Annotated in this window: 40 protein-coding genes and 1 pseudogene (2 of these 41 cut by a window edge); 21 read left to right on the top strand and 20 right to left on the bottom strand. The window is 68.7% G+C overall.

Going from position 1 to position 57,671, the window contains the following annotated elements; genetic code table 11:
* Both ACZ6DL_RS32390 and ACZ6DL_RS32395 read left to right on the top strand, forming a co-directional pair.
* A protein-coding gene (locus ACZ6DL_RS32390) for an SDR family NAD(P)-dependent oxidoreductase (RefSeq protein ID WP_466056810.1) crosses the window boundary here: on the top strand, nt 1-6,346 show its 3' portion. Its footprint begins 4,469 nt before the window's first position; the window shows 6,346 of its 10,815 coding nt (coding positions 4,470-10,815); the start codon falls outside the window, past its left edge; its stop codon occupies nt 6,344-6,346.
* Nucleotides 6,347-6,356: 10 nt separating this feature from the next.
* Entirely contained in the window at nt 6,357-6,890 is a 534-nt protein-coding gene (locus ACZ6DL_RS32395) for a PaaI family thioesterase (protein ID WP_466056812.1), read from the top strand.
* A gap of 201 nt (nt 6,891-7,091) precedes the next feature.
* Here ACZ6DL_RS32395 and ACZ6DL_RS32400 read toward each other — a convergent pair whose 3' ends face one another.
* Nucleotides 7,092-9,122, bottom strand: coding sequence for an FAD-dependent oxidoreductase (locus ACZ6DL_RS32400; RefSeq protein ID WP_466056814.1), 2,031 nt, complete (start codon nt 9,120-9,122; stop codon nt 7,092-7,094).
* Between the two features lie 496 nt (nt 9,123-9,618).
* Between ACZ6DL_RS32400 and ACZ6DL_RS32405 the strand changes: the two genes are divergently transcribed.
* From ACZ6DL_RS32405 to ACZ6DL_RS32435, 7 genes are all read left to right on the top strand, one after another.
* A complete protein-coding gene (locus ACZ6DL_RS32405; protein WP_466056816.1) occupies nt 9,619-9,825 on the top strand; it encodes a hypothetical protein in 207 nt (68 codons plus the stop codon).
* A gap of 843 nt (nt 9,826-10,668) precedes the next feature.
* Complete coding sequence (locus ACZ6DL_RS32410) at nt 10,669-17,313, top strand: acyltransferase domain-containing protein (RefSeq protein WP_466056818.1); 6,645 nt, start codon at nt 10,669-10,671, stop codon at nt 17,311-17,313.
* Complete coding sequence (locus ACZ6DL_RS32415; RefSeq protein WP_466056820.1) at nt 17,306-22,594, top strand: type I polyketide synthase; 5,289 nt, start codon at nt 17,306-17,308, stop codon at nt 22,592-22,594. The genes ACZ6DL_RS32410 and ACZ6DL_RS32415 overlap by 8 nt, the downstream gene beginning before the upstream one ends.
* On the top strand, nt 22,591-25,581 hold the full coding sequence (locus ACZ6DL_RS32420) for a type I polyketide synthase (RefSeq protein ID WP_466056822.1): 2,991 nt from the start codon (nt 22,591-22,593) through the stop codon (nt 25,579-25,581). The genes ACZ6DL_RS32415 and ACZ6DL_RS32420 overlap by 4 nt, the downstream gene beginning before the upstream one ends.
* Nucleotides 25,578-26,243: a glutathione S-transferase family protein gene (locus ACZ6DL_RS32425; protein ID WP_357036439.1), complete on the top strand. Its 666-nt coding sequence runs from the start codon at nt 25,578-25,580 to the stop codon at nt 26,241-26,243. The genes ACZ6DL_RS32420 and ACZ6DL_RS32425 overlap by 4 nt, the downstream gene beginning before the upstream one ends.
* On the top strand, nt 26,240-27,448 hold the full coding sequence (locus ACZ6DL_RS32430) for a cytochrome P450 family protein (protein WP_466056824.1): 1,209 nt from the start codon (nt 26,240-26,242) through the stop codon (nt 27,446-27,448). The genes ACZ6DL_RS32425 and ACZ6DL_RS32430 overlap by 4 nt, the downstream gene beginning before the upstream one ends.
* Complete coding sequence (locus ACZ6DL_RS32435) at nt 27,445-28,077, top strand: GNAT family N-acetyltransferase (RefSeq protein ID WP_466056826.1); 633 nt, start codon at nt 27,445-27,447, stop codon at nt 28,075-28,077. The genes ACZ6DL_RS32430 and ACZ6DL_RS32435 overlap by 4 nt, the downstream gene beginning before the upstream one ends.
* A 93-nt stretch (nt 28,078-28,170) precedes the next feature.
* Here ACZ6DL_RS32435 and ACZ6DL_RS32440 read toward each other — a convergent pair whose 3' ends face one another.
* The 7 genes from ACZ6DL_RS32440 to ACZ6DL_RS32470 form a co-directional block, all read right to left on the bottom strand.
* Nucleotides 28,171-29,943, bottom strand: a complete 1,773-nt coding sequence (locus tag ACZ6DL_RS32440) for a GAF domain-containing sensor histidine kinase (RefSeq protein WP_466056828.1) — start codon at nt 29,941-29,943, stop codon at nt 28,171-28,173.
* Nucleotides 29,944-29,981: 38 nt separating this feature from the next.
* On the bottom strand, nt 29,982-30,638 hold the full coding sequence (locus ACZ6DL_RS32445; RefSeq protein WP_393240992.1) for a response regulator: 657 nt from the start codon (nt 30,636-30,638) through the stop codon (nt 29,982-29,984).
* Between the two features lie 226 nt (nt 30,639-30,864).
* Nucleotides 30,865-31,521 carry a DUF2267 domain-containing protein gene (locus ACZ6DL_RS32450; protein WP_466056830.1) on the bottom strand — a complete coding sequence of 219 codons (657 nt, stop codon included), beginning with the start codon at nt 31,519-31,521 and terminating at the stop codon, nt 30,865-30,867.
* Between the two features lie 45 nt (nt 31,522-31,566).
* Complete coding sequence (locus ACZ6DL_RS32455; protein ID WP_466056832.1) at nt 31,567-32,589, bottom strand: Acg family FMN-binding oxidoreductase; 1,023 nt, start codon at nt 32,587-32,589, stop codon at nt 31,567-31,569.
* A gap of 138 nt (nt 32,590-32,727) precedes the next feature.
* The gene (locus tag ACZ6DL_RS32460) at nt 32,728-32,994 is read right to left on the bottom strand and encodes a hypothetical protein (protein ID WP_466056834.1); all 267 of its coding nucleotides are present in this window, start codon (nt 32,992-32,994) and stop codon (nt 32,728-32,730) included.
* A gap of 97 nt (nt 32,995-33,091) precedes the next feature.
* Nucleotides 33,092-33,421 carry a hypothetical protein gene (locus ACZ6DL_RS32465; RefSeq protein WP_466056836.1) on the bottom strand — a complete coding sequence of 110 codons (330 nt, stop codon included), beginning with the start codon at nt 33,419-33,421 and terminating at the stop codon, nt 33,092-33,094.
* 48 nt (nt 33,422-33,469) lie between these two features.
* Nucleotides 33,470-34,093, bottom strand: a complete 624-nt coding sequence (locus tag ACZ6DL_RS32470) for a TetR/AcrR family transcriptional regulator (RefSeq protein ID WP_466056838.1) — start codon at nt 34,091-34,093, stop codon at nt 33,470-33,472.
* 127 nt (nt 34,094-34,220) lie between these two features.
* Between ACZ6DL_RS32470 and ACZ6DL_RS32475 the strand changes: the two genes are divergently transcribed.
* Together ACZ6DL_RS32475 and ACZ6DL_RS32480 are read left to right on the top strand one after the other, a co-directional pair.
* Complete coding sequence (locus ACZ6DL_RS32475) at nt 34,221-34,949, top strand: nuclear transport factor 2 family protein (protein ID WP_466056840.1); 729 nt, start codon at nt 34,221-34,223, stop codon at nt 34,947-34,949.
* Between the two features lie 13 nt (nt 34,950-34,962).
* A complete protein-coding gene (locus ACZ6DL_RS32480) occupies nt 34,963-35,118 on the top strand; it encodes a hypothetical protein (protein WP_466056842.1) in 156 nt (51 codons plus the stop codon).
* A 36-nt stretch (nt 35,119-35,154) separates the two neighbouring features.
* Here ACZ6DL_RS32480 and ACZ6DL_RS32485 read toward each other — a convergent pair whose 3' ends face one another.
* Nucleotides 35,155-36,114, bottom strand: coding sequence for an MBL fold metallo-hydrolase (locus ACZ6DL_RS32485; protein ID WP_466056844.1), 960 nt, complete (start codon nt 36,112-36,114; stop codon nt 35,155-35,157).
* A gap of 263 nt (nt 36,115-36,377) precedes the next feature.
* Between ACZ6DL_RS32485 and ACZ6DL_RS32490 the strand changes: the two genes are divergently transcribed.
* Both ACZ6DL_RS32490 and ACZ6DL_RS32495 read left to right on the top strand, forming a co-directional pair.
* Complete coding sequence (locus tag ACZ6DL_RS32490) at nt 36,378-36,797, top strand: DoxX family protein (protein ID WP_466056846.1); 420 nt, start codon at nt 36,378-36,380, stop codon at nt 36,795-36,797.
* Nucleotides 36,798-37,004: 207 nt separating this feature from the next.
* Entirely contained in the window at nt 37,005-37,670 is a 666-nt protein-coding gene (locus ACZ6DL_RS32495) for a phosphate signaling complex PhoU family protein (protein ID WP_466056847.1), read from the top strand.
* A gap of 78 nt (nt 37,671-37,748) precedes the next feature.
* Here ACZ6DL_RS32495 and katG read toward each other — a convergent pair whose 3' ends face one another.
* The 5 genes from katG to ACZ6DL_RS32520 all read right to left on the bottom strand — a co-directional run bounded on the left by katG (nt 37,749) and on the right by ACZ6DL_RS32520 (nt 43,514).
* The gene (katG, locus tag ACZ6DL_RS32500) at nt 37,749-39,980 is read right to left on the bottom strand and encodes a catalase/peroxidase HPI (RefSeq protein WP_466056849.1); all 2,232 of its coding nucleotides are present in this window, start codon (nt 39,978-39,980) and stop codon (nt 37,749-37,751) included.
* 35 nt (nt 39,981-40,015) lie between these two features.
* The gene (locus ACZ6DL_RS32505) at nt 40,016-40,459 is read right to left on the bottom strand and encodes a Fur family transcriptional regulator (RefSeq protein ID WP_040871953.1); all 444 of its coding nucleotides are present in this window, start codon (nt 40,457-40,459) and stop codon (nt 40,016-40,018) included.
* 284 nt (nt 40,460-40,743) lie between these two features.
* Nucleotides 40,744-41,913 carry a zinc-dependent alcohol dehydrogenase gene (locus ACZ6DL_RS32510; protein ID WP_466056851.1) on the bottom strand — a complete coding sequence of 390 codons (1,170 nt, stop codon included), beginning with the start codon at nt 41,911-41,913 and terminating at the stop codon, nt 40,744-40,746.
* A gap of 12 nt (nt 41,914-41,925) precedes the next feature.
* The gene (locus ACZ6DL_RS32515; protein WP_466056853.1) at nt 41,926-42,456 is read right to left on the bottom strand and encodes a hypothetical protein; all 531 of its coding nucleotides are present in this window, start codon (nt 42,454-42,456) and stop codon (nt 41,926-41,928) included.
* Between the two features lie 296 nt (nt 42,457-42,752).
* Nucleotides 42,753-43,514 (bottom strand): enoyl-CoA hydratase, encoded by a 762-nt coding sequence (locus tag ACZ6DL_RS32520; RefSeq protein WP_466056855.1) that lies wholly within the window; start codon nt 43,512-43,514, stop codon nt 42,753-42,755.
* A gap of 155 nt (nt 43,515-43,669) precedes the next feature.
* On the opposite strand from ACZ6DL_RS32520, the gene ACZ6DL_RS32525 reads away from it, so the two are divergent.
* Nucleotides 43,670-44,692: an ABC transporter substrate-binding protein gene (locus ACZ6DL_RS32525; protein ID WP_466056856.1), complete on the top strand. Its 1,023-nt coding sequence runs from the start codon at nt 43,670-43,672 to the stop codon at nt 44,690-44,692.
* A gap of 506 nt (nt 44,693-45,198) precedes the next feature.
* A pseudogene (locus ACZ6DL_RS32530) lies at nt 45,199-46,350 on the top strand (transcription termination factor Rho, short form); the annotation flags it as partial.
* An 82-nt stretch (nt 46,351-46,432) separates the two neighbouring features.
* Here ACZ6DL_RS32530 and ACZ6DL_RS32535 read toward each other — a convergent pair.
* The 5 genes from ACZ6DL_RS32535 to ACZ6DL_RS32555 form a co-directional block, all read right to left on the bottom strand.
* Nucleotides 46,433-47,644, bottom strand: coding sequence for a Dyp-type peroxidase (locus ACZ6DL_RS32535; RefSeq protein ID WP_466056858.1), 1,212 nt, complete (start codon nt 47,642-47,644; stop codon nt 46,433-46,435).
* Nucleotides 47,637-48,209: a copper chaperone PCu(A)C gene (locus ACZ6DL_RS32540; RefSeq protein WP_466056860.1), complete on the bottom strand. Its 573-nt coding sequence runs from the start codon at nt 48,207-48,209 to the stop codon at nt 47,637-47,639. The genes ACZ6DL_RS32535 and ACZ6DL_RS32540 overlap by 8 nt, the downstream gene beginning before the upstream one ends.
* Nucleotides 48,210-48,565: 356 nt before the next feature.
* A complete protein-coding gene (locus ACZ6DL_RS32545) occupies nt 48,566-49,093 on the bottom strand; it encodes a hypothetical protein (RefSeq protein WP_466056862.1) in 528 nt (175 codons plus the stop codon).
* Between the two features lie 145 nt (nt 49,094-49,238).
* Nucleotides 49,239-49,943 (bottom strand): endonuclease/exonuclease/phosphatase family protein, encoded by a 705-nt coding sequence (locus ACZ6DL_RS32550; RefSeq protein ID WP_466056864.1) that lies wholly within the window; start codon nt 49,941-49,943, stop codon nt 49,239-49,241.
* A 74-nt stretch (nt 49,944-50,017) separates the two neighbouring features.
* Nucleotides 50,018-50,638 (bottom strand): TetR/AcrR family transcriptional regulator, encoded by a 621-nt coding sequence (locus ACZ6DL_RS32555; protein ID WP_466056865.1) that lies wholly within the window; start codon nt 50,636-50,638, stop codon nt 50,018-50,020.
* Between the two features lie 120 nt (nt 50,639-50,758).
* Between ACZ6DL_RS32555 and ACZ6DL_RS32560 the strand changes: the two genes are divergently transcribed.
* On the top strand, nt 50,759-51,889 hold the full coding sequence (locus tag ACZ6DL_RS32560) for a lipase family protein (RefSeq protein ID WP_466056866.1): 1,131 nt from the start codon (nt 50,759-50,761) through the stop codon (nt 51,887-51,889).
* Between the two features lie 10 nt (nt 51,890-51,899).
* Here ACZ6DL_RS32560 and ACZ6DL_RS32565 read toward each other — a convergent pair whose 3' ends face one another.
* Nucleotides 51,900-53,390: an MFS transporter gene (locus tag ACZ6DL_RS32565; RefSeq protein WP_466056868.1), complete on the bottom strand. Its 1,491-nt coding sequence runs from the start codon at nt 53,388-53,390 to the stop codon at nt 51,900-51,902.
* Nucleotides 53,391-53,493: 103 nt separating this feature from the next.
* On the opposite strand from ACZ6DL_RS32565, the gene ACZ6DL_RS32570 reads away from it, so the two are divergent.
* The 5 genes from ACZ6DL_RS32570 to ACZ6DL_RS32590 all read left to right on the top strand — a co-directional run.
* Nucleotides 53,494-53,943: a MarR family winged helix-turn-helix transcriptional regulator gene (locus ACZ6DL_RS32570; protein ID WP_466056870.1), complete on the top strand. Its 450-nt coding sequence runs from the start codon at nt 53,494-53,496 to the stop codon at nt 53,941-53,943.
* 86 nt (nt 53,944-54,029) lie between these two features.
* On the top strand, nt 54,030-54,725 hold the full coding sequence (locus ACZ6DL_RS32575) for a response regulator (RefSeq protein ID WP_466056872.1): 696 nt from the start codon (nt 54,030-54,032) through the stop codon (nt 54,723-54,725).
* Nucleotides 54,726-54,763: 38 nt separating this feature from the next.
* On the top strand, nt 54,764-55,807 hold the full coding sequence (locus ACZ6DL_RS32580) for a HAMP domain-containing sensor histidine kinase (protein ID WP_466056892.1): 1,044 nt from the start codon (nt 54,764-54,766) through the stop codon (nt 55,805-55,807).
* Nucleotides 55,808-56,016: 209 nt separating this feature from the next.
* Entirely contained in the window at nt 56,017-57,534 is a 1,518-nt protein-coding gene (locus ACZ6DL_RS32585; RefSeq protein ID WP_466056874.1) for a DUF4153 domain-containing protein, read from the top strand.
* 34 nt (nt 57,535-57,568) lie between these two features.
* Nucleotides 57,569-57,671 carry the start of a hypothetical protein gene (locus ACZ6DL_RS32590; RefSeq protein WP_040871963.1) on the top strand. Its footprint extends 176 nt past the window's final position, so only the first 103 of its 279 coding nucleotides appear in the window; its start codon is at nt 57,569-57,571; its stop codon lies off the right edge, out of view.

A 57,671-nucleotide genomic window follows, 5' to 3' on the forward strand; every position in this document is an offset into this window, starting at 1 on the left:
CGCCGACCGTGCCGCGGTGCGTGCACTGCTCGGCCGGTTGGCCGATGGTCCGGAGCTGACCGCCGTGGTCCACGCCGCTGGCGTCTTGGACGACGCGACGCTGCACGCCCTCACCCCCGACCGGATCGAGCGGGTCTTCGCGCCGAAGGTCGACGCCGCCCTCCACTTGGACGAACTCACCCGCGACAGGAACCTGTCGGCGTTCGTTCTGTTCTCCTCGATCGCCGCGGTTGTGGGCTCCGCGGGCCAGGGCAACTACGCCGCCGCCAACTCGGTGCTGGACGCGCTGGCCCGGCGCCGCGTCGCGGCGGGCCTGCCCGCGGTCTCGGTGGCCTGGGGCCCGTGGAACCAGAACGGCGGGATGACCGCCGACCTGGGCCGCGCCGGTCTGGAACGCCTGTCGCGCATGGGTTTCCGGCCGCTGACCGAGTCCGACGGGCTCGCGCTGTTCGACCGTGCCATCGGCGCGGACACGCCGTTGGTCGCGGCCGTGGACTTCGACACCGCGGCATTGTCCGCGCAGGCGCGCGCAGGTCTGCTGCCGCCGCCGTTGCGCTCACTGGTGGCGGTGCCGCGCCGCGCCGACGGGGGCGGCGGCGATCTGGCGGAGCGGCTCTCCTCGGCGCCGCCGGAGCGGCACGACGAGATCGTGCTGGAATTCGTGCGCGGGCAGGTCGCCGAGGTATTGGGTCACGCCACGGGCGATCTGATCGAGGCCGACAAACCGTTCAGCGAACTCGGATTCGACTCGCTGGGCGCGGTGGACCTGCGCAACCGCCTCACCAAGGCCACGGGTCTGCGTCTTCCGTCGACCCTCGCCTTCGACCACCCGACCTCGGCCGCCGTCGCTCGGCTGCTGCGTTCCCGGATCGAGGGCGCCGGGCCGGGAGTCCGCCGGACGCGGCAGCGCACGCGAGCCGACGAACCGATCGCGATCGTCGGCATGGCCTGCCGGTACCCCGGCGGAGTCACGTCTGCGGACGAGCTCTGGGATCTGGTGGCCTCGGGGACGGACGCCATCGGTGAGTTTCCGGCCGATCGCGGCTGGGATCTGGATCGCTTGATCCATCCGGATCCCGAGCATTCGGGAACCTCCTATGTCAACGAGGGCGGGTTCTTGACGGACGCGGCCGAATTCGACGCCGGATTCTTCGGAATCGGCCCGCGGGAGGCGAACGCGATGGACCCGCAGCAGCGTTTGCTGCTGGAGGTGTCGTGGGAAGCGCTGGAGCACGCGGGTATCGATCCGATGTCGCTGCGGGGCACCGACACCGGCGTCTACACGGGAGTGATGTATCAGGACTACGAGGTATTGACCCGCAAGGCCGGGCCCGAGGCCGAAGGCTACGTGGGCACCGGCTCGGCCGCGAGTGTCGTCTCGGGGCGCATCGCCTATTCGCTGGGCCTGGAAGGCCCCGCGATGACGGTGGATACGGCGTGCTCGTCCTCGCTGGTGGCGCTGCACGTGGCATGCCGCGCGCTGCGGCAGGGGGAGAGTTCGCTCGCCCTGGTGGGCGGCGCGACGGTGATGGCCACGCCCACGGTGTTCGTGGAATTCTCCCGCCAGCGCGGACTGGCCGCGGACGGGCGGTGCAAGTCGTTCTCGGCCGCCGCCGACGGGGTGGCCTGGGCGGAGGGCGTGGCTGTCCTGGTGGTCGAACGGCTCTCGGACGCACAGCGACTCGGCCACAATGTGCTCGCGGTGGTGCGCGGCAGCGCGGTGAACCAGGACGGCGCCAGCAACGGACTCACCGCGCCGAACGGCCCGTCGCAGGAGCGCGTGATCGCGGCGGCGCTGGCCGATGCCGGGCTCGGCCCGTCGGACGTGGATGCCGTGGAAGCCCACGGGACCGGAACGACCTTGGGCGACCCGATCGAGGCGCAGGCATTGCTCGCCACCTACGGACAGGGCCGTCCGGAAGACCCACTGCGGGTAGGATCGCTCAAATCCAATGTCGGCCATACCCAGGCGGCGGCCGGTGTCGGCGGCGTGATCAAGATGGTGCAGGCCCTGCGCCACGAGGTGCTGCCGAGAACTCTGCACGTGGACGAGCTCTCCCCGCACGTGGACTGGTCGGCCGGATCGGTTCGGGTGCTGACCGACGCCGAGCCGTGGAGCGCCGGCAGCCGGGTCCGGCGCGCGGGCGTGTCGTCGTTCGGCATCAGCGGCACGAACGCGCATGTGATCCTCGAGGAAGCGCCTCCGTCCGCGCGCGACGAGCGTACGGCGGCGGACACCGATCCGGTGGTGGACGGCGCGGTGCCGCTCGTGGTGTCCGCGAAAACGTCCGAAGCGCTGCGCGGTCAGGCCGAACGCTTGCGTGCCTGGCTGATCGGTGCGCCGGAGATCGACTCGCGGGAGGTGGCGCGTGCGCTGCTCGACTCGCGCGCTCTCCTGGATCGCCGCGGTGTGGTGGTCGGACGCGACCGGGAGGAACTGCTCGCCGGGCTGGCCGCGCTGGCGGCGGGCGCGACGTCGCCGCATACGGTCCAGGCACAGGCGGTGCCGGGTGCCACGGCCTTCCTGTTCACCGGCGGCGGCGCGCAGCGCGTCGGCATGGGTGCGGACCTGTACCGGGCGTTCCCGGTCTTCGCGACCGCGCTGGACGAAGTCTGCGCGCAGTTCGATCGGCATCTGGGTGGTTCGCTGCGGGAGGTGATGTTCACCGACGCGGCCGGGGTGCTGGACCGGATGGACTGGATGCAGCCCGCGCTGTTCGCGTTCGAGGTGGCGATGTTCCGGCTGCTGGAGTCGTACGGTCTTGTGCCGGATGTGCTGGCGGGTCATTCGCTGGGCGAGCTCGTCGCGGCGTATGTGTCCGGGGTCTGGTCGCTCGCCGACGCCTGTGTCCTGGTGGCGGCGCGGGGACGGTTGATGGGAGCAGCGCCCGCCGGTGGGGCGATGCTGGCGGCCGCGGTGTCGGAGACGGAAGCTCAGGAACTGCTGACCGGTCTCGGCGACCGGCTCGCCGTCGGGGCGGTCAACGGGCCGGAGTCGGTGGTGTTCTCGGGGTACGCGGACGCCGTCGGCGAGATGCAGCGGCGGCTGACCGAGGCGGGACGCAAGAACACCCTGTTGCGGATCTCGCACGCGTCCCATTCGATGCTGATGGAGCCCGTGCTGGCGGAATTCCGCACGGTGGCCGAGGGGTTGACCTATCGCAAGCCCACCGTGCCGATCGTGTCGAACGTGTCCGGCGCGCAGGCCGGTGACGAGGTGTGCGATCCGGGCTACTGGGTGGCGCAGGTGCGTAGCTGTGTGCGTTTCGCTCCCGGAGTGGGCAGTCTCCTCGACGCTGGGGCGCGCCGTTTCATCGAGGTCGGGCCGGACGCCGCGCTCACCGCGATGACCGGGGAATGCCTGGCCCAGCGCCCGGAACTGGCGGCGAAGTCGCTGGTGGCGGCGTCGTCGCGGCGGTCGGTGGACGAGGTGACCCAGTTCGTCACCCTCCTCGCCCAGTCCTACGTGGCAGGCATACCGGTGCGCCTGCGGTCGCTGCTGCCCGCGGGAGAAGCACGGGTGACGCTGCCGACGTACGCGTTCCAGCGCCGCCGCTACTGGGTGCAGCCCGCGCCCGAGCCCGTCGCGGGTTCCTTCGGGCATCCACTGCTGACCAGCGCGGTGCCGCTGGCCGGGAAGGACGAATGGTTGTTCACCGGCCGGTGCTCCACGCGTACCCAGCCGTGGATCGGCGACCACGCGGTGTTCGGCTCGGTGTTGCTGCCCGGGACGGCCTTCGCGGAAATGGCCCTGGCGGCGGGCGCGCATCTGGACGCCGGGATGGTCGAGGAACTGTTGTTGCAAGCTCCCCTCCTGCTCACCGCGGGCCTCGAGGTCGATGTGCAGCTGAGTGTCGGTGGGCGGGACGAGGAAGGTCGGCGTGGTTTCGCCATCCACTCCCGCCCGGCGGACCGGGACGCGGCCGGAGCGGACGCGTGGGTGCAGCACGCGAGCGGGATCTTGACCACGGCCGACGACGAACTCGCGCCGGACTGGGGCGAGCGGGTATGGCCGCCTTCCGATGCCGAGCCGTCGGACGGATCGCTCTACGACCGGCTGGCCGAACGTGGCTTCGACTACGGTCCCGCGTTCCAGGGCGTGACCGCGCTGTGGTCGCGCGGCGAGCAGACCTTCGCCGAGGTCTCCCTCGACGACTCGGTCACCGTCGCGGCGGCCCCGTTCGGTATCCACCCGGCACTGCTGGACGCGTGCCTGCACGCGGCCCTCGGCGATCTGATCGCCGACCTGCCCGCCGGGCAGGTGCCGTTGCCCTTCTCCTTCGCCGGTGTGCGGTTGTGGCGATCGGGATCCGCCGCCGTGCGCGTCCGGGTCGTGCGCGATGCCGCAGGACAGATCGCGATCGACCTCGCCGACGAGACCGGCTCGCTCGTGGCGCGCGTCGGGGCGGTCTCCGCCCGTCCGATAGCGGCCGACGTCTTGGGCCCCGGGACCGCGGCGCGTCGTGCGGCGCCCCTGCACCTGCGCTGGACGCGCGCGGAACTCCCCGCGCTGCAGGCGGTGCCCGACGGCGTGGCGACGATGGGGCGGACGCGAGTACCTGGCGTCGACCGCCACTACGCCGATGCGACCGAAGTCGCTGCGGCCGAACGGATTCCGGATGTGGTCGTGTGGTCGCCCGACGACGGAACCACGGGCCCGGTGGAGCCGGAGGTGGTGCGGCAGGCGACCCGCACCGCATGGGAGTTGGTGAAGTCCTGGCTGTCGAGCGAGCGGCTGGCGGACACTCGCCTCGTGGTGGCGACCCGACGGGCGACCGGCCTGCACGGCGAACCGATCGATCTGGCGGCCGCGGCGGTGACCGGCCTGGTCCGCAGCGCGCAGTCGGAACAACCGGGCCGCATCGTGCTCCTGGACCATGACGAGGACCTGGACGGGAAGACGGTGCTCGGCGTGATCGAATCCGGGCACGCACAAGTGGCGGTCCGCAGGGGAGAACTTCACCTTCCGCGCCTTGCCTCTGCCGACCTGCCCGAGACATCCGACGGCACCGCCTTCTTCGGTGACGGAACGGTGCTGATCACCGGCGGGACCAGTGGATTGGGCGCGGTGATCGCCCGGCACCTGGTCACCGCGCACGGCGTCCGGCATCTGCTGCTGGTGTCGCGCCGCGGCGCGTCCGCCGACGGGGCCGCGGAACTGGTCGCCGAACTGGAAGGGCTGGGTGCGCGCACCGGGGTCGCCGCGTGTGACGTGACCGATCGCGCCGGTCTGGCCGCCGTACTGGAGTCGATCGGGGATGAGCACCCGCTGACCGCGGTGATCCATTCCGCGGGCTTGATCGACGACGCCACCGTCGAGACGCTCACCGAACGACAGCTCGATCGGGTGCTCGCGCCCAAGGTCGACGGCGCACTGCACCTGCACGAGCTCACCCGGGGCCAGGATCTGGCCGCGTTCGTCGTGTTCTCCTCCGCCGCGGCGATTCTCGGATCGCCCGGACAGGGCAACTACGCGGCCGCGAACGCGTTCCTCGACGGCCTCGCGCACGCCCGCCGCGCGCAGGGGGTGCCCGCCCTGTCGATCGCCTGGGGGCTGTGGAACCAGGGCACGGGCATGGCCGCCGAGATGGACCGTGCCACGCTGGCGCGGTTGCAGCGGATGGGTCTGCGGATCCTCGGTGACGCCGACGGGACGGCGTTGTTCGACGCGGCGCTCGCCATGGACGCGGCCGTGGTCGCCTGCGTGGAATTCGACCAGCCCGCCCTGGCGGCGCAGGCACGTGCCGGACTCCTGCCCGAGGTGCTGAACGGCCTGATTCCCAGCCGGGCGCGGCGGGTCGCGGCCACGCGCGCGTCCGGCGGTCTGCTGGCCGACCGGCTCGCAGCGGCTCCGGAGAACGACCGCGGCGCGCTGGTGCTCGGATTCGTCCGCGAGCACGCCGCGGCGGTACTGGGATACCAGTCCGCGGCCGCCATCGATCCCGAAATTCCCTTCACCGAGATGGGTTTCGATTCACTGGGCGGCGTCGAGCTGCGGAACCGGCTGTCGGAGGGCACGGGTACGCGTCTGCCATCGACGCTGGTGTTCAACTACCCGACGGTGAGCGCGGTGGCGAAATTGCTGCTTTCGCAGTGGGAGGCGACCGCGACCACCTCGGCGATCGACGACCAGATCGCCGCGCTCGCCGCGTTGTTCGCGACCCTGCCGTCCGCGGAGGACAAGGCCAGGCTGGCCGAACGGATCCGCGCGGCGCTGAACGACGCCGTGGACGAGTCCGAACCCGAGCCGGAACCCGCCGGTGCGCAGGGCCGCGACGCCGTCGAGGCGGCCGTCACCGCGGACGAATTGTTCGCTCTCATCGACCAACAGATCTCCGGAAAGTAGAGGAAACCTCATGACACACAACGACGTGCCGACGATCGCGGTAACCGATGGCGTGCGCTCGCTGCACCTGGAGTGGGGCGATCCCGGCATCGCGGTGCTGGGCATGATCCAGCTCTCGCGCGACGAACTGGTCGAGCGCATCCGCACCGGCGCCCTGCCGCTGCCGCCGCTGGCCAAACTGCTCAACATCGAGGTCGTCGACGCCGAGCCGGGTCGGATGACCTTGAGCCTCACACCCGACGAGCGGCATGTGAACTTCCTCGGCGTGGTCGGCGGCGGCGTCGTCGGCACGGTGCTCGACGTCGCGATGTGGGGCGCCGTGCAGCTGTCGGTGGACGACAAATCCATGCTCACGACCGTGAGCATGACCTCCAATCTGGTACGCGGAGTCTCGCACAACCAGGGTGCGTTGCGGGCGGTAGCGGAGGCGGTGCACGTAGGCCGTACCACGGCCACCGCCGAGAGCCGCCTCGTCGACGCCCACGGCAAGATCTACGCGACAGCCACCGCGACATTCGTGCGGATGGGCGGCGGAAACGGTTGACCGTGGGCCCGGGGACGGAGTCCTCGGGCCCACGATAGATGTGCAGGTCAGGTGCTGATCTGCACATCGGTCCCGATCTCTGTGTCACCATCGGGCAAACCGTGGTGACGGTGCCGTCGCGGCGCAGCGGGGCGGTCCACTCGCTGCTGTCCCAGCCGCTCGTCTTCGCGGCCGGGATGACTGACCCGCGGCTGTCCCGGATCAGAGCTCCGCGGCGAGCTGGGTACCCTGCTGGATGGCGCGTTCGGCGTCGAGTTCCTTCGCCTCGTCGGCGCCGCCGATGAGATGCACCCGGACACCCCGGGATTCGAGCTGGTCCTTCAGGTCCCGGACCGATTCCTGGCCCGTGCACACCACCACGTTGTCGACTTCGATCACCCGGCCGCCCTGACGTCGCGGGCCGAAGCTGAGGTGCAGCCCGCGATCGTCGATCCGCTCGTAGTTGACTCCGCCGATCTGCTCGACACCGCGCGCCTCGAGCGCGGCGCGGTGGATCCAGCCGGTCGTCTTCCCCAGAGTCAGTCCGAAGGGGCCCGACTTGCGTTGCAGGAGGGTCACTTCCCGGATGGCCCTGGCGGGCCTACGAGCGCGAAGCTGGCCGGGAGCGTGGATGTCGTCGGTGACACCCCACTCGTCGCGCCATTGGTCGAGCGTGAGCGCGGTGTGGTGGTTCGCGGTGAGGAATTCGCTGACATCGAAACCGATTCCGCCCGCGCCGATGACGGCCACCCGGTTGCCGACGGGCCTCTCCTTCCGGATCAATTCCGGATAGGACAGCACCATGGGGTGATCGATGCCGACGATGTCGGGAACGCGGGGGCGCACGCCGGTCGCCAGCACCACCTCGTCCCAGCCGCCCGCGGCGAGCTGCTCGGCGGTGGCGCGGACGTCGAGATGCACGGTGACGCCGGTGAGTTCGAGCTTTCGGCGGTAGTACCGGATCGTCTCGTCGAACTCCTCCTTGCCGGGGATGCGGCGGGCGAGGTCGAACTGGCCACCGATCCGGCTCTCGGCTTCGAAGAGCTCCACCTGGTGTCCACGCTCGGCCAGGCCGATCGCGGCCGACAACCCGGCCGGACCGGCGCCGACGACGGCGACGCGTTTGGCCCGCTTGGTGGGCAGCAGTTGCAGCAACGTCTCATGGCAGGCGCGGGGATTCACCAGGCAGGACACGGTTTGCCGGGTGAAGGTGTGGTCCAGGCAGGCTTGGTTGCAGGCGATGCAGGTGTTGATCTCGTCCACGCGCGACCCGGCGGCCTTGTCGACCCAATCCGGGTCGGCCAGCAGCGGGCGGGCCAGGGAGATCAGGTCCGCGTCGCCGCGCGCCAGGATGTCCTCGGCGAGCTCGGGCATGTTGATCCGGTTCGACGCACACACCGGGATCGTGATGTGCTTCTTCAGCGCCGCGGTGTATCCGACGAACGCGGCCCGCGGCACCGAGGTGACGATCGTCGGTACCCGCGATTCGTGCCAGCCGATATCGGTGTTGATGACATCGACCCCGGCGGTTTCCAGCTCCTTCGCCAGGTCGATGATCTCGACGAAGGTCTGTCCCTCCTCGACGAATTCGGCCAGCGACATCCGGAACATGATGAGTAGGTCCTCGCCGACGGCGTCCCTGGTCCGGGTGGCGACCTCGACCGGGAAACGCCGCCGGTTCGCCGCCGATCCGCCCCAGCGATCGGTCCGGGTGTTGGTGCGCGGCGCGAGGAATTGGTTGATCAGGAAGCCTTCGCCGCCCATGATCTCCACGCCGTCGTACCCGGCCAGCTGCGCCAATCGCGCGCAGCGCACGTGGTCGGCGATCGTAGTCTCGATCTCCTGCTCGGTGAACGCCCGCGGCTCGAACGCGGTGAGCGGCGACGCCACCGCCGAGGGCGCCAGATTGGTGGGAATGTTCGAATCGCGTCCACCGTGCAGGATCTGCAACGCGATCTTGCCGCCCGCCTCGTGGACCGCCTCGGTGATCACCCGGTGCCGCTCGGCGTCGGTCTCGTCGAGCATCGCGCACGCGAACGGCCAGAGCCATCCCTCGCGACTAGGGGAGTAACCACCGGTGACGATCAACCCCACTCCGCCGCGTGCGCGTTCGGCGAAGAACGCGGCCAGCCGGTCGATGTGCCAGGGCCGGTCTTCCAGGCCAGTGTGCATGGAGCCCATGACGACTCGGTTGCGGAGCCTGACCCTCCCCACTTCGATCGGCGACAGCAAATGAGGAAAGGTGGAGCTCATGGGATGAACCTAACGGCAGTGACGTGCCTCCGCAATCGCTGGGCGTTTACCCGATGTCCCCCCGGTCGGGCAGCCACCGCATCACCGAATACTGCGTGCTGGCCTACCAAGCCGTCCGGCTCCTGACCGCGCGTGGTCGTCGCGCTATCCGTCGCTACAACCGCATGCTCGAATGGCGCCTCGCCCAACTGCCGGTCGACCCCGCACCAGCGCCATAACCTGACCGGCCCAGCGTATCGGGGGCTGTGGATTGTGGCCCACCCCCGGTGCATGAGACCGGCCGGCGTCAGAGTCGGTGTTTGCCCTGGTGGGCTGGAATGGCCTCCACAGGACCTCGCGTGGCACCGTGGGTTCTGGCGCGGATAACGCGTGTAGGTGGTCCCGGCCGATTCGCGCCACAACAGTGTGATGACGCCCCTTCGGGGTATACGCAACAGAGGAACTCGATGAACCTGCTCGGGTGTCATCGTTTCCGGCGGACCATCAGGAGGTTCTCATGCTCGCCATTGCCGCCGCCGTCGCATTCGGTCTCGCGCTGATTCTCGATCTGGGGGATTCGACACTCGGTGAGTCCATTACCGACGGCACCCTGGTCACCGTCGGACTCTTGTTGATCGCTCTGCACCTCGCGGGAGTCGGCACCGGCGCGCGCGTAGGTACCGGGGGGCGCTCCTGGAACTGGCGGCGGCGCGTCCGCCGCTGAGCCGCCGCTGGTCGGCTCGACCGGTCGGGCGGCGACATGGGCTTCGCGTGTGCTATAGGCTGCCGAGCGACCAGACGCTTGCCGCTACGGGCATCAGGCGGGCTATGCGCTGAGGGTTGTACCGGTCGCGGCGGTCGGTGCTGTCGACGCGTGCTGGTCCGCGTTTGAAAGGTCCGCAGTGCGGTGGCCGATGCCTTTCGACGAATGCCTCTGGGGTGTCGCGGACCCCGTCGATGTTCCCCTGTAGTTCATCAGCCGAGGAGAGCGCACGGCGGAAGCGGTGGACCAGGAGTTGTTTCCTGCAAGCGCAACCGGTGTTCCGTTGTGGTAGCGCAGGATCGGGGTGGCTTTGCCGGCGCAACGGTGTCTGAGGTTGCCGAGCCGGCGGCTCATCAGGGGTGGTGAGGTGGGCTGGTGACGGTGCTGAGGAACAGCTCGGCGGCGATCTGCTGGTTGGTATGCCGGACGCGGCCAGGTTGGCTATCTGCCGTTCGTCAGCGCGCGTGCGGGCACCCCCGATCCGATCGGTCACGGCGCAGGCATCTCCCAGGGTATTGCGACCTCGCGGGACTGTCTGCGATCACGGCCCACCGATGGCCGACGGCTCGGTTGCCGAAGAGAGGGTGGGTGTTGTCGCCGGTCAGCTATCCCGCAGCTCGCCCCCGAGCCGGTGCCAGGGGCTGCCCCAACCGGCATTGAGGGTTCATGTCGGACACCAGCAGCGGTGAAATCGCCCGGCGCTCGCCAGATCATGGAACTCAGGAGCAGCCGAACGGTTTATAAGCACCTGGAGCCGACCTACGAATTGCCCACTTTACATAGGCAATTCAGCAGGGATACCATTTGGTCCGATTCGGGCGAGGCGCCGGTCGGGCATCGGATATGCCGCGAACTAGATCGTTGCTGGAGGTAGCTTCACCCGTGTTGTCCTGGTCTATGGAAGCTGTCCGGGACTGGCTGATAGCTAGAACCGCCGCCCTCAGCGGGCTGGATCCCCTCGCGATCGATGGACGTGAGCCGTTTACCAGCTACGGGCTCGACTCGCTGATGTTGACGGCACTCGCCGACGAATTGAGTGAGGCAGCGGGGCACCCGGTTTCGCCCGTCCTGTTCTGGGCGCATCCGTCGCCGATCACTCTGGCGCGCAGGCTGGCCGGAGCCGTCTCACCACCACCGGTGCAGCGCGAAACGCCGGATCAACAGCATTCGATCGCCATCGTCGGTCTGTCTTGCCGATTCCCCGGCGCTCCCGACCCGATGGCATTCTGGCGATTACTCAGCTCCGGTGCCGACGCGCTCACCGAACCGCCGGATGGTCGATGGCGCGACGGTCCGCCGCGCGGCGGGTTCCTCGACCGGATCGACGAGTTCGACCCGGAGTTCTTCGGTATATCTCCCCGGGAGGCTCCGCACGTCGACCCGCAGCAACGGCTCATGCTCGAATTGATGCAAGAAGCTCTCGATGACGCGGGCATTCCGCCCAGCGGTCTCGAAGGCAGCCGGACCGGAGTTTTCGTCGGTGCGATGTGGAGTGAGTACGGGGCGGGAATTCGCGCGGACCCCGGCCTGGTCACCCAGCACACCTTGCCCGGAGGCGATCCGAGCATCATTCCCGCCCGGTTGTCCTACACGCTCGGTGCGCGCGGGCCGAGCCTGCTGGTGAACACCGCATGCTCGTCGTCACTGGTCGCGGTCCATCTCGCGGCGCAGAGCCTGCGTGAAGGCGAGTGCGATCTCGCGTTGGTCGGTGGCGTGAGTCTGATGCTCGCGCAGGACACGGTGCACGCACTGTCCAGGCTCGGCGCGCTGGCGCCGGACGGGCGGTCCAAGGTGTTCGACGCGCGTGCGGATGGATACGGCCGCGGTGAAGGTGGCGGGATGATCGTGCTCAAGCCGCTCGATCGGGCACTCGCCGACGGTGATCCGATCCACGGCGTGCTCAAGGGCAGCGCGGTGAACCACGACGGATTCAGTAACGGCCTGACGGCGCCGAGCCCGCCGGCCCAGGAATCCTTGCTGCGCAGCGCTTATCGCCGTGCGGGGGTTGCGCCTGCCGAGGTGGGCTACGTCGAGGCGCACGGGACGGGAACGGCGCTCGGTGACCCGATCGAGGCCAGCGCGCTGGGCGCGGTGCTCGGCGTGGGCCGGTCTCGCGACCAGCTGCTGCCGGTGGGTTCGGTCAAGAGCGCGATCGGCCATCTCGAACCTGCGGCCGGGATCGCCGGGCTGATCAAGGTGCTGCTGGCGATGCGGCATCGCACCGTGCCGCCATGCGGCCAGTTCGAGGAAGCCAACCCGAATATTCCCTTCGGTGAATGGGGTTTGCGGGTGCCTACGCGGGCGGAGCGGTGGCACGGCGACGCGGAAGGTCGCCTCGTCGCCGGGGTGAGCGCGTTCGGCTTCGGCGGTACGAACTGCCATGTGGTGCTCGAGAGCGGTGATGACGCTCCGGTCTACTCGCTGCCCCCTGCCGCGGGCGGCACCGAAGACGACCTTCGTGCCGCGGCGCGGGAGCTGGGGTCCGCTCGGGACCTGCCGCCGATCGCCCGATCGCACGCCGCCGCGTCGGTCGAGGCGGACGGCTCACACCGGCTCGCACTGTCCGTTCGCGACCGTGACGACTTCCTCGTGGGCACGGAGAGAATCTTCAGCGGCCGTGCCGGAGCCGGAATCAGCACCGGGACCATCGACAGCGACCGGCCGCAGATCACGTTTCTGTTCGGCGGCCAGGGTGCGCAGTGGACCGGGATGGGTGCGCGGTTGTTGCGTGAGCCCGCGTTCCGGTCGGCGATCGGACGGTGCGAGACCGCGCTGCGCCCACACGTCGACTGGTCCCTCTCCCGGCTGCTGACCTCCGCCGACGAAAGCTGGATCGAGCGTACTGATCTGGCCCAGCCGGCGATCTTCGCGATGCAGCTCGCGTTGACCGACCTGTGGCGATCACAGGGAGTCGAGCCGGACGCCGTCGCCGGGATGAGTATGGGTGAAGTCGCCGCCGCGCACGTCGCCGGAGCGATCACTCTCGATGATGCCGCGCTGATCATGTGCAGGCGCAGCGCGATCGCCGGCAGATTGTCCGGCCACGGCGGAATGGCCGTGCTCGACCTGTCCGCCGAGGACACCAATGATCTGCTGTCCCGGCACGGCGGTGACGTGTGGGTGGCAGGCAGCGCGAGCCCGAGATCCACGGTTATCTCCGGTGATCGAGCGGCAATCGAGGCGATACGCGACCAACTCGCCGCGCGCTCGGTCGCGTCGGCATGGATCAGGGTCGACTACGCCTCGCACAGTCCCTATGTCGACTCGGTGCTGTCCGACCTGCGGGACGCGCTCGCCGATCTGCGGCCCGGCGAGACCCGGATACCGTTCTATTCCTCGGCCACCGGGGCACAGATGAAGGGCGCGCTGCTCGATGCCGAGCACTGGGTGCGCACCGAACGCGAACCATGGCGATTCGACACCGTGATGGAACACCTGCTCGCCAGGGGCCGCCAGATCTTCGTCGAGGTCGACCCGCATCCGATCCTCACGTCGGTGGTCGAGCAGCACGGCGGCACGGCGCTGCCGACATTGCGCCGTGCGGACCGCGACGCCTCGACCTTGATCGACTCATTGGGCGCGCTGTACACCCTGGGCGCCGCCCAGCCGCCGCCGGACCAGGGCCGGACGGCGTTGCTGGTGCTCTCCGCCCGCTCTCGCGATTCCCTACTGGCATCGGCGACCACGATGGCAGGCGAGCTCAGCGGTGACAACGACATCGCCCTGCGCGATCTGTGCTACACGGCCGCGGTGCGGCGCGACCACCACGAACACCGGCTCGCGGTGACGGGTTCGTCTGCGAAGGAGCTGGCCGATTCATTGCGTGCCGCGGCTGTGGGGGCCATGCCCGGCAACGCGTGGATGGGCAGCGCGGCCCGTGGCGAGCGGCGGGCGATCGTGTTCGTGTGCTCCGGCCAGGGTTCGCAATGGGCCGGTATGGGCCGAAACCTGTTGCGCGCCGAGCCGATCTTTCGCGCGGCTGTCGAAGAATGCGAGAAGTGGTTGCGGCCGCTGACCACCTGGTCGCTTACGGCCGAGCTGACCGCGCCGGCGGAACGAAGCCGCCTCGATGAGACCGCGGTCGCGCAGCCGGCTCTGTTCGCTGTCCAGGTGGGGATCGCGCGGTTGTGGCAGGCATGGGGGCTCGCGCCGGACGCGTTGATCGGCCACAGCGTCGGCGAAGTCACCGCCGCGTACCTGGCCGGGGCGCTGTCCCTCGCCGAAGCGGTCGAGGTGGTGTATCACCGGGGCCGGTTGATGCAGGCCGCGGCCGGAGAAGGTGGGATGGCTTCGGTGGAACTGCCCGCCGAGCGGATGAGCGATCTGCTGAGCGCGTACCAGGGTGAGCTCACGATCGGCGCGATCAACGATCCCGATTCGACCGTCGTTTCCGGTGACGCCGCCGCACTGGCCGACTTGCTCGAGCGGCTGCGCGGCGAGGGGATCGCATGTCGGGAGCTCCGGGTCGGCTACGCGTTCCACAGTGCGCGGATGAACCCGGCCGGGCGCGAATTGTCTCAGGCGCTCGCCACGCTCACTCCGGGGCCGAATCGGTTGCCCATCTACAGCACAGTCTCCGGGAAACTCGTCGACGATCAGCGATTCGACGCGGACTACTGGGTACGGAACGTGCGGGAGACCGTGCGGTTCGCGGACGCCATGAACGGCGCGATCTCCGACGGATACCGGGTTTTCCTGGAGATCGGCCCGCATCCTGTTCTGCTGGAGAACGTTCAGCGATGCCTCGCTGCCCGCCGGATCGAAGGTCACGCCGTGGGTTCGCTGCGCAAGGGCGAGGACGAACGATCCGCGCTGCGCCGCGCGGCCGGCGCACTGTACGCCGGTGGCTGCTCGCCAGATTTCGATCGGCTCCTCGAAACCGGCAGGGTCGTTTCGCTGCCCGCTTACCAGTGGCAGCGGAAGCGATACTGGCTCGCGGCCGACCGGCGTACCGCGCTCGGCGGCGGCGACGGGGGCCATCCGCTGCTCGGCCAAGGGCTGATCTCAGCGGTAGAGGAGGGAACCCGCTACTGGCAACGCGCGCTGGACCCGGCAAAGCTGCCGTATCTCGCGGACCTCACGGTGCGTGGGAACACCGTGATCTCGGCGGCCACGTTCGCCGAGATGGCATTGGCGTCGGGCGCCGAGGCGTACGGAACCAAGGACATCGCCGTTACCGACTTGGTGTTCGAGCGCATGCTGGAGGTGACCGGGGCGGCGGTGCCCACGACCCAGACGGTGATCAGGACGAGGGAGGGACTCTTCCAGGTATTCGGCCCCCACGGTCCGGATCGGCTGCGGCACGCCCGGGCCACCGTTGGGCCGGACACCGAAAAGCCGGATGTGCGTGAGGTTCCCGCCCTGATTCGGCGCCGCTGCACCACATACCGGGACCGGACCGAGCACTACCGCGCGCTGGCCGGGGCGGGGCTGGCAATCGGAGAGCACCTTCGCGGGGTATCGGAGCTGTGGTTCGGCCACGAGGAAGTGCTTGCCCGGCTCGTGCCGCCGGAGCAGCCACCTGCTCGAGGGGCCGATTACCGCATCCCTCCCTCGATGCTCGACGCTGGTCTGCAGGCACTGATCGCCCTGTGCAACGGTTCGTCCGGAAGCAATGTGGTGACCGGGATCGGTCGGTTGCGAGTGCATCGGACCCCGGCGGGCCCTGCATGGGCGCACGGCCGATCAGCGGGGTCGGGCGGCGACCTCTACCTGCTCGACGACGACGGCCGGGTACTGGTGGAGGCCGAGGGCGTGCGCCTACGGCCGCTGAGAGATCCCGATCCGGTCGAAGATTGCCTGTACACGGTGGAATGGCGCGAAAGAGCAGACCGACAACCGGTGCGAGATCGAGCCGGGTCGTGGATCGTATTGGCGGGCGAGGAACGCCTCGGCGCTGAGCTCGTGGAAGAGCTGCGGGCTCGAGGCAAGCAGTGTGATCTGGTGACCGCGCAGACAGCGGACCCGACTGGAACAGAGTCTCTGCGTGCGGTTCTGACCGGACCCGCGCCGGCCGGGGTGGTGCACATCGGAAGTCTCGGCAGCGCGAGCCTCCAGGGGGTGGCCGACGCGCTGGCCGGGATGGGCTGGCGCGATCAGCCACGACTGTGGCTGGTGACCCGTGCCGCCCAGGCGGTCGGCGAGCACGTCTCGGCGGTGGATGTCGACCAGGCGGCGTTGTGGGGACTCGGCAGGACGATCGGGCTCGACCATCCCGAGCTGTCGGTCACGCGGGTGGACCTTGCCGCGCAGACGACACCCGACGAGGCAGCCACGCTGGTGACGGTCCTGCTCGGCGATGATCGGGAGACCGATGTAGCCCTGCGTCCCGGTGGCCGGTTCGTGGCCAGGCTGGTTCGCGCGCCGGACGTCCGGGAGCGAGTGGCGACATTGCGGGCGGACGGCGCATACCTGATCGTCGGCGCGGATGCCGCACTCGCGGAGTCGTTCGCCAGGTGGATGACCGACCGCGGTGCACGCAACATCGTGATCCTGGACCGAGACGGCGCCGTCGGGCCGGTCAGCTTTCCGGGAGCGCAGGTGTCGACCATCGACGCGGACGCGACCGACGACCTCGAGATGACCGGGCTGATCACCGAGATCGAGGCAGCGTCGGGCCCATTGCGCGGGCTCGTCCACGCCGATGGCGAGGACAGCGCGTGGCGATGGCATCAACACACGCTCGATCGGGAGCTGGATCTGTTCGTGCTCTGCGCATCGGTCGCCTCGTTGTTCGGGTCTCCGGGCGACTCGATGGCGAGCGCGCGGGTGAACGCGATCGCACACCATCGCCGTGCCCGCGGCCTGCGCGCACTGAGCCTGCACCTCGCGCAGGCCGGCATGGCGACCCACGGCATCGCCGAAGCGTCCTCGGCGGATCTCGCGCGAGCATTGGACCACGGGATATGCGCGGATCCCGGTCAACTCGCGGTGATGAAGCTGAACCTCAGGCACTGGTTCGAATCGTTTCCCAGCGTGGCGGGGACACCGCTGTTCGATGAGCTCGAATCCCGTGCCTCGGGGATCGCCACCGCGTTCGCCGAGAGGCTGGCCGCGACCAGAGCGCCGGAACGGGCCGGGTTGATCGAAGAGCACCTGATCGAGCAGGTTTCCCTGACGCTGCAACGAGATCCCTCGAGCCTGAGCCGGCAGTCGACGTTCCAGGACATGGGCATGGACTCGCTGATGGCGGTGGAACTACGCAACCGGCTGGAATCGTCGCTCGGCGTCCGGTTGTCCGTCGCGCTGGTCTTCACCTACTCGACCATCGCGGCGCTCGCCGAGTTCGTCGCGGACCAACTCGCGGTGACCGAGACCCCGGACGGAGATCCGGAACCGGACGATCGGCCTTCCATGGCAGCGGACATCGATCTGCTCTCCGACGAGGAAGCCGAGGCCATGCTGCTGGAGAGCATCCGGCTCGTCGAACAGGAACAGCACGATGACTGAGCAGACATCGCCGGTGAAAAAGGCCTTGGCGGCTATGCGGACCCTGCAAGCCCGGCTGGACCGGGAGCTGATGGCCAAGACCGAGCCGATCGCCGTTATCGGCATGGGCTGTCGTGTGCCGGGCGGCGGCCGCGGCCCCGACGAATTCTGGCAACTGCTCGACGCCCGCGTCGATGCGATCACCGAAGTGCCTCCGGACCGGTGGGTGGGCGAGGTCGGCAGTCCGACGCGCTGGGGTGGCTTTCTGTCCGATGTGGACGCCTTCGACGCCGCCTTCTTCGGCATCGCGCCCCGGGAGGCCGAGGCGATGGACCCCCAGCAACGCCTGCTGCTGGAAGTCGCCTGGGAGGCGCTGGAACAGGCTGGGCACGCTCGGCCCGACCGGCTGGCCGGCTCGAGAACCGGTGTCTTCACCGGTGTTGTCGTCACCGACTACGACCGGCTGAGCCTCGGAAACCGGGACATCTACACGGTGACCGGTAACGGGCACTCGTTCCCCGCAGGACGGCTGTCCTACGTGCTCGGGCTCCAGGGCCCCAGCATGGTCGTGGACACGGCGTGCTCGTCGTCGCTGGTCGCCGTGCATCTCGCGGTCCAGAGCCTCCGTTCCGGAGAGAGCGCGATGGCGCTGGCCGGTGGGGTCAACCTGATGCTGGCCAGAGACATGACCGACATGCTGGCCAGCTCGCGCGCGCTGTCCGAGGACGGGCGATGCAAAACCTTCGACGCGCTGGCCAACGGCTATGTCCGGGGCGAGGGCTGCGGGATGCTGGTCCTGCGACGGCTTTCCGACGCGGTGGCCGACGGCGATCCGGTGCTCGCGGTGATCCGTGGCTCGGCGGTGAACTCCGACGGCCGTTCCTCCGGGCTCACCGCGCCGAACGTCTCGGCGCAAAAGGATTTGCTGCGTCAGGCGTTGCGTAGCGCTCGCGCCGACGCGGCGGACATCAGTTACGTCGAGACGCACGGCACCGGAACACCGCTCGGTGATCCGATCGAAGTGGACGCGCTCGCCGACGTGCTCGGCGGGTTGCGCGACGATGGTTCGCGTTGCGTGCTCGGCGCGGTGAAGACCAATATCGGGCATCTCGAGGCCGCTGCCGGGGTGATAGGGCTGATCAAGGTCGTGCTCGCGCTGCAGCGGGAGCGTATCCCGGCGAACCTGCACTTGCGCACCGTCAATCCGAGGATCGACCTCACCGGAACCGCCCTGGTTCTGCCGAGTGATCCGGTCTCGTGGCCGAAACGCGACGGTGCGACGCGGATGGCGGGTATCAGCTCGTTCGGTATCAGCGGCACCAATGCGCACGTCATCGTGGCCGAACCGCCGGAGCCCGCCGCGCCTCCCGCGACACCAGGACCGGCCCTGGTGCCGATCTCCGCGCGCGATGCGGGCGCACTGACCGATCTGGTCGCTGCGTTCCGCGCCGGCCTCGACGAGCGGCAGGCCGCGGTCCCGGATATCGCCTACACCGCGGCTGTCCGCAGGCATCATCATCAGTACCGAGCGGCCTTGGTGCTGCCCGGCGACGGGCCGCCGCGGCTGGTGCCCGGCACCGAGCCGGACGAACGGCCACGAGTGGTGTTCGTGTTCCCCGGCCAGGGCTCGCAGTGGCTCGGCATGGGGCGTGCACTGCTCGCAGCCGAGCCCGCGTTCCGGGCGGCTGTGGAGACATGCGACGACGCGATCCGAAACGAGACCGGATGGTCCGTTCTTGATGAATTGACCGCAGGGCCATCCGCGTCGCGGCTCGACCGGGTGGACGTCGTGCAGCCGGTTCTGTTCGCGATGGAGGTCGCGTTGGCGGCACTGTGGCGATCGAAGGGCATCGAGCCGGATGCCGTCATCGGGCACAGCATGGGTGAGGTGGCCGCCGCACATGTGGCCGGCGCGCTCACGCTGACCGACGCGGCGCGCGTCATCTGCCGCCGCAGCCGATTGCTGCGCGGACTGGCCGGGCGCGGCGCGATGGCTCTGGTCGAACTGCCGATCGAGCGAGCGAGCGCGGCGCTGTCCGGAGTCGCCGATCGGGTGTCCATCGCGGCGAGCAACAGCGCGCGCTCGACTGTGCTCTCCGGTGACCCCGACACGCTGAACGACCTCCTGGCCGAGCTGACCGGTGCGGGGGTGTTCTGTCGTCGGATCAAGGTCGAGGTCGCCGCGCACAGCCCACAAGTCGATGCCATCACCGACGAGCTGAGTCGCCAACTCGATGCGCTGACGCCGAAGGCCACCAGGGTGCCGATGTGGTCCACCGTGCTCGGAAAGGTCTGCGACGGGGCCGAGCTGGATACCGCCTACTGGATACGCAACCTTCGTGAACCCGTGTTGTTCGCGCAGGCGGTCCGTGACTGCATGGCGCTGGGGCGCACGGTATTCGTCGAATTGACCCCGCACCCGATCCTGCTGCCCTCGATCGAAGAGGACGGAGGCCTGGTCGTTCCGTCCGGGCGGCGCGAACACGATGAGCGCGCGGTTTTCCTCGAATCGCTCGCCGCACTGTATGTCCGGGGCTGCCAGGTGGACTGGCCCGCCCTCCACCCGAATGGCGGACGCTGCGTGCCCCTGCCCGCTTATCCGTGGCGACGTCAGCGGTACTGGGTGGATCGAGCTCCGGCTGGGCGCGCCGACCACGGGCATCCTCTGCTCGGTGAGCCGGTCAGCCCGGCGACCTCACCGGGTACCCGGATCTGGGAGCGCGACCTGAATCTGCCGTACCTGGCCGACCACATGGTGGACGGCGCGGTGGTGTTCCCGGCGTCGGGCTATGTGGAGATGGCGCTTGGCGCGTGCGGACGGACGATGGTGCTGGAGGACCTCGCATTCGACCGGATGGCGATTCTCGCGAAGGACGGCTCCGGACACGTCCAGTTCATCGAGGACTCCGACCATTTCCAGGTGTATTGCCGAGCGACGAAGGACGAGTCGTGGGTTCTGTGCGCGCACGGGACCGTCCGTCATGGTGGCGAGGGGCCGCCGCTGGCCGAGTCGCCGTCGTCGGTGCGGGACCGGTGCGGCACCGAGACATCCGTAGCGGAGCACTACGCGCGGTACGCCGGTCGAGCGATCGACTACGGCCCGGCTTTCCGTGGTGTGCAACGAATCTGGACCGGTGATGGGGAGGGCGTGGCCTTGGTCGAGTCGACCGGCTCGCCCTCGGGGTATGTCTGCCACCCTGCTCTGCTTGACGCTTGTTTCCAAGTGCTCGGCAGCGTGCTACTCGACCAGCGGGCGGGCGGCGGTGTCATTCCGGTTCGGATCGACCGGCTCCGGGTGCACCGGCCACCCGGCGGCCGTGTGTGGGTACACGCACGCGCCCGGTGCACCGAGGACAGTGGGGATCTGCTGGTGCTCGACGAAGACGGCACGGTGCTGGTCGAAGTCGAAGGTTTGACAGTGGCAAGGCCCGCCGGATCGGGACCGTACCGGGACTGGCTCTACCAGGTGGCATGGCGCGCCGCCGAGCGGCTCGTTGCCCCGGATCCTGGCGAGGGGCCTTCGGGGACGTGGCTGGTGCTCGCCGACTCCACCGGTGTCGGTACGGGTCTGGCCACGCTGCTGGAACAGCGTGGTCAGACCTGCGTACTGATCGACAAGCGGGATATCGACATCGCCGATGACGACGCGTGGAGCGCGTTGCTCGACAACGTCACCGCCGGTGGCGAAAGGGCCTGTGTCGGGGTAGTGCATCTGTGGAGCCTGGACACCACGGCTACCGAACACGTCACCGCCGATACACTGACCGCCGATCAGCACATCACCGGACTCAGTACAGTGCGCCTCGTCCGCGCGCTCGCTCGCCGCCGTCTGCGGGACCATCCCCGGCTGTGGTTGGTCACCAGAGGCGCACAGCAGGTGGGTCCCGAACCGGTCGAGGTGTCCCAAGCGCCGTTGTGGGGACTGGCAAGGACATTGAGCGTCGAGCATCCCGAACTGGCGTGCGTGCGGATCGACCTCGGATCGGGTTGGGCGCCAACCCGTTGCGCCGACGAACTCCTTCCCGAGTTGGTCGGGGCGGACGGCGAGGACGAGATCGCTTTACGGGACGAGGGGCGGAATCTGGCGAGGCTGGTACCGGCCTCGGTCGAGCCAGGGGAGGTCGAACTGTCCTTCGCCCGGGGCACGTACCTGATCAGCGGTGGGCTCGGCGGACTCGGCATCGGTTTGGCGCGCTGGCTGGCCGCGCACGGTGCGCGGCACCTCGTGCTGGCCGGACGGCATGATCCGGTTCCGGAGGTGCGGGCCAGAATCGACGAGCTCAGGAGCGAAGGCGTCGAAGTCGTGGTCGCGCGGGCGGACGTGGCCCGCCGGCAGGACGTCGCCGCGCTGCTCGCGGACATCGATGACCGGCTGCCGCCACTGCGCGGGGTGCTGCACGCGGCCATGGTGCTCGACGATCGGACCATTCTGGAACTGGATGCCGAACGGTTCGACCGCGTGCTGGCACCCAAGATGCGGGGGGCGTGGAATCTGCATGAGCTCACCGAGGGCCGGGAGCTGGAGTTCTTCGTGATGTACTCGTCGGCCTCTGCCCTGCTCGGCTCGCCGGGACAGGCCAACTACGCGGCCGCCAACGCGTTTCTCGGCGCGCTCGCCCGGCATCGGGAACACGGCGGCCGAAAGGCCCTGTGCGTGGACTGGGGGTTGTACTCGCAGGAAGGAATCATGGCGGAACGCGACACCGAAGGGCAGCGACTCGCGCATCGGGGGGTTGGCACCCTGACCCCCGAACAAGGCACGGACATCCTCGGTCTGCTGTTGGGTGGTAGTACCAGCCAGATCGCTGCGGCCAATCTCGATCTGCGACAGTGGCTGGCGTTCTACCCGGTTTTGGCCGGTGCGTCGCTGTTCACCGAACTCGCTGACGATGACCGGGAGAGTGCGGGCGCGCCATCGGATCCCTGGTTCGCCGACCGGCTGCGCGCGGCCACGCCTGCCGAACGCCCGCGCTTGATCGACGACGTCGTCACTGAGCAACTCGGCCGGATCCTGCATCTCGACGCGGCTTCGATCGACCGCAAGGCGCCGCTGACCAGCATGGGAGTCGACTCGCTGATGGCACTCGAACTGCGGAACCGGCTGGAGGCGGCGCTCGGCGTCCGGCTGTCCGCGACGCTGCTGTACAGCGCGCCGACGGTGCGGGCATTGACCGAACAGCTACTCGACGTGCTCGGCATGGCCGAGCCCCAGGAGGCCATCGACGAGGTCGATGACCTCCGCGACCTGCTGGCGCAGATCGACGATTCGATCGACCGGCTCGAACGCAGGCAGCTGCCGTGACCGGCATCGACGAGGAAGGTTACCGCTCCCGCCTGGTGAAAGCGGCTGCCGCGCTGCGGAGTCTGGAGGCCGAGGTCGACCGGCTGACGCGACAGCAATCCGAACCTGTCGCCGTGATCGGCATGGGCTGCCGCTTCCCCGGCGGCGCCGACGACCCGGATTCATTTTGGACGTTGCTGTCCGACGGCGTCGACGCGGTGTCCGAGCTGCCGGCTCGCGCCACCGACGATGCCGCGCGAACAGGCGCCTTCCTGTCCGCTGTCGACGGTTTCGACGCGGCGTTCTTCGGGATCTCGCCGAGAGAGGCCACGGCGCTGGATCCACAACATCGGCTGCTGCTCGAGGTCGCGTGGGAAGCACTGGAAGATGCCGGCGTGGTGACCGAGCGGCTGGCCGGTAGCAGAACCGGTGTGTTCGTCGGCATGAGCAGCAACGATTATCTGCTGCTCAGCGCCAGGTCCGGCCCGATGGGCGGGTACGCGGGCACCGGAACGGCTCACTGTTTCGGTGCGGGCCGGTTGTCGTATCTGCTCGGACTGCGTGGGCCGAGTCTCGCGGTGGACACCGCGTGCTCATCATCGCTGGTCGCGGTACACCTGGCGATCCGCAGTCTGCGCACGGGAGAGAGCTCGCTCGCGCTGGCCGGGGGAGTCAACCTCGTTCTCGACGAGTCGGTGACCCAGATGGTCGCCGATCTGCAGGCGCTGTCGCCGGACGGCCGGTGTCGCGCCTTCGACGCACGTGCGAACGGTTTCGTCAGGGGTGAGGGTTGCGGAATCGTGGTGCTGAAGAGATTGTCCGACGCGCTGGCCGACGGTGATCGGGTGCTTGCCGTGCTGCGGGGTTCCTCGATGAACTCGGACGGTCGCTCGGCCGGACTGACCGCGCCGAACCCATCGGCGCAAAAGGACATGCTGCGTCAGGCCTTCGCCGATGCGCGTGTGCGACCCGACGAGATCGGATACGTGGAGACCCACGGCACCGGAACCGCGCTCGGTGACCCGATCGAGATCGAGGCCTTGACCGACGTTCTCGGCGAACGGGAGCCCGCCAGCGGCGGTTGTGTACTCGGCGCCGTCAAGACCAACATCGGGCATCTCGAAGCCGCCGCCGGGATCGCCGGATTGATCAAGGCGGTACTGGCATTGCGGAATGCGGAGATTCCTCGCAACCTGCACTTCAGCACCCTGAATCCGAGGATTTCCCTGACCGGGACACCATTCGTGATCCCGACGACGGCCGTGGCATGGCCTCAGGGCGATCGGCCACGGATCGCAGGCGTCAGTTCGTTCGGTATGAGCGGCACCAACGCTCATGTCGTCGTCGCCGAAGCGCCTACGCCCGAGCAGGTGCCAACGCGCGCCGGGCCCGTTGTGCTCCCGCTGTCGGCACGGAGCCCGGCGGCACTGACCGAGCTGGCTTCGGCACACGCGAGTGTCCTCGAGCGGGGCAACGATCCGCACGATATCGCCTACACCGCGGGGGCGCGGCGTGACCATCACGAGTGGCGGACCGCGGTGGTCGGCGAGTCCGGAGCCGAACTGGCCGAGAAGCTGCGCGCTTTCGCACACGACGGCGCCACCGCGGCACGAGCCGCCGCACCGCCTGCGCTCACCTATGTCTTCTCCGGACAGGGCTCGCAGTGGATCGGCATGGGACGGCAATTGCGATCCAGCGAGCCGGTCTTCGCCGCTGTGCTCGATCGATGCGATGAGCTCATCGCGAAGAACGCATCCTTTTCGCTGCTCGCGGAGCTGGCCGCGCCGCCGGACCGGTCGAGGTTGCAGCGCACCGAGATCGCCCAGCCCGCGCTGTTCGCCTTCCAGATCGCGCTGACCGCCCTGCTGTCCTCTTGGGGCATCCGACCGGACGCGGTCATCGGGCACAGTGTCGGTGAAATCGCCGCAGCGCATGTCGCAGGTGCGTTGAGTCTCGCGGAAGCCATCAGGATCGTGGTGTCGAGAGGCCGCGTCATGGCGCGGGCAGCCGGTTCGGGGACGATGGTGGCGGTCGAGCTCGCCCACGATGAGGTCGCGGCCTTGTTGTCTACGATCGACACTTCGGTCGCGGTGGCCGCGATCAACGACGACCACTCCGTCGTGCTGTCCGGCACGGTGGAACAGCTGCACACCGTGCTCGGCCCACTACAGCGACAAGGCGTTCGCTGTCGCAGACTGCCGGTCGACTACGCGTTCCACTCGCCGTGGATGGCTCCACTGGCCGTGGAGCTCGCGCGGGAACTCGGCACGGTCGAGGCAGGCCGGACCGCGTGTCCTCTGTACAGCACGGCACGCGGAGACCGGATCGCCGGACATGAATTGACCGGGGAGTACTGGGCGGACAACGTCCGGCATCCGGTGCGGTTCGCTGAAGCCGTGCACGCTGCGGCCAGAGATGGGCAGCGACTCTTCCTCGAGATAGCGCCGCACGCTGTGCTGGCCGGCCATGTCGCGAACTGTCTCGGCGCGCCGGCGGCGATACCGACGCTGCGCAGGGAGCGCCCGGAAATGCTCAGCCTGCTGAACGCGGTCGCCGACCTCTATACCGCGGGCTATCCGGTGGACTTCGGCGGCCTCTACCCGGATCGCCGCCCGGTGGTGTCGTTGCCACACTATCCGTGGCAGCGAAAGCGTCACTGGCTCGACACCCCGGAACCCCCACGCGAACAGGTCCCCGTCGAGCCGGTGCATTGGCTCGAGGAGCTGATCAGGCTGCCGGAGGGCGAGCAGGAGGCCGCGATCGAGTCAGCGGTACGCGCGGATGCGGCTACCGTGCTCCAGTTGTCGTCGCCATCCGATGTCCCGGTCGACGGCAAGTTCATGGAACTGGGCATGGATTCGCTGATGACCGTGCAACTGCGACACGAACTGGCCGCGCGAACAGGTCTCGCGCTGCCATCCACCCTCGCCTTCGATCACCCGACCCCACGGGCGATCACTCGGTACTTGCTGAAGATTCTCGCGGAGCGCGAAGAGGACGGATCATGATCAAGGTTTACGGCACAGCCACCAGCGCGTGCACGCACAAAGTGCTGATGGTGCTGGCGGAGAAGGATCAGCAAGCCGAGCTGGTCGAGGTGAGTGTTCTCAAAGGACACGACAAGTCGCCGGAACACCGGCAACGCCAGCCCTTCGGCGAGATTCCGGTACTCGAAGACGACGGGTTCCTGCTGTATGAATCGCGGGCGATCATCCGCTATCTCGATCAGCGGCTGCCGGGCCCCGCGCTGACGCCGGATAACCTTCAGCTGCACGGGCTGATGGAACAGTGGATCAGCATCGAGCAAAGCTATGTCAGCGGCCCGGTGTGGGAGCTGGTCCGTGGCGGCCCGGTCTACGAGATCATCCGGAGCAGCCCCGCCGCCGCGCTGTTGCCGCCGCCGCCGGACCAGGACGCTATCGCCGCTGCCCGCGCCGCACTGGCGACACCTTTCGACGTCGCGGACGCCACGCTGTCCAGGCAGGAGTTTCTCGCAGGCCCCGAGTTCTCACTCGCCGAGGTCACCTGGCTGCCCTATTTGCAATATCTGGTCGCCTCCAACGGCGCGGACCTGATCGATGCGCGGCCGAACCTGGCGCGGTGGTGGCGGGAGATCAGTGGAAGGCCGACCTGGCTTCGAGTCGGCAAGGTGCTGGAGCGACCCGAATGAACCAGTTCGACCTCTGGGGTGAGCAGATGCGGATCGATCCGTTGCCGACGCTGGCGCGGATGCGTTCCGAGGCACCGATCGTACGGCTGTTCAATCCGCACCAGGGGGCGCCCGAGTGGCGCGTGACCCGCTACGCCGACGTGGTCGAACTGCTCCGTGATCCCCGTTTCAGCAAGGACAAGCGGAAACTGTCCGATCAGGCGCGCTCCCGGTACTTCCGGGTCACCGAATTCGACCGGCTGGACAAGCACATGCTCTACGCCGATCCGCCCGAGCACAGCAGGATGCGCGCACTGGTGGCCAAAGCTTTCACTCCCCGACGAATCTCGCAGTTGCGCCCGCGCATCGCCGAGGCGACGGAGAGGCTGCTGGACCTGGCCGAGCACCAGGACTCGGTGGACCTGCTCGACACACTGGCATTCCGGTTGCCGATCACCGTGCTGGTCGAGTTGATCGGGGTTCCGATCGAAGACCAGGAGCGCTTCCGGGAGTGGACCAGAATTCTGATTGCTCCGCCGTCGGAAGGAGACTTCGACGCCCTGCGCCGGATGGCGATCGAGTTTCAGCAGTACCTCGAGGAATTCCTCGAGCTGCGCCGCAGGCACCCTCGCGACGACCTCACCAGCGCGTTGATCGAGGCGCAGACGCATGGCGACCGGCTCTCATCGGTGGAACTGATGAGCATGGTTTTCCTGCTCATCGCGGCGGGTTTCGAGACGACGGGCAACCTCATCGGCAACGGGGTATGGGCGCTGCTCCGTCACCCAGCGCAGATGCGGCGGCTGCGCGACACGCCTGAACTCATCGAACCAGCCATCGAGGAGGTGTTGCGATACTGCCCGCCGGTGGCCAACAGCACCGGGGCCTTTCCGCTGACCGATGTCGAGTTCCGAGGCACGGTCATTCCGGCCGAGGAACTGGTCGTCGCTTCATTGCTGTCGGCACATCACGACGACGAACGGTTTCCCGAACCGGACCGGTTCGACATCACCAGGACACCGAACCAGCATCTGGGGTTCGGCCATGGCCTGCACTTCTGTCTCGGATCGTCGCTGGCAAAACTCGAGGCGCAGGTAGCTGTCGGCACCTTGGTGCAGCGCTTTCCCGGACTGGGATTCGCGGCGGATCCGGACGCATTGCGATGGAAGATCGGCGTATTCGTCCACGGCCTGGAGTGCCTGCCCGTGACCTGGGAAGCGCGATGACGATCAGAGTGCGCCAGGCGGCGCTGGACGACCTGGATGAGATCATGGCCGTCGAGCAGGACTGGGAGCAATCCCAGCGGGCGAGCCGGGACCAGATGACAGCTCGCCTGCGCGCCTTCCCCGAGGGATTCTGGATTTTCGAGCAGGACGATCAGGTCGTCGGAACCTTGATGGGCTTCCCCATGCACTACACGCCGGACAAGATCGCCGAACTCAGCGATTGGGATACGGTGACCGGTCACGGCTACTACCCGGCGATAGATCTGGACACCGCGAACGCCATCTACCTCGCCTCCGGCTCATTGAAGCGGACCGCGCGCGGCGGAATGGCATACGCGGTGATGATGGAGACCCCCGTCGAGCTGGCCGAGCGGTTGGCGCTGGACTATGTTCTCACCGGAGCCAAGATCCCCGGCTACGACGCCTACTGCCGCCGGTTCGGTGAGATCGACGCGGGCGAGTACGCGTTTCGTCAGCTCGGCGGCTGCCTCGTCGATCCGTTCCTGGAGATGTACCGGGGGCACGGCTATCTGGTGCCCGACCGGAAGCACATCATCCCCGACTACTATCCAGATCCGCCGAGCAGGGACTACGGCGCTATCGTCGTACGGAACATGTCCGGTCGATGATCGTCACCGGGCATATGCCTGGTCCGTGCCGCTGGGGAGGGTGGCTGCGGGCGCACGCTACTCCCGCCCGACCCGAGGCCCTCGGCGCGGTGATCAGCGCAGCGGCACCGTCCAGCACAACCGGGTGCCGGCTGTGCTGCCATCCGGGCCTGTACCGGCCGCGACGGTGAAAGTTCCGGCCGCCTGCTCGGCGCGCCGGGCCAGATTCGTCAGTCCGCTCGGCGTCATATCGGTGGGCACACCGCATCCGTCGTCCTCGATGACGACGGTCAAGTCGTCGGCCACCGTGATCTCGATCGCGACCGAATCCGCGCCGGAATGCCGCACAGCGTTGCTGACCCCTTCGCGGACAACGGCTTCGGCGTGATCGGCCAGTTCCGGATCGATCACCGAGAGCGGTCCGCTGATGCGCACGGAGGTGCGGATGTCGCTGGGTGCGGTTTGCTGGCGGATGGCTTCCTCGAGGCGTTGGCGTACTCGCGTGCTGTGGCTGTTGCCGCCGTGCAGGTCGAAGATCGAGGTGCGGATTTCCTGGACCACGTCTTGCAGGTCGTTGATGGCGTCGGTGATGCGTTCGCGGACTTCGGGGACGCGGGTGCGGGGGACGGCGCCTTGCAGGCTGAGCCCGACGGCGAACAGGCGCTGGATGACGTGGTCGTGCAGGTCGCGGGCGATGCGGTCGCGGTCGGAGAGGATGTCCAGTTCCCGCATGCGCTGTTGGGCGTCGGCCAACCGCATCGCCAAAGCGGCTTGGTCGGTGAAGGCGGCGGTCAACGCGAGGATCTCGTCGTCATAGGGCGCCGAGTCCACCGCGCGCAGCGCCACCAACACCCCTACGGTGGAGTCCGAGGTCTGCATGGGCAACACCAGCGCGGGTCCGGCGTCGGGGAAGACCTTGCCGAGATCCGCGCGGCGCGCGTCGTTCACTCGCTGCGGAGAACGCAAGCCGAAGGCCTGGCCGATCGTGGTGTCTCCCAGCGGGAGCTTGATCGGCCGCTGGTCGTCCGCGCTGCCCGCGCTGTGCGTGATCAGCAGTTCGGTGATTTCCTCGGACGGGCTCTCCGAGTCCGGGACGACCGCCAGAAAGGTCCGTTGCGAGCCGGTGAGCCGGCAGGTGGCCTCCACCAGGTCGGTCAGGACTCGATCGGATGCGGTGCCTGCGAGGAACTCGGTGGTGATGTCGCGGGTCGCTTCGATCCAGGCTTGCCGGGTGCGGGCGGATTCGTAGAGGTGTGCGTTGTCGATCGCGATGCCCGCCGCGGCGGCCAGGGCTCGCACGATGACCTCGTCGTCTTCGGTGAAGGGCTGGCCGCCCGCTTTCTCGGTGAGGTAGAGGTTGCCGAACACTTCGTCGCGGATACGGACGGGTACGCCGAGAAAGGTGCCCATCGGTGGGTGGTGGGCGGGGAAGCCGACCGAGCAGGGGTGCTCGGCGAGGTTGTCCAGCCGGATGGGTTTGGGCTGGCTGAACAGTAGTCCCAGGACACCGTGGCCTTGGGGGAGGTCACCGATTCGTTCGCGGGTGGGTTCGTCGATGCCTTCGTAGATGAACTGGGTGAGTTGCTGGTCGTGGCCGCGCACGCCCAGTGCGCCGTAGCGCGCCTCGACCAGGGAGATCGCGGTGTGCACGATGGTGCGCAACGTGCGGTCCAGATCCAGGCCGGAGGTGACGGTGAGCATGGCCTCGATCAGGCCGTCCATCCGGTCGCGGGCGTCGATGATCTGCTCGATGCGATCCTTGACCTCGCCGAGCAGTTCGCGCAGCCGCAGTTGCGAGAGCGTGTCACGCACCGAATAGGCGTCGGCCGACGCGTAGTCGGTCGGCTGCGCTGCCCCTGGAACGCCGCCGGCGCGGCTGCTCGCCATTGCTCCAGGATATTTCACCCCGTGGCGGAAATGAACGATCAGAAGTCGATGGTGGAGCCGGGCGAACGGGAGCGGAGTTTGGAGGCGTAGACCGCGGCCTGAGTGCGCCGTTCCAGCCCGAGTTTGGCGAGCAGCCGGGAGACGTAGTTCTTCACGGTTTTCTCGGCGAGGAACATGCGCTGCGCGATTTGACGGTTGGTCAGTCCTTCGCCGAGAAGATCGAGGAGTTTGCGTTCCTGCTCGGTGAGTCCGGCCAGGGGACCGTCGTGGTCGGTGTTGGCGCGTAGTCGTTGCATGAGGGCGGCGGCGGCGCGGTTGTCCAGAAGAGAGCGGCCCGCACCGACTTCCTTGATGGCTTTGGCCAGCTCCATGCCCTTGATGTCCTTGACCACGTATCCGCTGGCCCCGGCCAGGATCGCGTCGAGCATGGCTTGTTCGTCGGTGAACGAGGTGAGGATCAGGCAGCGCAGGTCATCGAGTTTGGACAGCAGGTCGCGGCACAGTTCGATGCCGTTGCCGTCGGGCAGGCGCACGTCGAGCACGGCGACGTCCGGCCGGAGTGCGGGGATGCGGGCAAGTGCCTGGGCGACGTCGCCCGCTTCGCCGATCACCGACAGTTCCGGGTCGTCGGAGAGCAGATCGGCCAAGCCGCGACGGACGATCTCGTGATCGTCGACCAGAAACACCGTGATCATGATGGTGTCCAATCCGGGAGCAGGTGTGTGGTCGACACTACGCAGGGGGCGGAAGGCTCGGTACGGACCAAAGTCCTTTTCCCGGCCGAATAGGCATCGCAGAAGGGTCCGTAGTACGGCCTATCGTGAATTCGCGCAGAACCGTCAGGCTGCGTGCGGCGCGCTGCGGAATGCGCGGCACGGTTGGGGACGACGCGTCGAAGCCGGCCCGCCGTAGGGGATCGGGTCAGCGCGTGGGCGCGTCGGAGCGGGCGAGTCCTTCGGCGATCAGGATCCGGTGGGCTTGCCGGGCGGCGGAAAGCTGCTCGGTATCGCCCGTGTCGCCACCAGAAGTCGCTTCGAGGCTGCGGGCGAGCACCGTCACCGCGTCGGTGAGCGCCCGCAGGCGGCTGTCCAGCTCGTCGAGTCGGGGCGATTCCGCCGGCCGCATCGCGGTCTTCTCCGGCAAGGTGCCCGCCAGGTCGGTTCCGCGCAGTACCGCCCGCAGATCTTCCGGCAGCCAGGCGAACACGTGATCGAGCTGTCCGGGAGAGAACAAGTCGGCCAGCGCGTCCGTCACCGCGCCGGCGAGCGCGTAGGCCTCGTCCCTGGAGACGCCCGCTTCCCGTGCGAATTGATCGACGAACGAGGGTACGTCGTGCGATACGGGGACGTGCGCGGGAACCCAGCCCTCGTAGTAGATCCCGCGCAGGAGTTCGGGCAGTTGGGCGCTCAGGTGCGCGGAGGCGTTGACGCCGATGCGGTCACGGACGGTGTGCAGCCAGGCTCGCAAGGCTCGGTGCGCGAAGGGCCGGTCTTCGGTGGCGAGTCCGTCGGCGAGAGTGCGCAGCCATTCGTGTGCGGTGTGTATCGCGGGTGCGAGGGGATCGCGGTGATAGCTCATGAGGGTGCCTTTCACGGGTGAGTCGTGGTTATCGGATGTCGCCACCTAGGTCTCGGGGGTCCAGCGCGAACCGGTGACGGTGAAGATGTCCGTCACCGGTCGTCGCGGGGTCGGCGGGATCATGTCCGTGTCGTCGGGCGCGGTTCCGATGCGGATCAGCACTTGCGGGGTGGCCGGGCGCGGGACCATACCGCCGAGCAGTCCGCGCGTTGTCGGCAGTTCGGTGATGTGGGTCAGCGCGCAGGTCCCCAGCCCGGCGGCGGTGCATTCCAGCAGCACGGCCGACAACGCTTCACCGGTGCGCAGCCACTGCGTCACCGAATCGCCTTCGGTGCCGAGCACCACCAGCCGCGCGCGATCCTCCTGCCGGGCGCGTCGCATCGAATGCGGAGACGGGGGAAACGCGCGGCCGACTCCGACCCGGGCGAATTCCGCGTCGGACACCAGCGCGGCGGCGGGCACGCCCTCCGGGTTCTCGGAATGCCCTGTCCACCATTCCAATTCGGTCTGATACAGCAAGTCGTGCCTGCGGAGCGCACCGACCTGCTCGGAGGCGGCGGCCAGCCGGGGCCGGGCGCTGTCGTCCAAGACGCTGAGTTCCACCTCGTGCGGGGAGGTGAGCATCCGCAGCCGGGGGAGCACGTCGGCGAAGCCGTCGGGTTCGGTCATCGGCAGCCGGTCGGTGCGCCGCCGGTCGATGGCGAGTGCTCGGCTGTGGATTCCCTCGGGCGGGTCGGCCCACGGCTGGAATTCGATCACCGCCAGGTGGTCGGGTCGCTGCCGGTCGGGTACGCGCGTCGTGTCGGTGTGCCAGCCCCGGTCGGCGAAGGTGGTTCGCGCGTGATGCAGTACGGCTCCGCAGCTGATGATCAGCTGGCGTCCGTGCGGATCGGTCGAGGGCAGTAGTCGGTCGGCGTCGGTGTACAGGTGCAGGCGCGTGCCGTCGAAGATCCAGCGCCATGGTTGGGTGTTGTGCACCGACGGCGCGCGGGTGGCGAGCCGCAGCGCGGCCAGCATCACCCGATGATCGGGCACCGGGAGGCCGGGTGCTTCGTCGTTCGCGGTCATGCTTCGAGTCTTCGCGCGATGGCCGCGGGGGACTACGGGCGTTCCGCCCGGACCGCAGGGTCCTTGGTCCCCGCGTCCGGCACCGGAGCGGACCGCGGCCCCCACTGCCGCGAGTGCCGCCGTGACCTTCACGGCGTCCTACTCCTCGGTCTCCGCCACACGGGTGCGCAGGATCGCCACGCCCCACCACAACAGCCGGACCGCGAGAGCGGCGTAGATCAGGACAGCGGGGTACACCAAGCCCGCGCCGTAGTCGCGGGCCCATGCGGGCAGCAACACCAAGAGCGCGGCCGGTATCCCGAGCAGCATGATCGTCGCGACCACCACCGCGGGAACCGCCAGCGGAGCGGCATCCGGGTCCGGGGTTCCGCCGGACGAGGGTCGGGGAATGAACCGGGGTGACATAGCACACATCCTGTTCCTGCGGTGGTTCCGCCGGGAGGGTACTGCTACCCGTAAGCGTGGGGCGAACGTCCCGATGTGGGTGTGACCTCGGCCGACATCAGCGAGCGGCGGCGCGGCGATTCGGCAGGGTGCCGAAGTAGTAGGAGATACCGACTGCCATCAGCGCGCCACCGGCCGCCGCCGCTACCTTCTCGGCTGTCGTTCGAGGGCCTCCGCGCAGTAGTGCGCTGCCTACCACGAGATTGGCGGCCCCCCACGCCACGTTCTCGGTCGGAGAGGAGAGACCGACGCCGGGCGGGTTCGCGAAGGGAGTGGGGAACCGTTCTCCACTCAAGCCCTTGACCGTATGCGGGACGGCGTTGACGAGCAGTGCGCCCGCGGCGAATTTGGCGAGCGTGTGCGTCGTGGAGCGGATTCCCGTGGCCATGGCTCTCCTGGGTGTGGCAGTGGGTCCGAGACTATCCGAGGCCCCGGATCAGAACTCGAAGGCGATGCTGAGCAGCGCGACGACGATGTCGCCTGCGGTGTCCACGAGCCGGTCGCGGTCCATCGGCAGCCTGCCGTCGACCCAGTCCACGTAGACCGCGGTGAGGGCGCCGGCCAGGGCGGCGCCGATGGCGGCGAGCGTCTCGTCGCTGCTGGCGAACAGGCCGACGGCGGCCGTGCCGAGGACCGGAGCGAAGGCCCGGACGACCGCGGGCGTCCGGAGGGCGACGTGGCGGCGCAGGTCGTCATCGGCGAGGGGCTCGCGCAGCAGTACCCGGGCGCGGCGCGGGTCCTCTTCGAAGAAGTCCGCGCAGATCCGCAGCGCGGATCGGACGGCGGCGCGCGGATCGGTGGCGGGCTCGATGGCGGCGACTCGCTCCCGCAAGGCCGCTTCGACCCGGTCGTAGACACCCCGGATCAGTGTCTCGCGGCTGTCGAAGCTTTCGTAGAAGTAGCGCGGGCTCAGGTTCGCCTGACGCGTGACCGCCCGCATGGTGACCGCGCTCGTCCCCGCCGTACCGAGCAGTTCGAACCCGACGTCCAGGAGTTGTTCGCGGCGATCGCCGGATCGGTCTCGCAGCGTCTGGCCACGCCAGAGCTTGGGCGCATTCACCCGCTCATCCTCGCATCGCGATGCCCCGCCACCCTGTTGACATCAACCGATTCAAGATGAATCATCTGATTCAAGTTCGGCGGGCGCGCCGCCTCGCCCGCCCTGCGGCCGCGGTGAAAGGTTGCCCATGTTCAGCGACGAACAGTTCCAGCAAGCCCTGCGTCGTCCCCGATTGTCGAAACCGGTACCGGAGTTCCTCAGCACGAACCGGGCGGTGCCGATCCGGGCTGTCCCGGAAGCGGAGCTACAGGCCACGACCGAGGAGTGGTTCGGCGAGTTCGAGCGCAAACTGGCCTACTACGGGAAGCTCGGCATCGATCTGAGCTGGCTGCTCGACTGGGCGAAGAAGTACTGGTGGAGCTTCCTGGTCCGGGACATGAGCCTCAACCATGAGCTCTACACCGCCGACGTCCGCTATACCGACGTGACCACGTTCGGACGCACGATCGTCGGCATCGACGAGTTCGTGAAGTACAACTTCGCCTTCTTCGACGCCATCCCGGATTGGCGATACGACCCGGTGCCCGGCCAGGTGTACCTCGACGTGACGCCGGAAGGCCGGGTGCGCACGGTCATCCGGTACATCGGCAGCGGCCATTGGGACGGCCCGCTGCGCCTGTATCCCTACGACGACAGCGCGCCCGCGCTCCACGGCGACGGCCGATTCATCCAGTGCCCGGCCGTGGACCGCTATCACTTCAACCAGGACGGCCTGATGGAAGAAGGCGAAACCCTCTACGACGCTTTCGATGTCACCCAACGCGCCGGGATCCTCCCAGGGGACGGCAGCTGGCAGTTCCGTGCCCTGCTGGCCGCCTCCAAGCTTCCCGCCCTCGCCAACCGCTTCAGGAGATGACCGAGGCCCCTGAGTGGCCGGCGCTGTCCGGTATCGGGCGAGGATCGGCGCGATCATCACCCCTCTCCGCGATGGCGAAGCCAGGTTCATCGTGCTGAACCTGGTCTATCCGGCCTCGGCCGCGTATGTGGCCTGGGGTCGGCTCGGCACGGAGTCGTTCACCGGCTGACCCGCTGCGGGAATGTGCCCCGGTGCAAGGGATCTCTTACGGAGCCCATCTTTTCGCTGCCGCGTGGTCGTGGGCGGGAATGACCTCGATGCCGGCGGGTAGGCGGTACAGGCGGTGGATGGCGGCGAAGGCGGCGGATCGATCATGGTCGACGAGAAGGCCCGGCAGCGGAGGTCTTTCGCGGAGCAGGGCGATCTGCTCGCGGCGCCAGACGGCGTCACCGGCCAGCAGTACGGTGCCGCCGTCCGGTACGGCGAGAACGAGCCCGATGCTGCCCGGGGTGTGGCCGGAGAGATCCACCGCCAGGACCGAGCCGTCGCCGAAGAAATCGTGGCTGCGGGAAAAGGTCAGAACCGGAGGTCCGTCGAGGTCGAAGGCCGGGGTGAGGCGTGAGCCGAGCGACTCGGCGACTCCCATCGGGGCCGTCGCGGGGTCCGTCGCCCACGCCAGTTCGGCCGTGGACGCCCGCAGTGCGAGTGACGCCGGTAGATCGAGCAGTCCGGCCACGTGGTCCCAGTGAATATGCGTCGCGATCGCGAAGTCGACCGCGTCGACGGGGATAGCCGACATCGCCAGCGAATCGCCCAATCCGACAAGCGGTTTCCTCGGCGCGACGAGCTCACGATAGGGGCGGCGCAGCCGCGGCAGGACCCGGGTGTGCACGTCGGCGCACATCGCCGGATCGACCAGGAAACGAGCTTCCGGGTGTTCGACGAGGAAACTGGTCATCGCGATCGCTACCGTGGGCGGCCGCAGCGCTCCTTCGATCACCCCGTAGGCCGGGGCGGGGCGCACACCATGGACGAGCGCCGTCAAACGAACTGTGGCCCGCGCCGGGGGCAGTCCCGCGTTCGTGATCGAGCCCAGCAACTCCGCGTCGGGGCGGCGGGGGAACACCGTGCGCCACGGCATCGACATCCCGGCGGCACAACATGACCACCACGTTCCGGCAGCGCCGGTGCGCGCCGTCAACGGTCCGGTTGATGCGAATCCCACACCCGCCCCTTCCCCGCCCGACCGGCAGCGACATGTCCGACGACAGCCTACTCGCGCAGCGCGCTATGTGAACTTTCGTTCTCGTCGTTGGTCGAGCGGTTCGCGATCTCCGGATGGCGGGGTGGAGCCGCCGACTACTGATGAAATTGGATGTTGTGTCGCCCGCCTATACCCGGGCCGCTAGAGTCGTCAGGTAATTAAGTTACTAGTGGTTCTATTTGTTCATGCAGGTATGCCGTTTGGTTGCCGGAAAGCGAGAGGTGATGGCATCAGTGGAACACGCCGACGCGAGCGAACGCGCAGCGGCATCGACGGCGCGGCGACTGGCCGCGCTCCTGTTCGGCGTGGGGATACTGCACTTCCTCGCGCCACAGCCGTTCGATTCGGTGATCCCCGCACAGCTGCCCGGCCGGCCCCGCCTGTACACCCACGGCTCCGGGGTCGCCGAACTCGTCGTGGCCGCCGCGCTCGTCACGCCGCGGACGCGGCGGTGGGGCGGGCGATGGGCCGCCTGGTTGTTCCTGGCGGTGTTCCCGGCCAACATTCAGATGGCGGTCGACTGGCTGCGCGACGATCGGATCCCGGCGCCCGTGAAAGCGGTTGCCCTGGTGCGGCTTCCGCTGCAGATCCCGCTGGTGCTCGCCGCCAGGAAGGTGCAACGAGCAGGCCACGTGCAGCGCTGACCGGGTCTCGCAGCGGACTCGGTCCGGCCGTGGCGGGAGCGCCTGACTCACAGCGGCGTGCCGACCGCGCGGCGCCGCGTGGGCTTGTCCGTGGAGCATTTGCCCGAACGATCTGGTGACCCGTGCGCCAGGGCAGGGGAGTGACCTGTACCGGGCTGATGCCGCGAGCCTGCAGCGCACGAGTGGGATACGCGCGATGATGGAGTAGTGCGCACCCGCTATCACGATCACCTCGAGCAGCTCGCCGGTCAACTGCGAGTGATGTGCGCGCGCAATCGGGAAGCCATCGCGATGGCGACCGACGCGCTGCTCGGCGCGGATCTGGAGCTGGCCGAGCGCACCATCGACTACTGCGCCGAAACCGTGGCGATGCGCGAGGGTACCGAGCACGCCGCGGTCACGCTTCTGGCGCTCGAGGCGCCGGTGGCGGGAGAACTGCGGCGGGTGGTGACCGCGCTGCGGTTGGTCGACGACCTCACCCGGATGAGCACCCTGACCGAGCACATCGCCCGTACCGCGAGGCGCAGGCATCCCGCCGACGCCGTCCCCGAACCGGTGCGCAACCTGGTGAGTCACATGGGTGAGACGGCGGTCGACCTCGCTGACGCCGCGGTCGGCGTACTGACCACCGCCGACCCCGGCGACGCCGCGGATCTCGACGCCCGCGACGACACCATGGACGACCTGCACCGCGATCTGCTCGCCGCGATCCTCGCCGAGGGCTGGGACAACGGCACCGCCGCCGCGGTCGATGTCACCCTGCTGGGCCGCTACTACGAACGCTTCGCCGACCATGCCGTCGAGGTCGGCCGCCGCACCCTGTACATGACCACCGGGCAGCGGCCCGACGACACGGCACTGCAGCCCGGCTAGTTCCGGGCGGCACGCGACATCGTGACCCGAGAATCCAGGTCGGCCCCGAAGGGCCGGCCTGGAATTCGCCCGGACGGATCAGGCGAGGTCGAACCGATCGTTCTCGACCACCTTGACCCACGCGGCGACGAAGTCGTTCACGAACTTCGCCTCGGCGTCGTCCTGCGCGTACACCTCGGCCAGTGCGCGCAGCACCGAGTGCGACCCGAAGACGAGGTCGTTGGCGGTGGCCGTCCACTTGGCCGCACCGGAGGACCGGTCGAAGCCTTCGTAGACGTTCTCCGCCGACTCGGACGCCTTCCACTCGGTGTCCTGGTCGAGCAGGTTGACGAAGAAGTCGTTCGTCAGCACGCCCGGCCGGTCGGTGAACACACCGTGGTCGGTGCCGCCGTAGTTGGCGCCCAAGGCCCGCAGGCCGCCGATGAGCACCGTGAGCTCAGGAGCGGTCACGTCCAGCATGTAGGCCCGGTCGAGCAGCAGGCGCTCCAGCGGAGCCTTCTCGCCGCTGCGCGCATAATTGCGGAACCCGTCGGCCCGCGGTTCCAGCACCGCGAACGACTCGACATCGGTGTTCTCCTGGGTCGCGTCCGTCCGCCCGGGGGTGAACGGCACGGTGACGTCGTGCCCGGCGTCCTTCGCGGCCTTCTCGATCGCCGCGGACCCGGCCAGGATGATCAGGTCGGCCAGCGAGACCTTCTTGCCGCCGGAGGCGGAACCGTTGAAGTTCTGCTGGATCTGCTCGAGCACCGGCAGAACCTTGGCCAGCTCGTCCGGCTCGTTGACCGCCCAGTTCTTCTGCGGCTCGAGACGAATCCGGGCACCGTTGGCGCCGCCGCGCTTGTCGGTGCTGCGGAAGCTGGCCGCCGACGCCCAGGCCGTCTTGACCAGTTGCGCTACCGACAGGCCGGACTCGAGGACCTTGCTCTTGAGGGCCGCGATGTCCTGCTCGTCGATCAGCTCGTGATCGACGGCGGGAACCGGGTCCTGCCACAGCTGCGGCTCCGGAACCCACGGCCCGAGGTAGCGGGTGATCGGCCCCATATCGCGGTGCAGCAGCTTGTACCACGCCTTGGCGAACGCCTCGGCCAGCTCTTCGGGGTGCTCCAACCAGCGACGGGTGATCTCGCCGTAGATCGGGTCTTCCCGCAGCGCGAGGTCGGTGGTCAGCATCGTCGGGGTACGCGCGGGGCCGTCGAACGGATCCGGGATGGCACCCTCGCCCGCGCCGTCCTTCGGCTTCCACTGCCAGGCTCCGGCGGGGCTCTTGGTCAGCTCCCACTCGTAGCCGTACAGGTTCTGCAGGAAGCCGTTGCCCCACCGGGTCGGGGTGGACGTCCAGACGACCTCCAGGCCGCTGGTGATGGCGTCCTTGCCCTTGCCCGTGCCGTAGGCGCTCTTCCAGCCCAGGCCCTGCTGCTCGATCGGGGCGCCTTCGGGCTCGGCGCCGACCAGGCCGGCGTCACCGGCGCCGTGGGTCTTGCCGAAGCTGTGGCCGCCGACGATCAGCGCGGCGGTCTCCTCGTCGTTCATCGCCATGCGGCCGAACGTCTCCCGGATATCCCGCGCGGCGGCCACCGGATCCGGCTGACCGTTGGGGCCTTCCGGATTCACGTAGATCAGGCCCATCTGGACGGCGCCGAGCGGGCCCGCCAGTTCACGGTCGCCGCTGTAGCGCTCGTCGCCGAGCCAGGTGTCCTCCGGGCCCCAGAAGACCTCTTCCGGTTCCCAGATGTCCGGGCGGCCGAATCCGAAACCGAAGGTCTGGAAGCCCATCGACTCCAAGGCCACGTTTCCCGCGAAGACGAGCAGGTCGGCCCAGGAGATCTTGTTGCCGTACTTCTGCTTGACCGGCCACAGCAGCCGGCGAGCCTTGTCCAGATTGGCGTTGTCCGGCCAGCTGTTGAGCGGAGCGAAGCGCTGCGCGCCCTGACCGCCGCCGCCGCGGCCGTCGGCGATGCGGTAGGTACCCGCGGCGTGCCAGCTCATCCGGATGAACAGGCCGCCGTAGTTGCCGTAGTCGGCGGGCCACCAGTCCTGCGAATTGGTCAGGACCGCGGCGACGTCGGCCTTGAGGGCATCGACGTCGAGTTTCGCGAACTCCGCGGCGTAGTCGAAGTCCGCACCCAGGGGGTTGGATTTGGACGAATGGGCGTGCAGCACCGAGACATCGATCTGCTCCGGCCACCAGTCCTTGTTGCTGCGGGGGCGATGATCCGTCTTCGGGGTGGGCGACGGGATCGCCGGGTTCTCACTTTCGCTCGAGCTGTGAGTTTCGGTGTCAGGATTGGGCGGGCGGCTATCGGATGACACAGCATTCCTTCCTGAATGAGTGATGTGGGCTGCGATCACGGATGTGATCGGGAAGCCTGTGTTTCCACACAATCGGGACACAGGCCCCAGTAGATGACTTCGGCCTCATCGATCGAGAACCCGCTGTCATCGGACGCGGTCAGACACGGCGCATCGCCGATGGCGCAGTCGACATCGGCGATCACCCCGCACGCCCGGCATACGACGTGGTGGTGATTGTCGCCGACCCGCGACTCGTAGCGCGCGACGGACCCGGAGGGCTGAATACGCCGCACCAAGCCGGTGGCGGTGAGCGCGTTCAACGAGTCGTACACCGTTTGGTGGGATACCTCGGGCAGCGCGGATCGAACGGCACGGATGATCGACTCCGTGTCGGCGTGCGGATGGTCGTGCACCGCGCTGAGCACCGCGACCCGGGGACGGGTCACACGCAGCGAAACTCCTCGCAGCAGCTGCTGGAATTCCGAGGCCGTTGGCATGCACGGAAGTCTCGTCCGCTTTCTGGAACGAGTCAAGAGTTTGTCCGAAAGTCGCGCTCTCCCAATCGAGATCGGCGCTTCCGGGCCTGGTAGCCGGTCGGTTGCGCGGGTGGGGCGGTGCCACCGTCGGCGTTGCCGGCCGCCCCGGCGGTTGGTCGCGATCAGGCGGCTCGAAGCCCCCCGCCGACGGCAGTGCCGAGCGTCGGTGCGCATGGGAAGCCGGGCCGCCCGGCTGGAGGCTCGCGGGCCGCCGGAGGGTCACCCAGTCCTTCGGAAATCCGGCATCAAGGCCGGAAGACGGATCGGATACACCCTTCCTTTTTGTGCTTGAAGATGTCGTAGCCGTACACCGCGTCGTCGAGTGGCATGTCGTGGGTGATCAAATAGGACGGGTCCAGGTCACCCTGCTGGATGTAGTCGAACATCCGGGGCACATACCGCTGCCCGAACTGCTGTGCGGTGCGAATGGTGAGGCCTTTGTTCGTCACGACCCCCATGGGGAACTTGTCGGTGAGGCCGTAGATGCCGAGCACCGCGACAACGCCGCCTTTCCGGCACGCGAGAATCGCTTCGCGCAGCGGTGTCGCGCGATCGGATTCCAGCCGCAGGAGTTGTTTGGCTTTATCGTAGATCTGCTGGAATCCGGTGCCGTGTCCTTCCATTCCGACGGCGTCGATGCAGGCGTCCGGGCCGCGGCCACCGGTGCTCTCGCGCAGCGTCTCCTGGACACTGTCGACGGTGGTGTAGTCGATGGTCTCCGCGCCGAACTGCTCACTGGCCACGCGCAGCCGCTCGGGAAACCGGTCGATGACGAAGATCCGGTCGGCATCGAGCAGGCGGGCGGTGTGCCCGGCCATCAATCCGACCCCGCCGCTGCCCCACACCGCGACGGTGTCACCGGGGTGGATATTGCAGAACTCGGCGCCCATCAGGCCCGTCGGTACGGCATCGGAGAGGAACAATGCCTGTTCGTCGGTGATGCCTTCCGGTATCCGGAAGCAGTTGACGTCGCCGAAGGGGACGCGGACGTATTCCGCGTGGGAGCCCTGATAGCCGCCGAAGGGGTGGGTGTAGCCGTAGATTCCACCGCTCGGATAGCCGAGCAGCGGTTGTTGCAGCGCACCGTTCGGATTGGTGGTGTCGCACATCGAATACAGTTCGTGGTCGCAATACCAGCACGATGTGCACCCGATGAAGGACGGGACGACGACGCGGTCGCCCACCTTTGTCGAGCCGACCTCGGCCCCGATTTCGACGACTTCGCCCATGAATTCGTGCCCGAAAACGTCACCTTCCCGCATGCCGGGCAGATATCCGTCGATGAAATGCAGGTCGGAGCCGCAGGTGGTGGTCAGGCGCACCTGCACGATGACGTCATGCGGATTGACCAGCGTCGGGTCGGGCACGGTTTCCACGGCGAGGTTGTCGACGCCGTTCCAGCAGAGCGCACGCATGTCTCCTCCTGTTCACCGAGCCGACGAGCGAGCGCTCGGATTGTGGGCGAGAGTGGGCATTTCGCCGGTCTGCAGCCGGGCTCGGGCTCGATAGAGGGCGGTGAACATGGCCGCGCCGGTCAGCAGGTCGGGCAGTGGGGTCCGCGCCCGCATGGTCACCTCGGTGCCCAGATTGCGCGGCGCGTCCCGGAAGCCGAGGTCGACCTCGATGCCAAGGGCGGAGGCGCTGTCCTCGTCGTCCTCGTCGTCCGAGCCGACGAACCGCAGGTGCCCGTCCTCCTCGCGCAGGGTGGTCTTCCAGGTCGTGCGCCCGTCGGTGCCGGAGTGCAACGTCCACTCGTAGGTCGACGGTTCGGTCGAGCTGACCTCGGCGATATCGCCCAGCACCTCCGACAGGTTCGCCGGGTCGCGCCAGAACCGCTCGACTTCGGCTCGCGGGCGAGCGATGGTCACGGTCTGGCTGCTCGAATAGCTGCTCGCCGACTCGATCAGCCACCCCATGAGGTCGCTCAGCAAATGTTTGGTGTCATCGATGTAGTGCATGGGGCCTCCTGTTGGTCTCCGTAGTCGCCCGACACTTCGACGCGCACGAGAAGCACCGTGCCCTGTGGGCCAGCGGCACGAATCGCCGGTCGCAGAGGACGCGGAGTAAGAAACTGCCGCGCATGTCCTATGCGGTCTCGAAGCGGCTACCCGCCGCCGGATACACCAAACCGGATTCGCCGTTGTCGCTCGAGTCCGACGAGGTCAGCGGGACCGGAGCTCGCCTTCCTCGACTGTCCGGCCGCCGACCAGGGTTGCGCTCGGCGGCCGGCCCCTGCCGTACGAGCGCGGTCGGATCATCTCGATCGGCCGATCTCGGCCTTCTTCGCCGCCAGCCGCGCGGCGAATTCGGGGGATTCGAGAGAGGCCACCTGCGGCACGATCTCCGCGTCGACCGCGTCGGCGTGAGCGACGAGATTCGCGGTGTGGCGCATGGTGCGCTTGGTGGTGATGAGCAGGTCGCGCGGCGCGTCGGCCGCGGCCGCGGCGAACTCGACCGCGCCGTCCAGCAGCGCGTCGTGGTCACCGTCGATCACCCGGTGCGCCAAACCGGCGTCGCGGGCGGCCTCGGCGTCGAGAATCTCCCCGAACAGCGTCATCGCGGCGGCTCGCTGCGGCCCGACGGCGCGTTGCAGCATCCAGGTCATCCCGCCACCCGGATGAATGCCGAGCCGCAGGAACCGGGCGTCGAACCGGGCGCGGGGGCCGGCGATCCGCACGTCGGCGGCCAGGGCCAAGTTCAATCCCGCGCCGACGGCCGCGCCGCCGACCGCCGCGATGGTCGGCAGTGCGCACCGCGCGACCGCGAGGAATCCGTCGTAGATCACCCGCAGTCCCTGCTCGCGGGCCTCGCCGAGCGCGCTGAGATCGGCGCCCGCGCAGAACGCAGGCGGGGTTCCGGTGACGACCACCGCGTGCACGCCCGTATCGCGCTCGGCCTCGGCCACCGCGGCGGCCAGTTGTCCGGACAACTCCGGTGTCAACGCGTTCCGCCGATCCGGGTCGTGCACGGTGATGACCGCTACCTTGTCCCGCCGCTCTGTGCTGATCTCCGCCATGACCGGATCGTAGGCGCACGGGCGCGGCAGGTGGACACGCACGTGATGATCGCCGCTTTCGAATCGCGCCGAAGACAATCATGGACGCGAGATCGCCCGTGCTCAACGATCGCTGGACTGCGACGCGTCAGTGTGTTGCTGCTAGCGAGGAGAGTATGAGCGTGAGAGCGCACAGCAGGTTTCTGGTCGGCGCGATAGTCGCCGCGACGGTGGCGATGCTGCTGACCGCATGCGGCGGCGGGGAGGTCCGTACGTCCGGCGGTGTGCCGGTCCTGCGTTATCAAGGTTGGGCGTCTCAAGTCGTCATTCCGGAACTCGCGGAAGATCTCGGCTTCTTCGACGGCAAAGTGAAGCTCGAGTGGCAAGGCAATACCATCAGCGGTCCGCAGGACATCCAATCGGCGGCGACCGGTCAGGTCGACTTCGGTGGTGCGTTCGGTGGCGCGGTGGCCAAGCTGGCGCAGGGCGGCGCGCCGATTACGGCCGTGGTGAACTACTACGGGTCCGACGAGAAGACGTTCACCGGGTTCTATGTTCCCGAGAACAGCCCGATCAAGACTCCGAAAGATCTACTGGACAAGAAGATCGGAGTGAATACGCTGGGCGGCCAGTCCGAGGCGGATATCCACACCGCGTTGAAGAAGGTCGGTTTCGACGACCAACAGATCAAGTCGGTGCAGCTGGTGGTGTTGCCCCCGCCGAACACCGAGGACGCCGTTCGGCGCGGGCAGGTCGACGTCGCCGCGTTGAGCGGGCAATTCCAGCAGCGGGCGATCGCGAACGGCGGTCTGCGTCCGGTGTTCACCGACTACGAGGAATTCGGTCCGTTCAACGGCGGTCAGTACGTTTTCCGCAACGACTTCATCGCCAAGAATCCCGACAGTGTCCGGGCATTCGTCGACGGGGTCGCCAAAGCCATCGAATGGCAGAAGACGACCCCGCGCGACCAGGTGATCGCGAAGTTCACCGAGATCATCGAGAAGCGGAAGCGATCGGGGGAGGACGCCTCGTCGGTGAAGTACTGGTTGTCGGTCGGAGTGCCCGCCGTCAGCGGCGTCATCACCGATGCCGACTTTCTGCGCTGGGAGGCCTGGCTGCGAGATACCGGCGCGATCACCGGTTCGTTCGATCCTTCGAAGTTCTACACCAACGCATACAACCCGTACGCGCCGAAGTAGTGCGCACGACAGGTCGGGCTCCGCTGTGCCGCGAGAGCCTGACCTGTCCATCCGTGCCGCTCCTATCCCTGGTTTCGCATGTAGGACCACTTCCGCGACCGAATCCCATCGGACATAGCGCAAACCGCCTGGTGGGGGACATCGAACCGTAATCCGGGCGTATGCCCGATATCGCCTGCCGAGCGATTCATGCGACGTGCGTCGCACTGGTTCGATCATGGCGACGGGTATCCGATCGGCCACTGGAACAATCGGGCGCCATTGCGTGTTGTCACTGGTGCCGCTACTGTTGGTGCGGTCTTCATCTTGTGGATGTAGGTGACAGTTCCCTCCCACAAGAGTCCACATTCGCCACGGCGGTCTCGCATGCCGTGCCCCAGGCACCGCGCTCGGACCGGATGGCGCCGGCCACACAGCACATCGGCGCGCCGCAGCGAGCGTCATTTCCAGCAGGCGGCATTCATGGCGACCCGCCGCATCCGCAACCCACCAGGAGTAAATCCATGCAGGACAACAGTATTCGCAGACAAGACAACGCAACCGGAGAGAACCGCACGACATCGGTTACGGGCATCCTCGATATCACCGACAACCATGCCTCGCTGCACGTCGACGGCTACTTGCCCGGACCGCACGATGCTCATGTGCCCGCGCGCTCGATCCGCGAGTACGGCCTTCGCCGCGGCGATATCGTCACCGGCACAGTCGGATCCAAGCGGGAAGGCGCGAAACTCGCACCGCTGGTCGGAGTCGGCAGCGTCAACGGGCTGCCTCCGGGCAATGCCGGGTCGCGACCGCACTTCGCCGACTTGGTCCCCATCTATCCGCAGGACCGCCTACGGCTGGAGACCGAGCCGCACGAGCTGACCACTCGCGTCACCGATCTGATGATGCCGATCGGCAAGGGCCAGCGCGCGATGGTCGTCGCACCGCCCAAGGCGGGCAAGACGTCCGCGTTGCAATCCATCGCGCACGGCATCGCCAAGAATCATCCCGAGTGCCACCTGATGCTGGTGCTGGTCGGGGAACGCCCGGAAGAGGTGACCGACCTGTCGCGCGCGGTGCCCGCCGAGGTCGCCGCCGCGACCTTCGACCAGCCGGCCCGCGAACACATCGCGCTCGCCGAATTGGCCATCGAACACGCCAAACGTCTCGTCGAAATGGGCCGCGACGTGGTCGTGTTGCTGGACTCGCTGACCCGGCTGGCCCGTGCCTACAACCTGGCGGCCGCCGGGTCCGGCCGGATCCTCTCCGGTGGCGTCGACGCCGGGGCGCTCGCGCCACCGAAGAAATTCCTCGGCGCCGCCCGCAATATCGAGAACGGCGGCTCGCTCACCATCGTCGCCACCGCGCTGGTCGAGACCGGCTCGCTGGCCGACACCGTGATCTTCGAGGAGTACAAGGGCACCGGAAACGCCGAACTGAAGCTCGATCGGCACCTCGCCGACCGCCGCCTGTTCCCCGCGATCGACATCGACCGGTCGAGCACCCGCAAAGAGGAACTGCTGCTCACCGCCGATGAGTTCGCCGCCACCCGATCCCTCCGCAAGACCCTGGCGGGCCGCGACCCGCAGCAAGCGCTCGAACTGCTGCTGACCGGCCTGAGGCAAACCGAGACCAATGGAGACTTCCTGACCCAGATCCGCAACGCGGGCTGAGACGATGCGCTGTTCGACGAGATGCCTTGCGGGTGTTCTGCCGACCTGATGTGTTCGGCGCCCGCCGGGCGCCGAACACGTCTCACGCCTCGAACAGTGATTGCCCCAGATAGCCGCCCGGTGCCGCGACCCCGGGCGGGATCACGAACACCGCGGAACCGATCGGCGTCGTCCACACATTGAGCGCGTCGAATTCCGCGAGCCTGCGCTGCACTGGAACGAACTGCGTGTCCACGTCGCGCTGATAGGCGGCGAACAGCAGACCCGAGTTGGAGATCCCGCCCGGCGCGGGCGCGTCGTCGTAATTGTAGCCGCGACGCAGGAAACGCTCGCCGTCGTGCGTGTGATGAGCCCGAGCGATGTGCGACGACGGGGGGATGACGGGTATCCCGTTCGCGTCGACGGCCGTGAAGTCCGGTTCGTCGAACTCGCCGGTTCCGGTCAGCGGAGCACCGTTGGCAACGGTGCGGCCGATGGTGAGTTCCCTTTCCTCTCGGTCGATTCGGTCCCAGGTGTCCAATGTCATCGCGATCCGCCGCAGCACGCACGAGGTACCGCCGCTCAGCCAGGGCTGGGTCGCGCCGTCGTCCCACACCAGGCGGGCGAACTCCGGTGTGCCGGGAGCGAGGTTCACCGTGCCGTCCACCTGGCCCATCAGGTTGCGCGGCGTCCCGCCCGGCGCGGCATCGCGAAATCCACGCTGCACCCAGCGCACGGTGACCAGCGACGACACGCTCCGGCACAGCGCACGCACCGCGTGCGACACCGTGGTCGCCTCATCCGCGCACACCTGCAGGAGCAGGTCGCCTCCGCTCCAGGCGGCTTCGAGCCGGTCGATGGGGAACGGGGGCAACGGCCGCAGCCAGGACGGCTTGCGATGCTCGAGGCCGGCCGCCGGGAACACCGCGGGCCCGAAACCCACGGTGATGGTGAGCCGCGCCGGACGCTGCGCCAGTTCGGGTTCGGTGTCCGCGAGCGCGGGCCGCCCCTGGGTGAGCCGGGCGGCGTCGCCGGTCCATATCTTCAGCAGTCCGACGAGGTCCTCGCGCCCGACTCCCGCCCTCAGATCGAATGCGACGAACGCCGCGTGCGCTTGCGCGACGGTATCGATCCCGCCTTGGTGCGGTCCGTAGAACGGCACCGCCGCGTCCCACGGCGACGGATCGGGCCCCCGCTGTCCGATGCGGGCGGCGGCGCCGAGCCCGGCACCGGCGACGCCTGCCGCGGCGGCACCGCCGCCCAGCAGGCGCCGCCGGTTGATCCGTGCGGGTCGCGGTCCGTTCCGCTCAGCCACCGTGCGCGGGGGTCTGCGCGCCGGCGTGTGACTGGCCGCCCGCGTGATCGGGTACGTAATTCTCCTGGTTGCCCGCGAAGTCGCGCACCTGCGCGGTGAATGTCGTGCTCGAGCCGTCGTCGAAGGTCAGCGTGAGCGACGTCTCCGATCCGGTGCGCAGTGGTCCGTGCAGGTCCATGAACATGATGTGGTCGCCGCCGGGCCGCAGCTGGGTGCGGCCGTGCGCGGGGACGACGAATCCGCCGGGTTTGGGCCGCATCGCCTTCGTCCCGTTCGCGTCGGTGACCACTTCGTGCAGCTCGATCCGGCCGGAGGCGGGACTGGTGGCCGAGACGATGGTGCGGGGGGTGTCGCCGCTGTTGATCAGGTCGCCGAACGCGGCAGACATCCCGCTGTCGGCCGCCTTGACCCACTGGTCGGCAATCGTCACGGCGTCGGCTGATGCGACGGTGTCCGTCTTCTCGGCCGAGGAGCACGCGGTCAGCAAAAGGGGCACCGCCGCGGCGGCGATCGCGCCCCGCAGGAGGCGAGCGATGCGTGGTGCAGTGAAGGTATTGATAAACATGAGAACTCCGGAAGTTTCGCGCGATGTGGTGTGGTGCGCCGACGAGGCGTGAGGCGTCGACCGATCCGCCGGTGGGCCTGCCGGTCCGTCATCGGGTGCTGTCGGCCGGCGCGGCGGACTTGTGTGGACATCACCGGACCGGCCGAAGGCCGGCGCTGTTCCGAACGCCGCAACCATTGGGGGACTCGCCGAAATAGACCGCGGCTCACCGAATCTCGCGGCGAACCGCTGTGCCGTGCCACGACCTGCCGTGGCATTCGCTGATTCGGACAGGTTTCGGGCCGCGTGGACGATGTCGATCCCGATTCGCGTCGCGGGGCGGTGAGCCCGCGATGCTCGCCGGCGCGAGGAAGAGGTCAGGCCCGGAGTGGTGGACCGCGCAGACCGGAGCCCGAACCGAGCAGCAGGCGCCGTGGACGAGCCAGCGCCCGGCCGAAGGCGAACGAGCCGAGCCGGACCGGTGCGCTGGGCCCGTCGGCGAGCACGCGCACCGCGTGCCGCACGTCGGAAACCGCCCGCAGCACACCTTGTTCGGCGGCGCGGATGAGCAGCGCGCCGAGCGGAACGGCCGCCAGATGCGTCAAGAGCATCGCCGACGTGGTGCCCGCGTGGTGGTGATGGCCGGCCGACAGGGTGGATGCGACGTGTGCGACGGCTTGCCCCACCGCCAGCGTCGCCATGATCTCGCCCGGTCCACGCCGGTGCGGCCGCCTACCGGCCAGCACGCCCACCGCCGCGCACGCGGCGATCAGCAGGGCGATCGGCGCGGCGCCGGGAGACAGCGCGCCGCCGCCGAGCGCGTGCGCCGCGATGCTCACCGCCCCGGCCGCGGATCCGACGAACGCGCCGCGCATCCGCGCCGCTACTACCGCCGGATTATCCACCGGCTCATACTACTTCCTGTCGTAGAGGTGACCGGCACCGGATCGAGTTCAAGCCCTGCCGTCAGGTCTGCCGCGAGTCGAGCTGTTCGGACCGAATCGGCGTGGTGCGCGATATCTCCGCAGCGCAACGGCGACTGCGGCCCGCTCAGACCGTGAGGGCCGCGTGGACGAGGTTGTGGTCGGATACCCCGCCGACGTCGTCGACCGCCGCCGCCGTGACGGTCGCGCCGTGCACCACCACGTGGTCGATGTACTGCGACTTCGGGCCCGAATCGCGGGGGCGGGTGGGGATCGCGCCTGCGGCGTATCCGGCGACGACGAAGGCGTCACCCAACCCGGCGGCGACGGAGGCGCGGTCGATGTTGAAGTCACCCAGCATCACCGCGGCGTTCGGCGATGCGTCGGTGGCGAGTTCGGCCAGGCGGGTGAGCTGGTCGGCGCGCCGCCGGTCACCGGTCACGTGGGTGGCGATCACCGTCAGGCCGCCCGCGTCGACGACAAGAGCGCCTTTACCGCGGTCCTGGGCAAAGGATTCGGCGGTGACTTCACGGCTCGGCTCGGCGGTGAGCACGACCAGATATTCGCCGCCGTCGAGCAGGGAGCTGGGGACTCGCCGCGGCGTCGGCAGCCGCTGATACCGCATCGCGTGGATCGTCCGGCCCGGCAGCGCCATTCGCAGACCGGCCAACTGATCGCCGCTGACCTCCTGTAACGCGATGATCCGTTCGGTGCGTTCGGCCACCCGCGCGGTCACCGCCGCGATCCGAGCCCCCTCGTCCGGCCATCGGGTAGCGACGTCCTCGTACCAGTTCTCGGCGTGCACGCGATGCAGAACGTTCCAAGTGGCCACCGTGATCACCTTCGCGATGGTATGCGACCCGGGTGGAACGGGTTACGGCGCGGGCTGCGCCGCCCTCGGCGCGCTCAATCCGCGCCCTGGATATCGATGCCCTGCTGGAGCGAGGCCACCGTGCGATCGAGGATGCGGTGCAGGGCCGGAATCGAATGGTCCGCACCCATCATCCAGTGATCGAGGCCGACGCCGAAGGCCGCGAAACAGCCCGCGGCCGTGAGCTGCGGCCGCAGATCGTCGGCGGGGAGCCCGGCGCGGGCGGCGAAGTTCAGCGCCATCGCGCGCTGGCGTCCCAGGGCGCCGATGAAGTTCTCCCGGCGCAATTCCGGGTTGCCGACCAGCAGCTGCCTGGCCCGGCGCGCCGTGTCCGCCTGGCGGTGGCGTGCCGGGGCGTCCTGCTCGTCGAGCAGAAAGTCGCGCAGCGCCGCGCGCAGTGCGGTCAGCACCGATTCGCTCGCCGGGCGCCGGTCGACGGCGGCGAGCAATTGCGCCATCAGGTCTTCCTCGTGGCTGAAGACCACCGCGAGCTTCGAGGGGAAATGGCGATGGAAGGTGCGCCGCGAGACCTGCGCGGCGTCGGCGATCTGCTGCACGGTGGTCTGTTCGAACCCGTGTAGTTCGAACAGCCGCAGCGCCGCCTCGACCAAATCCCGGCGCACTCGCGTCTTCTCGCGTTCGCGTGGACCGTTCACGCCCGTCATGTTCGCAGCTCTCTCCGCGAAGTCGTTGATGTCTCAAAGTGACACTTTAGCCGATTGTGGGGTTACAGTGTCTCATCGAGACACCAAGCCGACGATCGAGAGGTGACGCCCATGTCGGTGCGACGTGCGGGAATTACCGTGGCCATGGCGGCGCTGCTGTGCGCGGGGGCGCAGATGGGTCCGGCGGTGGCCGATCCCGCGGGGGCGGCGCCGGGCACGGTCGCCACCGATGAGGCAATGCCCGAACCGCTCTGGATCGAGGGCGCGGGCTCGGCCCATCGCTTGACGTACTGGACCCTGACCTCCGACGATCAGCCCGCGCTGTCCAGCGGCGCCGTCTTCGTGCCCGCGGGCACGCCGCCGAGCGGGGGCTGGCCGGTGCTGTCCTGGGAACACGGAACGGTCGGCCTGGCCGACGAATGCGCGCCTTCCACCGCGGGTCGCAGCAAACGCGACCTGGACTACCTGGCGACCTGGATGCGCCAGGGTTACGCCGTCGTCGCGACCGACTACATCGGTCTGGGCACCCCGGGACCGCACGCGTACCTGGACGGACGTGCCGAGGCGCACGCGGCGATCGACATGGTGCGTGCGGCGCGCGCGGCCGACGATTCGCTGTCGTCGAAATGGGTGGCGATCGGGCAGTCGCAAGGCGGCGGCGCCGCGGTGTTCACCGCCTCACTGGCGACGGAATACGCACCCGACCTCGACTATCGCGGCGCCGTCGCCACCGGCCCTGCCTCCAACATCGTCGAGGCCGCTTCGTTCCTCGGACCCGGTGTGCCCGCGATCGGCAACGCACACCTCACCGCCTATATCGCGTATGTGATGAACGGATTGAAGGCGGCGCGACCTGGCTTCGATCTGGACAGCTATCTCAGCCCGGTCGGCAAGCAATTGGCGACCGCGGCGGAGTCGCTGTGCTTCCAGCCGCTCGCCGATCGCGCGCAGGGAATCTCGGTCGACCAGTTGTTCTCCCGCCCGCTCGCCGACGGCGATTTGGTCGCCACGGCCCGCCCGGTCATGGACGTCCCGCTGACGGGATACGACCGGCCGCTGTTCATCGGGCAGGGCACCAACGACACCGACGTCCCCGCGCCGTTGACCGCGAAGCTGGTCATCGATCTGGAATCGCACGGTGTCCGGCCCGACGTCCACGTGTACGCGGGGAAGGATCACAGCGCCACGATGGCCGCTTCGTTGCCGCACAGCATTCCGTTCGTCGCGCGCCTGTTCGCCTGAGCCGGGGCGCTCAGGCGCGCGCGGCCGCGGGCTCGAGTTCCGCGGTGTCCCGCGACGGCTCGGTGGGCTTGCGGACCGGAATGGCCAGCGCGACCAGTGCGGCGAGCACGGAGACGCCGCACCCGATCAGCAGCCCGGTGCGGAAGCCGGCTTCGGTGGGGATGGTGTGTCCACCGAGACCGGTACTCATCTGCGCGAGGACGACTCCGACGACCGCCGCGGACACCGTGGTCCCGATCGAGCGCATCAACGTGTTGAAGCTGTTGGCCGCCGCGGTTTCCGACAGCGGGACCGCGCCCATGATGAGCGCGGGCATGGAGCCGTAGGCGAGGCCGACGCCACCGCTGCACACACACGTCACGACGAGCAGGCCCCAGGTCGACCCGAGCAGCAGGACCGATGAGCCGTACCCCAGGGCGATGACGATGCTGCCCACGATGAGCGTCACCTTCGGGCCGCGCGCGGCCGAAAGCCGGGCGCCCAGCGGGGAAACCGCCATCATCACCAGACCGGCGGGGGCCATCCACAATCCCATCGCCAGCATGGACTGCCCGAGCCCGTAACCGGTGACCACCGGCAATTGCAGCAGCTGCGGGATGATCAGCGACTGCGCGTACATGGCGAACCCGACCACGATCGAGGCCGCGTTGGTCAGCAGCACCTGCTTGCGCGCGGTCACTCGCAGATCCACCAGCGGATCGGCGGTTCGCAGTTCCCACCAGCCCCAGACCGCCAGGACCAGGATCGCGGTCGCGAACAGGCCGAGGGTGGTTCCGCTCGTCCAGCCCCAGTCGGCACCCTTGGACACCGCGAGCAACAGGCACACCAGCGCGGTGCCCAGGCCGAGTGCGCCGAGCACGTCGAACCCGCCGCCTCCGCGCGCCGGGATGGCGGGCACCAGCAGCCAGATCAGTGTGGCTACGCCGGCGCTGAGCACGGCCGAGCCCCAGAACAGCACGCGCCAGCTGGCGTTCTCGGCGACGGCGGCGGCGATCGGAAGCCCCAGCGCGCCACCGATCCCCATCGAGGCGCTCATCACCGCGATGGACGTGCCGAGCCGCTCGGTGGGCAGGAGGTCCCGCAACGCGCTGATGCCCAGCGGCACGACGCCCATGCCGATGCCCTGCAGGCCGCGTCCGGCGATCATCGGCACGACCGAACTCGCCAGCGCGCAGACCAGCGATCCGCCGATGAGCGGAACCGTGCACGCGAGCAGCATGCGCCGCTTGCCGTAGAGATCGCCGAGGCGGCCGGTGATCGGCGTGGCCACCGCACCGGCGAGCAGTGTCGCCGTGATGACCCAGGAGGCGTTGGACGGCGTGGTGCCAAGGAGCCGGGGGAGGTCCCCGATCAGGGGCACCACCAAGGTCTGCATCAGGGCGGCGACGATGCCCGCCGCCGCGAGTACACCGACTATGCCCTCGGACCGAACTTCCGATCGTGCTGCCACGCGGATCTCCCTCTCTATTCGACCTGTGTGTACAGTACATATCGATTGCATTATGCACAAGAATTGCAGTATGCAAATGCGCTGGTCCGGGTAGGTGGGTGTGGTATAGGTGCGGAGATGAGCCCGTAGCGGCGGATATCGGCAGGAGCGTTGTGTGGACAAGCCCGTATCTTCGGTGGAGTTCGAAACCATGCTGCTGGGGCGGCACAGCCTCAGCGCCAAGGCCCGCCGGGGCAGCGGCCACCTCGATCGCAGCGCCTACACGGTGCTGAGCAGGCTGCGAGTGCAGGGCCCGATGTCCGTGGGCGAACTCAGCGACGCCTTCGGTCTGGACACCTCCACGCTGCACCGCCAGACGACCGCCATGCGCGAAGCCGGTCTCGTCGAACGCATTCCGGATCCGGACGGCGGCATGGCGCGCAAGTTCCGCCTCACCGCCGAGGGCGGGCGCCAGCTCGATGCCGAACGCGCCTACAACGTCCGCGCTCTCGAGAGCGTGCTGTCGGACTGGACCTCCGAGGACGTCGCCGCGTTCGCCGGATTCCTGAAGCGGTTCAACACCGACATCGAACGCATCGACAAGCGTCCATGGCCCCGGCCGTGAACGAGCGCCGCACCGCCCGCCCACGCACACGAAATCTCCACAAATGACGCCGGTTCTCTCCACAACCGGTGGTTAGGGTTCGGTGCATGGAACACAGCGCACCGGCGCACCCCGCACGGCGGATCCTGGTCGTGGACGACGAGATGACCATCGCCGAATCCGTCGCGGCGCGCCTGCGGGCGGAGGGGTTCACCGTCGAGCTGGCCCACGACGGCCCCTCGGCCGTCGCCGCCGCCGAGGCCGTCGACCCGGACCTGGTGGTGCTCGACGTCATGCTGCCGGGATTCGACGGGCTGGAGGTGTGCCGTCGCATTCAGGCGCGCCGCGCGGTGCCCGTGCTCATGCTGACCGCGCGCGCCGACGAAACCGACCAGCTAGTCGGCTTGGGCGTCGGCGCGGACGACTATCTGACGAAGCCGTTTTCGCTGCGCGTGCTCGCCGCCCGGGTGCACGCGCTGCTGCGCCGGATGGACCGGGCGGCCGACCGCGACGGCGCGACGATCCTGGTCGGCGACCTCCGCATCGATGTCGACCAGCGCCGGGTCTGGCGCGCGGAGGTGGAGGCGTTGCTCACGCCGCTGGAATTCGATCTGCTCGCCCGGCTGGCCCGGCGCCCGCGCATGGTGCTCGCGCGGGAGCGGCTGCTCGAAGACGTCTGGGACTGGTCCGACGCGGCGGGCACCCGCGCGGTCGACAGCCACATCAAGGCGTTGCGCCGCAAACTCGGCGCCGACCTGATCCGCACCGTGCGCGGCGTCGGATACGCCCTGGAAGCCCGATGAGCGCCGGTCCCGAGAACGCGCGGCGGGTGCGGAAGACGATGTCCGGCACCGTTTCCGGCGAGTGGCGCAGGCTCGGCGACGGGGTGGCGGAGCTGCTGCCGCGGCCGTTGGACCCGGTGAAGTCGATCAAGCTGAAGCTCGCGATCCTCATGCTGTGCTCCGGCGGTGTCGCGTTCGGGTTCTTCCGATTCAAGATCGGGTGGCTGCCGCCGCGCACCACGCTCACCGCGGTGGTGATCGCGTTGATCACCTCGCAGTTCCTCGCCCACGGCATCACCAGGCCGCTGCGGGAGATGACCGCGGCGGCGAAGCGGATGGCCCACGGCGACTACACCTTGCGGGTGCGGGCGAGTTCGCGCGACGAAGTGGGGCAACTCGCCGAGGCGTTCAACCAGATGGCCGCCGACCTGGCGGCGGCCGACCGGCAACGCCGCGATCTGATCGCGAACGTCTCGCACGAATTGCGCACCCCGATCACGGCGTTGCACGCGGTGCTGGAGAACCTGGTGGACGGCGTCTCCCAACCCGACCCGGCGACCCTGCGCACCGCGCTGGCCCAGACCGAACGGTTGACGCTGCTCGTCTCGGAATTGCTCGACCTCTCCAGCATCGAAGCGGGCGCCTTCCCGCTCGATCGTGAGGATCTGCCGATCGCGCCGCTGCTGGCCGACGTCGTCGCCGAAGCGGAGGTCATGACCGCCGCGCTCGGACGCGGCGTGCGCTTCCGCACCGACGTGCTGCCCGGCACCGCCCGCGTGTACGCCGACCGTGCCCGCCTGCATCAGGTGCTGCTCAACCTGCTCGACAACGCCGCCAGGCACGGGCCCGCGGGCGGGGAAGTCCGCCTGACCGTGCGCGCATCGCAGGGCGAGATCGTGATCGACGTCGAGGACGACGGCCCCGGCATTCCGCTCGCCGAACGCGCCCAGGTGTTCGACCGATTCACCAGAGGCGGCCGCACCGCGGGCGGAGGCACCGGACTGGGCCTGGCCATCTCCCGGTGGGTGGTCGACCTGCACGGCGGCACCATCGCGGTCGCCGATCCCGGCTCCCGCATCCGGGTGGTTCTGCCCGGACGCTGATCTGCCACACCGCTCGACCCGGACCGCAGGCGCGGACCCGGGGTGATTCCGCACGCCTATCGAAGGAACGAACCATGCCTCCAGAACCCGAATCAGCGTCGACGCCCGACCCGGTGTCAACCGCATCCGCGCCATCCGCGACCGATTCCAGCGCAGTCCCCGCCACGCCGGCATCGATGTGGGCGCCGCCGGGGCGCTCAGGGGTCGCGGTGGCCGAGGCGCGCGGGGAGAAGGCGGGTCCGCCGGTGGCCGGGCCGATGTTTCCCGCGCGTCCGTCCAAGTGGCGCGGGGTCGCATGCCCTCCCGGGGTGGCGCTCGCCGTGCTCGTCTCCGGATCGGCTGCCGCGGTTCTGATCCACTGGGACCGGCCCGGCATCGGGTGGCTCCTCACGGCCGGTGTCGCCGCGACGGCGGTGTTCCTCGTCGACCGCAATGCCCGCAAGCGAGCGGCGAGTACGACGAGCGATGGTGCGGGCGAGGCGACGTCCCGACGACAGACGGCCCGCACCGGTTCTCTTCGGTTCGACGCGGGGCGGCTGTGGTGGGCGACGCTCGCCCTCGCCCTGCTCGCGGTAGGCGCCGTCCGCGCCGCGGGCTGGTTGTTCGCGTTGTGCGTGGTCGCGGCATGCGTCGCCGGTTCGCTGGCGGTCGTCGCACGCCGCTCGGCGAACGGCATCCTCTACGACGCGTTCGCCGTCTGGCTCGCAGCGGCTGCCGCCGTGCCGTGGGCATACGCCGGTACCGCCCGCGTGCGTAGCGGGAACGCGCCGCGTGCGCGGCGGCTCGGGCTGTCGGCAGCGGTGACCGTGGTGCTGCTCACGGTGTTCGTTCCGCTGCTCGGCAGCGCCGACGCCATGTTCGCGGCGTTGCTCGAGACCGTGACGCCGGACGTGGACATGCCGTCGGTGGCGCGCTGGATCGCACTGTTCGCGGTGGCCGGCCTCGGCACGCTCGGCGCACTGTTCCTGCTGGCGGGCCCACCGCCGCCCGCCACAGCGGCGGTGGCGGGGCGAACGTTGCGACGATCGGAATGGGCGCTGCCGGTCGGTGCGCTCGCGGTCCTGTTCGCGGCGTTCGTCGCGACCCAGTTCGTGGTGCTCTTCGGTGGCGACGACTACGTCCAGGAGACGTCGGGCCTGACCTACGCCGAATACGCGCGCACCGGCTTCTGGCAACTGTCGGCCGTCACCGTGCTGACCCTCGCGGTGCTGATGGTCGTACTGCGCTGGGCGGCCCAGGACACTGCCGCCGACCGGTGGTGGCTGCGGGGGCTGCTGGTGGCGGTGAGTGTGCTCGCGCTGGTGATCGTCGCCTCGGCGCTCGGCCGGATGTGGACCTACCAGCAGGCCTACGGGTTCACGGTGCTGCGCCTGCTGGTGGAAGTCTGCGAACTGTGGCTCGGCCTGGTCTACGTCTTGGTGTCGGCCGCGGTCCTGCGGCTGCGCCGGGCGTGGTTGCCGCGCGCCGTGGTGGGCACCGCGATGGCGACGCTGCTTGCGCTGGCCGTCCTGGACCCGGAGCGGTTGATCGCCGAGAAGAACATCGATCGCTGGCAGCGGGGCAAAACGCTGGACACCGAATATCTGGTGACCCTCTCGCCGGACATCCTGCCCGCGACCGATCGGCTCCCCGAGCCGCTGCGCACGCAGGTGCGAACCCAGCTGCGCGCGGACCTGGACGGGGACGCCTGGCAGAGCTGGAATCTGTCCCGGGCGAGAGCGCGGTGAACTCCCATGCAATACACTTGTATTATCGCTGATCGTGGGTTATAACTGGCCTGAGTGGGCACTGTTGTCGCTGGTGGGGATCGACCCTCGCGAAGTGCTGCAGGTGCTCATGGGCGCCCGCCGATGGCCTCGGCGGG

This window comes from Nocardia sp. NPDC041819 (genome assembly GCF_055590505.1).

Excerpts from the sequence above, each read along its gene's own strand:
- ACZ6DL_RS32435 (WP_466056826.1), top strand. The coding sequence starts at position 27,445 with ATGACGATCAGAGTGCGCCAGGCGGCGCTGGACGACCTGGATGAGATC.
- ACZ6DL_RS32405 (WP_466056816.1), top strand. The coding sequence starts at position 9,619 with ATGCTCGCCATTGCCGCCGCCGTCGCATTCGGTCTCGCGCTGATTCTC.
- ACZ6DL_RS32460 (WP_466056834.1), bottom strand. The coding sequence starts at position 32,994 with ATGTCACCCCGGTTCATTCCCCGACCCTCGTCCGGCGGAACCCCGGAC.
- ACZ6DL_RS32525 (WP_466056856.1), top strand. The coding sequence starts at position 43,670 with ATGAGCGTGAGAGCGCACAGCAGGTTTCTGGTCGGCGCGATAGTCGCC.
- ACZ6DL_RS32450 (WP_466056830.1), bottom strand. The coding sequence starts at position 31,521 with ATGAGCTATCACCGCGATCCCCTCGCACCCGCGATACACACCGCACAC.
- ACZ6DL_RS32445 (WP_393240992.1), bottom strand. The coding sequence starts at position 30,638 with ATGATCACGGTGTTTCTGGTCGACGATCACGAGATCGTCCGTCGCGGC.
- ACZ6DL_RS32490 (WP_466056846.1), top strand. The coding sequence starts at position 36,378 with ATGGCATCAGTGGAACACGCCGACGCGAGCGAACGCGCAGCGGCATCG.
- ACZ6DL_RS32510 (WP_466056851.1), bottom strand. The coding sequence starts at position 41,913 with ATGCGTGCGCTCTGCTGGAACGGCGTCGACAACCTCGCCGTGGAAACC.
- ACZ6DL_RS32540 (WP_466056860.1), bottom strand. The coding sequence starts at position 48,209 with ATGTTTATCAATACCTTCACTGCACCACGCATCGCTCGCCTCCTGCGG.
- ACZ6DL_RS32520 (WP_466056855.1), bottom strand. The coding sequence starts at position 43,514 with ATGGCGGAGATCAGCACAGAGCGGCGGGACAAGGTAGCGGTCATCACC.
- ACZ6DL_RS32560 (WP_466056866.1), top strand. The coding sequence starts at position 50,759 with ATGTCGGTGCGACGTGCGGGAATTACCGTGGCCATGGCGGCGCTGCTG.
- ACZ6DL_RS32425 (WP_357036439.1), top strand. The coding sequence starts at position 25,578 with ATGATCAAGGTTTACGGCACAGCCACCAGCGCGTGCACGCACAAAGTG.
- ACZ6DL_RS32565 (WP_466056868.1), bottom strand. The coding sequence starts at position 53,390 with ATGCAATCGATATGTACTGTACACACAGGTCGAATAGAGAGGGAGATC.
- ACZ6DL_RS32430 (WP_466056824.1), top strand. The coding sequence starts at position 26,240 with ATGAACCAGTTCGACCTCTGGGGTGAGCAGATGCGGATCGATCCGTTG.
- ACZ6DL_RS32440 (WP_466056828.1), bottom strand. The coding sequence starts at position 29,943 with ATGGCGAGCAGCCGCGCCGGCGGCGTTCCAGGGGCAGCGCAGCCGACC.
- ACZ6DL_RS32515 (WP_466056853.1), bottom strand. The coding sequence starts at position 42,456 with ATGCACTACATCGATGACACCAAACATTTGCTGAGCGACCTCATGGGG.
- ACZ6DL_RS32575 (WP_466056872.1), top strand. The coding sequence starts at position 54,030 with ATGGAACACAGCGCACCGGCGCACCCCGCACGGCGGATCCTGGTCGTG.
- ACZ6DL_RS32465 (WP_466056836.1), bottom strand. The coding sequence starts at position 33,421 with ATGGCCACGGGAATCCGCTCCACGACGCACACGCTCGCCAAATTCGCC.
- ACZ6DL_RS32415 (WP_466056820.1), top strand. The coding sequence starts at position 17,306 with ATGACTGAGCAGACATCGCCGGTGAAAAAGGCCTTGGCGGCTATGCGG.
- ACZ6DL_RS32580 (WP_466056892.1), top strand. The coding sequence starts at position 54,764 with ATGTCCGGCACCGTTTCCGGCGAGTGGCGCAGGCTCGGCGACGGGGTG.
- ACZ6DL_RS32475 (WP_466056840.1), top strand. The coding sequence starts at position 34,221 with ATGTTCAGCGACGAACAGTTCCAGCAAGCCCTGCGTCGTCCCCGATTG.
- ACZ6DL_RS32400 (WP_466056814.1), bottom strand. The coding sequence starts at position 9,122 with ATGAGCTCCACCTTTCCTCATTTGCTGTCGCCGATCGAAGTGGGGAGG.
- ACZ6DL_RS32505 (WP_040871953.1), bottom strand. The coding sequence starts at position 40,459 with ATGCCAACGGCCTCGGAATTCCAGCAGCTGCTGCGAGGAGTTTCGCTG.
- ACZ6DL_RS32395 (WP_466056812.1), top strand. The coding sequence starts at position 6,357 with ATGACACACAACGACGTGCCGACGATCGCGGTAACCGATGGCGTGCGC.
- ACZ6DL_RS32455 (WP_466056832.1), bottom strand. The coding sequence starts at position 32,589 with ATGACCGCGAACGACGAAGCACCCGGCCTCCCGGTGCCCGATCATCGG.